The 57,671-nt window shown below is 59.5% G+C and carries 54 protein-coding genes and 1 pseudogene (1 of these 55 running past the window's edge); 12 read left to right on the top strand and 43 right to left on the bottom strand.

Going from position 1 to position 57,671, the window contains the following annotated elements:
* The 27 genes from ACW55A_RS26285 to ACW55A_RS26155 all read right to left on the bottom strand — a co-directional run.
* Positions 1-210, bottom strand: partial view of an O-succinylhomoserine sulfhydrylase gene (locus ACW55A_RS26285; RefSeq protein WP_003368440.1) — the start only. 1,002 nt of this gene lie to the left of the window's left edge; 210 of the gene's 1,212 nt are visible here — the first part of the coding sequence; its start codon is at positions 208-210; its stop codon lies off the left edge, out of view.
* Between the two features lie 20 nt (positions 211-230).
* Positions 231-1,739 (bottom strand): amidophosphoribosyltransferase, encoded by a 1,509-nt coding sequence (gene purF, locus ACW55A_RS26280; RefSeq protein WP_003347797.1) that lies wholly within the window; start codon positions 1,737-1,739, stop codon positions 231-233.
* A gap of 12 nt (positions 1,740-1,751) precedes the next feature.
* Entirely contained in the window at positions 1,752-2,339 is a 588-nt protein-coding gene (locus ACW55A_RS26275) for a CvpA family protein (RefSeq protein ID WP_003318487.1), read from the bottom strand.
* Between the two features lie 118 nt (positions 2,340-2,457).
* Positions 2,458-3,129, bottom strand: a complete 672-nt coding sequence (locus tag ACW55A_RS26270; protein ID WP_455809538.1) for an SPOR domain-containing protein — start codon at positions 3,127-3,129, stop codon at positions 2,458-2,460.
* The gene (folC, locus tag ACW55A_RS26265; protein WP_003431005.1) at positions 3,113-4,417 is read right to left on the bottom strand and encodes a bifunctional tetrahydrofolate synthase/dihydrofolate synthase; all 1,305 of its coding nucleotides are present in this window, start codon (positions 4,415-4,417) and stop codon (positions 3,113-3,115) included. The genes ACW55A_RS26270 and folC overlap by 17 nt, the downstream gene beginning before the upstream one ends.
* The gene (accD, locus tag ACW55A_RS26260; protein ID WP_003318491.1) at positions 4,414-5,334 is read right to left on the bottom strand and encodes an acetyl-CoA carboxylase, carboxyltransferase subunit beta; all 921 of its coding nucleotides are present in this window, start codon (positions 5,332-5,334) and stop codon (positions 4,414-4,416) included. Before accD ends, folC begins: the two co-directional genes overlap by 4 nt.
* Positions 5,335-5,586: 252 nt before the next feature.
* On the bottom strand, positions 5,587-6,207 hold the full coding sequence (locus tag ACW55A_RS26255) for a phosphoribosylanthranilate isomerase (RefSeq protein WP_498812013.1): 621 nt from the start codon (positions 6,205-6,207) through the stop codon (positions 5,587-5,589).
* A 61-nt stretch (positions 6,208-6,268) separates the two neighbouring features.
* A complete protein-coding gene (gene truA, locus ACW55A_RS26250) occupies positions 6,269-7,123 on the bottom strand; it encodes a tRNA pseudouridine(38-40) synthase TruA (protein WP_499140658.1) in 855 nt (284 codons plus the stop codon).
* A 129-nt stretch (positions 7,124-7,252) separates the two neighbouring features.
* Positions 7,253-10,099: a motility hub landmark protein FimV gene (locus ACW55A_RS26245; protein WP_498812011.1), complete on the bottom strand. Its 2,847-nt coding sequence runs from the start codon at positions 10,097-10,099 to the stop codon at positions 7,253-7,255.
* A gap of 109 nt (positions 10,100-10,208) precedes the next feature.
* Positions 10,209-11,222: an aspartate-semialdehyde dehydrogenase gene (locus ACW55A_RS26240; protein ID WP_003431002.1), complete on the bottom strand. Its 1,014-nt coding sequence runs from the start codon at positions 11,220-11,222 to the stop codon at positions 10,209-10,211.
* A gap of 85 nt (positions 11,223-11,307) precedes the next feature.
* Positions 11,308-11,868: a DUF1285 domain-containing protein gene (locus ACW55A_RS26235; protein ID WP_003431001.1), complete on the bottom strand. Its 561-nt coding sequence runs from the start codon at positions 11,866-11,868 to the stop codon at positions 11,308-11,310.
* Positions 11,869-11,896: 28 nt separating this feature from the next.
* The gene (locus ACW55A_RS26230; protein ID WP_003318496.1) at positions 11,897-12,499 is read right to left on the bottom strand and encodes a DUF4823 domain-containing protein; all 603 of its coding nucleotides are present in this window, start codon (positions 12,497-12,499) and stop codon (positions 11,897-11,899) included.
* Between the two features lie 123 nt (positions 12,500-12,622).
* On the bottom strand, positions 12,623-13,285 hold the full coding sequence (locus tag ACW55A_RS26225) for a TetR/AcrR family transcriptional regulator (protein WP_103735631.1): 663 nt from the start codon (positions 13,283-13,285) through the stop codon (positions 12,623-12,625).
* Between the two features lie 157 nt (positions 13,286-13,442).
* Positions 13,443-14,096, bottom strand: coding sequence for a LysE family translocator (locus ACW55A_RS26220; protein WP_044309967.1), 654 nt, complete (start codon positions 14,094-14,096; stop codon positions 13,443-13,445).
* 303 nt (positions 14,097-14,399) lie between these two features.
* Positions 14,400-15,185, bottom strand: coding sequence for a TatD family hydrolase (locus ACW55A_RS26215; protein WP_455809540.1), 786 nt, complete (start codon positions 15,183-15,185; stop codon positions 14,400-14,402).
* Between the two features lie 14 nt (positions 15,186-15,199).
* Positions 15,200-15,556, bottom strand: coding sequence for a PilZ domain-containing protein (locus ACW55A_RS26210; RefSeq protein WP_003368414.1), 357 nt, complete (start codon positions 15,554-15,556; stop codon positions 15,200-15,202).
* Between the two features lie 34 nt (positions 15,557-15,590).
* Entirely contained in the window at positions 15,591-16,577 is a 987-nt protein-coding gene (locus ACW55A_RS26205) for a DNA polymerase III subunit delta' (RefSeq protein ID WP_498812007.1), read from the bottom strand.
* Positions 16,570-17,202: a dTMP kinase gene (gene tmk / locus ACW55A_RS26200; RefSeq protein WP_003368410.1), complete on the bottom strand. Its 633-nt coding sequence runs from the start codon at positions 17,200-17,202 to the stop codon at positions 16,570-16,572. The genes ACW55A_RS26205 and tmk overlap by 8 nt, the downstream gene beginning before the upstream one ends.
* A gap of 19 nt (positions 17,203-17,221) precedes the next feature.
* Positions 17,222-18,355 (bottom strand): endolytic transglycosylase MltG, encoded by a 1,134-nt coding sequence (gene mltG / locus ACW55A_RS26195; protein WP_003430993.1) that lies wholly within the window; start codon positions 18,353-18,355, stop codon positions 17,222-17,224.
* 2 nt (positions 18,356-18,357) lie between these two features.
* Positions 18,358-19,173: an aminodeoxychorismate lyase gene (gene pabC, locus ACW55A_RS26190; RefSeq protein WP_065349325.1), complete on the bottom strand. Its 816-nt coding sequence runs from the start codon at positions 19,171-19,173 to the stop codon at positions 18,358-18,360.
* A complete protein-coding gene (gene fabF, locus ACW55A_RS26185; protein WP_004408311.1) occupies positions 19,173-20,417 on the bottom strand; it encodes a beta-ketoacyl-ACP synthase II in 1,245 nt (414 codons plus the stop codon). Before fabF ends, pabC begins: the two co-directional genes overlap by 1 nt.
* 114 nt (positions 20,418-20,531) lie before the next feature.
* Positions 20,532-20,768, bottom strand: a complete 237-nt coding sequence (gene acpP / locus ACW55A_RS26180; RefSeq protein ID WP_003368401.1) for an acyl carrier protein — start codon at positions 20,766-20,768, stop codon at positions 20,532-20,534.
* Positions 20,769-20,959: 191 nt separating this feature from the next.
* On the bottom strand, positions 20,960-21,703 hold the full coding sequence (gene fabG / locus ACW55A_RS26175) for a 3-oxoacyl-ACP reductase FabG (RefSeq protein WP_003318510.1): 744 nt from the start codon (positions 21,701-21,703) through the stop codon (positions 20,960-20,962).
* Between the two features lie 15 nt (positions 21,704-21,718).
* Entirely contained in the window at positions 21,719-22,657 is a 939-nt protein-coding gene (gene fabD / locus ACW55A_RS26170) for an ACP S-malonyltransferase (protein ID WP_455809541.1), read from the bottom strand.
* A 116-nt stretch (positions 22,658-22,773) separates the two neighbouring features.
* The gene (gene plsX, locus ACW55A_RS26165) at positions 22,774-23,796 is read right to left on the bottom strand and encodes a phosphate acyltransferase PlsX (RefSeq protein WP_498812004.1); all 1,023 of its coding nucleotides are present in this window, start codon (positions 23,794-23,796) and stop codon (positions 22,774-22,776) included.
* A gap of 4 nt (positions 23,797-23,800) precedes the next feature.
* Complete coding sequence (gene rpmF, locus ACW55A_RS26160) at positions 23,801-23,983, bottom strand: 50S ribosomal protein L32 (RefSeq protein WP_003179396.1); 183 nt, start codon at positions 23,981-23,983, stop codon at positions 23,801-23,803.
* 13 nt (positions 23,984-23,996) lie between these two features.
* Positions 23,997-24,524 carry a YceD family protein gene (locus ACW55A_RS26155; RefSeq protein ID WP_002552687.1) on the bottom strand — a complete coding sequence of 176 codons (528 nt, stop codon included), beginning with the start codon at positions 24,522-24,524 and terminating at the stop codon, positions 23,997-23,999.
* Between the two features lie 106 nt (positions 24,525-24,630).
* On the opposite strand from ACW55A_RS26155, the gene ACW55A_RS26150 reads away from it, so the two are divergent.
* The gene (locus ACW55A_RS26150; protein WP_003430981.1) at positions 24,631-25,209 is read left to right on the top strand and encodes a Maf family protein; all 579 of its coding nucleotides are present in this window, start codon (positions 24,631-24,633) and stop codon (positions 25,207-25,209) included.
* Positions 25,210-25,264: 55 nt separating this feature from the next.
* Here ACW55A_RS26150 and sppA read toward each other — a convergent pair whose 3' ends face one another.
* Genes sppA through rluC form a run of 3 tightly spaced genes read right to left on the bottom strand, consistent with a single transcriptional unit; the run spans position 25,265 to position 27,896 of the window.
* Positions 25,265-26,263: a signal peptide peptidase SppA gene (sppA, locus tag ACW55A_RS26145; protein ID WP_498811999.1), complete on the bottom strand. Its 999-nt coding sequence runs from the start codon at positions 26,261-26,263 to the stop codon at positions 25,265-25,267.
* A 24-nt stretch (positions 26,264-26,287) separates the two neighbouring features.
* A complete protein-coding gene (locus ACW55A_RS26140) occupies positions 26,288-26,950 on the bottom strand; it encodes an HAD-IA family hydrolase (RefSeq protein ID WP_065349321.1) in 663 nt (220 codons plus the stop codon).
* Positions 26,940-27,896, bottom strand: coding sequence for a 23S rRNA pseudouridine(955/2504/2580) synthase RluC (gene rluC, locus ACW55A_RS26135; RefSeq protein WP_003317474.1), 957 nt, complete (start codon positions 27,894-27,896; stop codon positions 26,940-26,942). The genes ACW55A_RS26140 and rluC overlap by 11 nt, the downstream gene beginning before the upstream one ends.
* Positions 27,897-28,622: 726 nt before the next feature.
* Here rluC and rne point away from each other — a divergent pair.
* Entirely contained in the window at positions 28,623-31,937 is a 3,315-nt protein-coding gene (gene rne / locus ACW55A_RS26130) for a ribonuclease E (protein WP_499140657.1), read from the top strand.
* Positions 31,938-32,091: 154 nt separating this feature from the next.
* On the opposite strand, the gene murB is transcribed toward rne, so the two are convergent.
* The 10 genes from murB to ACW55A_RS26080 form a co-directional block, all read right to left on the bottom strand.
* On the bottom strand, positions 32,092-33,111 hold the full coding sequence (gene murB, locus ACW55A_RS26125) for a UDP-N-acetylmuramate dehydrogenase (RefSeq protein WP_003430975.1): 1,020 nt from the start codon (positions 33,109-33,111) through the stop codon (positions 32,092-32,094).
* A 34-nt stretch (positions 33,112-33,145) separates the two neighbouring features.
* Positions 33,146-33,910 carry a 3-deoxy-manno-octulosonate cytidylyltransferase gene (gene kdsB, locus ACW55A_RS26120; RefSeq protein WP_455809545.1) on the bottom strand — a complete coding sequence of 255 codons (765 nt, stop codon included), beginning with the start codon at positions 33,908-33,910 and terminating at the stop codon, positions 33,146-33,148.
* Positions 33,907-34,092, bottom strand: a complete 186-nt coding sequence (locus ACW55A_RS26115) for a Trm112 family protein (RefSeq protein ID WP_002552679.1) — start codon at positions 34,090-34,092, stop codon at positions 33,907-33,909. Before ACW55A_RS26115 ends, kdsB begins: the two co-directional genes overlap by 4 nt.
* 17 nt (positions 34,093-34,109) lie before the next feature.
* Positions 34,110-35,105 carry a tetraacyldisaccharide 4'-kinase gene (gene lpxK, locus ACW55A_RS26110; RefSeq protein WP_455809546.1) on the bottom strand — a complete coding sequence of 332 codons (996 nt, stop codon included), beginning with the start codon at positions 35,103-35,105 and terminating at the stop codon, positions 34,110-34,112.
* Positions 35,105-35,536 carry a flagellar polar localization protein PocB gene (locus ACW55A_RS26105; RefSeq protein ID WP_003409582.1) on the bottom strand — a complete coding sequence of 144 codons (432 nt, stop codon included), beginning with the start codon at positions 35,534-35,536 and terminating at the stop codon, positions 35,105-35,107. The genes lpxK and ACW55A_RS26105 overlap by 1 nt, the downstream gene beginning before the upstream one ends.
* The gene (locus ACW55A_RS26100) at positions 35,533-36,210 is read right to left on the bottom strand and encodes a flagellar polar localization protein PocA (RefSeq protein ID WP_003430973.1); all 678 of its coding nucleotides are present in this window, start codon (positions 36,208-36,210) and stop codon (positions 35,533-35,535) included. Before ACW55A_RS26100 ends, ACW55A_RS26105 begins: the two co-directional genes overlap by 4 nt.
* An 81-nt stretch (positions 36,211-36,291) precedes the next feature.
* Entirely contained in the window at positions 36,292-38,508 is a 2,217-nt protein-coding gene (locus tag ACW55A_RS26095; RefSeq protein WP_498811994.1) for a DNA internalization-related competence protein ComEC/Rec2, read from the bottom strand.
* Between the two features lie 136 nt (positions 38,509-38,644).
* A complete protein-coding gene (locus ACW55A_RS26090) occupies positions 38,645-39,433 on the bottom strand; it encodes an ABC transporter permease (RefSeq protein ID WP_003368378.1) in 789 nt (262 codons plus the stop codon).
* On the bottom strand, positions 39,430-40,362 hold the full coding sequence (locus ACW55A_RS26085; RefSeq protein ID WP_003317464.1) for an ABC transporter ATP-binding protein: 933 nt from the start codon (positions 40,360-40,362) through the stop codon (positions 39,430-39,432). Before ACW55A_RS26085 ends, ACW55A_RS26090 begins: the two co-directional genes overlap by 4 nt.
* A 183-nt stretch (positions 40,363-40,545) precedes the next feature.
* Positions 40,546-41,169, bottom strand: a complete 624-nt coding sequence (locus tag ACW55A_RS26080; protein WP_003368376.1) for a glutathione S-transferase — start codon at positions 41,167-41,169, stop codon at positions 40,546-40,548.
* Positions 41,170-41,329: 160 nt separating this feature from the next.
* On the opposite strand from ACW55A_RS26080, the gene ACW55A_RS26075 reads away from it, so the two are divergent.
* The 5 genes from ACW55A_RS26075 (at position 41,330) to ACW55A_RS26055 (ending at position 47,792) form a co-directional block, all read left to right on the top strand.
* Positions 41,330-43,777 (top strand): acyl-CoA dehydrogenase, encoded by a 2,448-nt coding sequence (locus tag ACW55A_RS26075; RefSeq protein WP_455809548.1) that lies wholly within the window; start codon positions 41,330-41,332, stop codon positions 43,775-43,777.
* Between the two features lie 473 nt (positions 43,778-44,250).
* Positions 44,251-45,117, top strand: a complete 867-nt coding sequence (locus tag ACW55A_RS26070; RefSeq protein ID WP_498811990.1) for an AbiJ-NTD4 domain-containing protein — start codon at positions 44,251-44,253, stop codon at positions 45,115-45,117.
* Between the two features lie 279 nt (positions 45,118-45,396).
* Positions 45,397-46,089 (top strand): hypothetical protein, encoded by a 693-nt coding sequence (locus ACW55A_RS26065; protein WP_498811988.1) that lies wholly within the window; start codon positions 45,397-45,399, stop codon positions 46,087-46,089.
* Positions 46,090-46,336: 247 nt separating this feature from the next.
* Entirely contained in the window at positions 46,337-46,747 is a 411-nt protein-coding gene (locus ACW55A_RS26060; protein ID WP_003317460.1) for a PA2817 family protein, read from the top strand.
* 190 nt (positions 46,748-46,937) lie between these two features.
* Positions 46,938-47,792: a pirin family protein gene (locus ACW55A_RS26055; protein ID WP_003368372.1), complete on the top strand. Its 855-nt coding sequence runs from the start codon at positions 46,938-46,940 to the stop codon at positions 47,790-47,792.
* Positions 47,793-47,859: 67 nt separating this feature from the next.
* On the opposite strand, the gene ACW55A_RS26050 is transcribed toward ACW55A_RS26055, so the two are convergent.
* Positions 47,860-49,041, bottom strand: a complete 1,182-nt coding sequence (locus tag ACW55A_RS26050; RefSeq protein WP_498811985.1) for a patatin-like phospholipase family protein — start codon at positions 49,039-49,041, stop codon at positions 47,860-47,862.
* A gap of 32 nt (positions 49,042-49,073) precedes the next feature.
* Positions 49,074-50,006 carry a lipid A biosynthesis lauroyl acyltransferase gene (locus ACW55A_RS26045; RefSeq protein WP_003430968.1) on the bottom strand — a complete coding sequence of 311 codons (933 nt, stop codon included), beginning with the start codon at positions 50,004-50,006 and terminating at the stop codon, positions 49,074-49,076.
* 120 nt (positions 50,007-50,126) lie between these two features.
* Here ACW55A_RS26045 and minC point away from each other — a divergent pair, with 120 nt between their 5' ends.
* From minC to ACW55A_RS26020, 5 genes are all read left to right on the top strand, one after another.
* Positions 50,127-50,867 (top strand): septum site-determining protein MinC, encoded by a 741-nt coding sequence (gene minC / locus ACW55A_RS26040; RefSeq protein ID WP_003368369.1) that lies wholly within the window; start codon positions 50,127-50,129, stop codon positions 50,865-50,867.
* A 231-nt stretch (positions 50,868-51,098) separates the two neighbouring features.
* Positions 51,099-51,911 (top strand): septum site-determining protein MinD, encoded by an 813-nt coding sequence (gene minD / locus ACW55A_RS26035; RefSeq protein WP_003317454.1) that lies wholly within the window; start codon positions 51,099-51,101, stop codon positions 51,909-51,911.
* Positions 51,911-52,165, top strand: coding sequence for a cell division topological specificity factor MinE (gene minE / locus ACW55A_RS26030; protein ID WP_003317453.1), 255 nt, complete (start codon positions 51,911-51,913; stop codon positions 52,163-52,165). Before minD ends, minE begins: the two co-directional genes overlap by 1 nt.
* 90 nt (positions 52,166-52,255) lie before the next feature.
* On the top strand, positions 52,256-52,891 hold the full coding sequence (locus tag ACW55A_RS26025) for an RluA family pseudouridine synthase (RefSeq protein WP_003368367.1): 636 nt from the start codon (positions 52,256-52,258) through the stop codon (positions 52,889-52,891).
* A 323-nt stretch (positions 52,892-53,214) separates the two neighbouring features.
* On the top strand, positions 53,215-54,504 hold the full coding sequence (locus tag ACW55A_RS26020; RefSeq protein ID WP_054080799.1) for a M18 family aminopeptidase: 1,290 nt from the start codon (positions 53,215-53,217) through the stop codon (positions 54,502-54,504).
* Positions 54,505-54,758: 254 nt separating this feature from the next.
* Here the strand turns inward: ACW55A_RS26020 and ACW55A_RS26015 are convergent.
* Positions 54,759-57,671 (bottom strand): annotated as a pseudogene (locus tag ACW55A_RS26015) (hypothetical protein); the annotation flags it as partial.

Genomic DNA, 57,671 nt, shown 5'->3' with positions numbered 1-57,671 from the left:
GTAACGCGAGTAGACGTTGCCCGGTACCTCACCGGAGAAACGCGCAGCCGCATCGGCGGCCGTGCGAAATACGTAACTGGAGGTAAAGAACATGGGTTCGCCATGCTCTCCTTCCGGTGTACGGTGATGTCCGGCACGTACGGCTAGGGTATCGAAACCTACGCCTTCAAGGTCGCTGTCCAGCCGACCTGCATCCCATTCCTGAGTCATGCCGCCCACTCCTTGCCCAATTAGTTGTTGTACAGATCGATGATCGCGCTCACTGCCTGAGTCTTGATCTTGGAGGCGTCATTACGCGCGCTCTCGATCCGGTTCAAATAATGCTCGTCGATGTCGCCGGTCACGTACTTGCCGTCGAAAACCGAGCAATCGAAGTTGTCGATCTTGATTTTCTTGCTGCCGCTGACCGCTTCGATCAGGTCATTCAGATCCTGATAGACCAGCCAGTCGGCACCGATGAGGTCGGCCACGTCCTGAGTGGTGCGGTTGTGGGCAATCAGCTCGTGAGCACTCGGCATGTCGATGCCGTAGACGTTGGGGTAGCGCACAGCCGGGGCTGCAGAACAGAAGTAGACATTCTTGGCACCGGCTTCGCGGGCCATCTGGATGATCTGCTTGCAAGTGGTGCCACGTACGATGGAGTCATCCACCAGCATCACGTTCTTGCCACGGAACTCCAGCTCAATGGCGTTGAGCTTCTGGCGTACGGATTTCTTGCGCGCAGCCTGGCCCGGCATGATGAAGGTCCGGCCGATGTAACGGTTCTTGACGAAGCCTTCGCGGAACTTGACGCCCAGATGGTTGGCCAGCTCCAAAGCGGCGGTCCGGCTGGTGTCCGGAATCGGGATGACCACATCGATATCGTGATCCGGACGCTCGCGCAGGATCTTGTCGGCCAGCTTCTCGCCCATGCGCAGGCGCGCCTTGTAGACCGAGATGCCGTCGATGATCGAATCCGGGCGCGCCAGATAGACGTGCTCGAAGATGCACGGTGCGTACTTGGGGTTGGCCGCGCACTGACGGGTGTGCAACTTGCCGTCTTCGGTGATGTAGACCGCTTCGCCCGGCGCCAGGTCGCGAATCAGGGTAAAGCCCAGTACGTCCAGCGATACGCTTTCCGAGGCGATCATGTACTCGACGCCTTCGTCGGTATGACGCTGGCCGAACACGATAGGACGAATGGCGTCCGGGTCACGGAAGCCGACGATACCGTAGCCGGTGATCATGGCCACGACCGCGTAACCACCACGGCAGCGATTATGCACATCGGTCACTGCCGCGAAGATATCCTCTTCGGTCGGCTGCAACTTGCCACGCACGGCCAGCTCATGGGCGAATACGTTGAGCAGCACTTCCGAATCGGAATTGGTGTTCACATGGCGCAGGTCGGATTCGTAAATTTCCTTGGCCAACTGCTCGACGTTGGTGAGGTTGCCGTTATGCGCCAGCGTGATGCCGTAAGGCGAGTTGACGTAGAACGGCTGAGCCTCGGCCGACGTCGAGCTGCCCGCGGTGGGGTAACGCACGTGGCCGATGCCCATATGCCCGACCAGACGCTGCATATGACGTTGATGAAACACATCGCGCACCAATCCGTTGTCCTTGCGCAGGAATAACCGGCCATCATGGCTGGTTACGATACCGGCAGCGTCCTGGCCGCGGTGCTGGAGGACGGTAAGCGCGTCATACAGCGCCTGATTGACGTTCGACTTGCCGACGATACCGACGATGCCACACATGCGACACAACCCCTACTTAGTGGAACTGGATTTACCGAGCACATCCTGCGGCATTGTAGACGGCAGGATCTGTTCCTTGAACGGCATGTCAGCGGGTACGCTGATGCCGCTGGCGAGCCACTTGCTGGACATCCCGAGAATCAGGTTTTTCGACCAGTCAGCGACCATGAGAAATTGCGGCACCAGCCTCGACTGCTGCCACCATTGATCCTGTTGCACCGGCCCCAGGCTCAACAGCCCTACCGCCACAACGACAAGCAGGCCTCCGCGCGCTGCGCCGAAGACCATGCCGAGAAAACGATCGGTCCCGGAAAGCCCGGTGACGCGAATCAGCTCGCCTATCAGAAAATTGACCATGGCGCCTACCAGCAGGGTGGCGACAAAAAGAATGGTACAGCTCGCGATCACGCGGGCCGAAGGTGTTTCTATGTAATTGACCAGATACTGCGACAGCCCTGCGCCAAACATCCAGGCCACAACACCTGCAATGATCCACGTCGTCAACGACAGTGCTTCTTTTACGAAGCCGCGCTTCAGACTGATCAGGGCGGAGATGGCGACAATTCCGAGAATTGCCCAGTCAACCGGAGTAAATGGCACGTTGCAGCCTGCAGACGGATAAGGCGGCGCATTTTAGCAGAGCGTCCGCCTGCCGGTAAGCAGCGATTACCGGCGCGAGGCATTTTCCTTTGTGCCAGGGGCACCAGGTGCCGAACGGTCAGCCGCGCTCGGGCTGAAAGCGCACCACAATACCCTTGAGCTTTTGCTGTTTATCGAGCTGATCGCGCAGACGATCGGCCTCGGAGCGCTCGATGAGCGGGCCGACAAACACCCGGTTCACGCCATCAGCGGTGCGAATGTAGGCGTTGTAGCCCTGGGTACGCAGCGTCTTTTGCAGATTGTCGGCATTGGCCCGATTGGACATGCTTGCCAATTGCACCGACCAACTGATCGACAGACCATTGGCATCGACGCCAGCAGGTGCTGCAGGTTTGGCAGGAGCCGGTGTCGCTGCTGGTGCAGCAGCCGTCGCTGGCGCCGGAGCGGGTGCCGGTTTGGCAGCAGGTTTGGAGACCGGAGCAGCAGGCGCTGCAGGTGCAGCCTGAACAGTCGGCGCAGGCGCTATCGGCATGGCAGGCGGCTGGTTGCTGCTCATGTCATCGTCACCCGGCACAGGCTCCTGAGGCAGAACCTGAGGCTCCGGAACAGGCACCGGATCGACCCGCACCTGCGCAGCTGCGGGTGCCTGAGGCGCGGCTGGCGCCTCGACCTGCACCTGAGGTGTTTCATCTTCACGCGTGAAAAGCATGGGCAGGAAAATGACCGCCACGGCGATCAGCACCAGTGCTCCAACCATTCGCTGCTTGAATACGTTATCCAGCAAAGCCATTTGCAGCGTCCTCATCGGTGTACCGGGCCAACCATTCAAGGGCCTCGGCAACACAGTAAAATGAACCGAACAGCAGAATCTCGTCATCGGGCGTGGCATGCGCGCACTGAGCTTCCAGCGCCAACGCGATACTCTGATAGGACGTCACGCGGGCGCCAAGGTTCTGCAAGGCCGTCTGCAACTCTTCTGCTGGCCGACTGCGCGAGGTCGGAAGCGGCGCAACAGCCCACTCTTCAATGACCGGTGCCAGGTGCGCGACCACGCCGTCGAGATCCTTGTCGCTGAGCAGACCAAACACCGCTCGACGTTTGCCGCCAACTGGCTGCCGCGCGAGGCGTTGGCCCAGAAACCGCGCCGCGTGGGGGTTATGGCCTACATCCAGAAGCAGGTTGAGCGACTTGCCGTGCCACCTGACGACCCTGCGATCGAGACGACCGGCGAGCCGGGTCTCGGCAAGCACCTTGCCTGTCGCATCCGCTTGCAATGGATACCCCAGCAGGGCAAAGGCCTGAAGCGCCAGCGCGGCATTCTGCATGGGCAGATCGAGCAGCGGCAGACCGCGCAGCTCGATCTGCTCGCCCTGAGCGACACCGCGCCAGTCCCAGCTGTCTTCACCTATGGAAAGATCGAAATCCCGGCCACGCAGTAACAACGGACAGCCCAGCTCGCGGGCTTTGGCCAGCAACGGCTCGGGGGGCGCGGGGTCACCGCACAGCGCTGGGCAGCCGGCGCGAAAGATCCCGGCTTTCTCGAAAGCGACCGACTCACGGGTGTCGCCCAGATACTCGGCATGATCGACCCCGATACTGGTGACCAGCGCCAGATCAGCATCCACTAGATTGACCGCGTCCAGACGACCGCCCAGACCGACTTCCAGCACCACTGCATCGAGCCGGGCCTGCTCGAACAGCCAGAACGCCGCCAGCGTGCCCATTTCGAAATAAGTCAGGGTGACATCGCCGCGCGCCGCTTCGACCGCAGCGAAGGCGTCGCATAGTTCCAGATCGGTTGCCTCGGCGCCCTGCACTTTCACCCGCTCGTTATAGCGAATCAAATGCGGGGAGCTGTAGACACCAACCTTCAAGCCCTGAGCCTGCAACAAGGCAGCGACAAAGGCGCAGGTCGAGCCCTTGCCGTTGGTGCCCGTCACCGTGATCACCTGGCGCGCCGGGCGTGTAAGCCCCAATTGCAGCGCCACCTGTCGAGACCGGTCCAGGCCCATGTCGATGGCCGACGGATGCAGTTGCTCCAGATAGGCGAGCCAGTCGCTCAGGGACGTAGAGGTCATATCGTCGCGGGTGCCGGCGGGACGACGATTGGCTCGATGACGGGTGCGACAAAGCGAGGGGTCGGCAGATTCATCATCTGTGCCAGCAGGTTACCCAGGCGCGGACGAAGCTCACTGCGCGAGACGATCATGTCGATGGCCCCGTGATCCAGCAGGAATTCACTGCGCTGGAAGCCTTCAGGCAGCTTCTCGCGAACCGTTTGCTCGATGACCCGTGGACCGGCAAAACCGATCAGCGCCTTGGGCTCGGCGACGATGACGTCACCCAGCATGGCCAGGCTGGCGGAAACGCCACCGTAGACCGGGTCGGTCAGCACCGAGATGAACGGCAGCCCTTCTTCGCGAAGACGCGCCAGAACGGCCGAGGTCTTGGCCATCTGCATCAGCGAGATCAGCGCTTCCTGCATGCGCGCACCGCCGGAAGCGGCGAAGCAGACGAACGGGCAGCGATTTTCCAGCGCATAGTTGGCGGCACGTACGAAACGCTCGCCGACAATGGCACCCATCGAACCACCCATGAACGAGAATTCGAATGCCGAAGCCACCACCGGCATGCCCAGCAAGGTGCCGCTCATGGAAATCAGCGCGTCCTTTTCACCGGTCTGCTTCTGCGCAGCGGTCAGGCGATCCTTGTACTTCTTGCCGTCGCGGAATTTCAGACGGTCGACCGGCTCGAGATCGGCACCCAGCTCTTCGCGCCCTTCGACGTCCAGAAAAATGTTCAGACGTGCACGTGCGCCGATACGCATGTGGTGGTTGCACTTGGGGCAGACGTCCAGGGTCTTTTCCAGCTCAGGGCGATACAGCACCGCCTCACAGGACGGGCATTTGTGCCAGAGGCCTTCGGGAACCGAGCTCTTCTTGACCTCGGAACGCATGATCGATGGGATCAGTTTGTCTACCAACCAGTTGCTCATGCTTTATATCTCCAGTACCGGTGTGGCTCGAACGACTGACAAATCAAACGCCAGTCGCATGCCCTCGGATAAATTCGTATATGGACGACGATGAAAGGATAGCGATCGACTCATGGCCGGACCTGCGCGCCCCTCACCCCGATTTTTCACAACGACGGCGTTGCTCAGTGGCACCACCGCTTACTCGATTCGACCCGCGTGCCTCATGGCGGGAACAGGCTTATGGACGGCGGCCGATCAATAGCCGTCACATCAGGTGCCGTGCACCGCACCCATGAACGCCAGGATCTTCTCCCGATCCTTGATGCCCTTGCTCTTTTCAACGCCGCCGCTGACATCCACTGCATAGGGCCGGACTTGAGCGATGGCCTGCGCCACATTGGCGGACGTCAGCCCGCCCGCCAGGATGACCGGCTTGTCCAGGTCGTCCGGAATCAATGCCCAGTCGAAGGTTTCTCCGGTACCGCCGGGCACCCCTTCAACGTAGGTATCGAGTAGCACGCCGCGTGCATTGCGATAGGTCCGGCAGACCCCGGCAATGTCGTCACCGGCCTTGACCCGCAGCGCCTTGATGTACGGGCGATGATACCCATCGCACTCATCGGGTGTTTCATCGCCATGAAACTGCAGCATGTCCAGCGCGACGGCATCCAGCGTCTCGTTGAGCTCACAGCGACTGGCGTTGACGAACAGGCCAACGGTGGTGATGAACGGCGGCAACGCGGCAATGATGGCACGCGCCTGCAATACCGTCACCGCACGCGGGCTTTTCGGATAGAACACCAGACCGATCGCGTCGGCACCTGCCTCGGCGGCAGCCAGTGCATCCTCTATGCGGGTAATCCCGCAGATCTTGCTGCGAACGGCTGACATGTCGTGAGTAACCTCAAGCCTTTCGGAAAGTCCCGGATGTTAGCAAATGCTGCCGGGATCGTCAGCCGTCCAATTCCGCAAAGCCCGTAAGAAAATGAGGACCGATATAGCGCTCGGGCAACGGGAACTCATCACGGTACTCGACCCCGACCAGGTACAGCCCGTAAGGATGGGCCGTGACACCACCGGTACGCCGAATCCGGCTTTCCAGCACCTCCCGCGCCCACTCGACCGGACGCTCGCCGGTGCCGATGGTCATCAGCACTCCGGCGATATTGCGCACCATATGATGAAGAAAGGCATTGGCGCGCACATCGATCACGATCATCTTGCCGTGGCGGGTCACGCGCAGATGGTGCAACTGCTTGACCGGCGACTTGGCCTGACACTGACCGGCGCGAAAGGCACTGAAATCGTGAGTACCCACCAGGTATTCGGCAGCCTGCGCCATGCGCTCGACATCCAGCGGGCGGTGGTTCCAGGTAATTTCCTGATTCAGGTGCGCCGGGCGGATCTGATCGTTGTAGATCACATACCGATAACGCCGGGCGATGGCCTTGAAGCGCGCGTGAAAGGTGGCCGGCATGACTCTGGCCCAGGTGACGCTGACATCATGGGGCAGATTGATATTGGCGCCCATGACCCAGGCCTTCATGGTGCGCTCGGCCTGGGTGTCGAAGTGCACCACCTGACCACAGGCATGCACCCCCGCGTCCGTGCGACCGGCACACATCAGTGACACCGGTGACACGGCCACTTTTGACAAAGCGTCTTCAAGGGTTTCCTGCACGGTCAGCACGCCGGACGCCTGACGTTGCCAGCCGCAATAGCGCGAGCCCTTGTACTCGACGCCCAGCGCGATTCGGGAAAAGCCCTCGGCCGCCATCTCGGCGGCCGGGTTATCTATGTTCGCCAAAGTGGTACAGCCTGTCGGTTCGCGAAAAGTCGGCCATTATACGGCCGCAAAAAAAACACGCTACTCAAGCCGGACATCTGAAATGCAAACGGCCGCATAAGCGGCCGTGTGCAGGTTGCCGGGGTTGAATCAGGCCAGCCGCGAAAGCATCTCCCGCGCTTCGCTTTTCTGACCGTCATCGCCCTCGGTGACGACCTCATCAAGAATATCCCGAGCGCCGTCCGCATCGCCCATGTCGATGTAGGCACGCGCCAGATCAAGCTTGGTCGCCGCCTCGTCAGTACCAGCCATGAAGTCGAAGTCCGGCTCGTCATCCAGGGCTGCCGCATCCTCGGCGGTGAATCTTGGCTCATCGAGCGGCGGATGTTCGAGATTCTGCGAAAGACGCTCAAGCTCGGCGTTGACGTCGTCGATTTCAGTCGCGAATGCCTGGCTTGCCTGATCGGTTTCAATCTCGTCCGCCAGCGACAGGTCGAAATCCTCTGGAAGCTCGAGGTCATCAGTGACCGGTGGTGTAGGCGAGGTTTCACCCAAATCCAGCGGATCTTCGCCAAGGCCGAGCAGGAAATCATCTTCGCTCTTGAGGGCCGGGTCTTCCTCGGACAAGTCCAGATCGAAGTCGGCGAGGTCCTGCGGCGTTGCCGCTGCACGGGCCTCTTCCTGCTGCTGCATGACAGACTCGAAGCTCAGCTCTTCGTCATCCGCTACCGCCGAGACCTTGGGCTCGTCGAGCATCAGGTCATCGAGATCGTTAACGGTAGAGACTTCAGGCACAGACGGTTCTTCGAACTCGTCCAGGCTCAAGTCAAAATCGTTATCGAACGGGTCTGCCTCTTCGACAGGCTCTGCGGCCAGCGGAGCGGTGACTTCCGGCTCAGGCTCAGGCGTTGCAACAATTTCAGGCTCGGGCTCGGGCTCGGGCTCCTGCTCAGGCTCGGCCTCCTGCTCTGCCGAATCATCGGCCAGCAGCTCTTCAAGATATTTGGCATCGAGCTCTGCAACCAGTGCGGCCGTTGTAGCCGCCGCGGCGGCTGCAGCGACGGCAGGAGCAGCCGATGCAGTAGAGGTTTCAGAAGCCAGCGGCGCAGCAACAGGTGCCACCGGCTTCAGGGTCGAGTTAAGTTCTTCCCGCTGCTCGACCTCAGCTTCAAGCTTTCCCGCGGCCACCAGTTTACGTTCGTGGGCGGCATAGGCTTTGTTGTTACCCTGCTCGGCGTAGATTTCCATCAGTTTCAGACGGATATCGTCGCGCTTGGGGTCTTCGTTGACGGCTTCTTCCAGAAGCTCGATCGCCTGATTCATACGACCGTAAGCGATATGGATCTCGGCCTGAACCAGCGGATCGGCAGGACGTTCACGACCGGCAACGGCTGCTGCGGCGCCTCCCATGCGCACGTTGGGCGGCGGCACATCAAGCCCGTCGAAGCTGGCGGGGGGTGCATTCATGTCCATGTCCGAGACGAAATCCGACTCCTCGGCCAGCGCACGCGCCATGCGCTTGTGCTTCTCGGCTTCGGCCTTCGCCGCGCGACGACGCGCCAGGAACAACAACAGCAAGGCCAGAATCAGCAGTACCGCCCCACCGATCAGGCCAAGCAGTACAGGGTTGTTGATGATTTTCTGCAGCGCGTCCTGGTCTTCGTCTGCTGCAGCAACCGGCTCCACCGCCAGCGGCTGCTCTGGCGCCGGCGTCGCAACTTCGGCAGCACCGGCAGGCAATGCATCTTCAGGCGCAATCTCGCCAGCCGGTTTGACCGGAGCACCGTTGGCGTCGACCAGCGAGGCAGGCACTGCCGCGTTGGCCGGCGTTGCAGCGTCCGGGGTAGCGGCAGCTGGAGGCACGGCTGCGCCAGCGGCCTGCATCTTGGCCAACTGACCGTTTTTCAACTCGATCAGACGCTGCAGCTTGTCGAGCTGGCTTTGCAGGTCGTTCATGCGGCTTTTCAGCTCGGCATTATCACGACGTGTGGTATCCAGCGCTTCCTGAGCCACGGCCAGCTTGTTGCCCAGATCGCTGTCGCCCGCCGCACCTTTTGCCGCCGGCTTGCCGCTTGCCGAAACCAGACTGAGGTTATCGGAGGTATCGACTTTGGAAGGCGCCGCACCCGCGCGGTCACGACGGGTAGCATCGACCTGACGTGTACCGGCCGGCAGACGGCGACCTTCACGCCAGGCGCTGTATTGCCGGGAAACTTCTGCCACTGCCTGTGATTGCGGCAGCGCGGTGGTCTGCTGCGGCGTCGGAAGGCGCAGCACCTGCCCTTTCTTCAGGCGGTTGATGTTGCCACCAATGAACGCATCCGGATTCAACGCCTGAATCGCCAGCATGGTTTGCTGGACAGTCCCGCCATTGCGCACCTTCGCAGCAATTTCCCACAAGGTGTCGTTATTGGCGGTGACGTACTGCGACTGCTTGTCGGCGGCTGGCGCCGGCAACGTGGATGTGTTGGCTGCCGGTGCTGGCGCTTCGGCTGCCGGCGCTTCAGCCGACGGGGCTACCGTTGCCAGTTGCGCAGGCGCCGCGGGCGCTGCAGCGGGGGCCGGGGCTGCAGCCGCAGCGGCTGCCTCGGGAGAGAATTTCGGCGGATCGAGCAGAAGGCTGTACTCACGCAGCAACCGGCCATTGGGCCAGAGCACCTGAACCAGAAACTTCACATAAGGCTCGCGCACCGGCTTGCTGGAAGTAATGCGCAGAACACTTTTACCGTTGGCATTGATAACCGGGGTAAAGGTGAGATCGTTGAGAAATGCCTGACGGGTCACACCCGCCTGCGCGAAGTCTGCCGTGGTGGCCAGGCTGGGCACAACTTGCGTTGCGTTGAGCCCCTGAGCCTCGGTCAACTCGATTTCCGCTACCAATGGCTGATTCAGGGTCGACTTGACCGACAATTCCCCGAGCCCCAGCGCCTGCGCCATACCCGATGACAGCGCTGATGCCGCAGCGATTGCTAATACCAGTTTACGAACCTGAACCATAGCCCATCCCTTGTTTAAAGATTCCCCGAGATCCGGGGAGGTAGTCCTGCATTTGGGTGTAAGGCGTATCGCCGCTAAAACAATTATTCAAATTGTTGCCAAGTATCTTTTACACATAGTCTTTTATCAACAATTCGCCAACCTGCACAGCGTTGAGCGCAGCGCCTTTGCGCACATTATCCGAGGTCAGCCACAGATTGAGCTGCTCGGAATCGTCGGTCCCCGCCCTGACGCGTCCCACATAAACCACGTCCTGGCCCACCGCATCGCCCACCGGCGTAGGGTAATCCCCCGCATCGACCAGTTCGATTCCGTCTGCAGACTCGAGTGCAGCATTGACCGCCGCCACGTCGACCGCCCCGGCCGTGCGCAACGCTACCGTGAAGCTGTCACCAAAGAACACCGGTACCTGAATGCAGGTCGCAGACACTTTGAGCGATGGCAGCGCCAGCAGTTCGCGCAATTCTTCGACCAGACGCCTTTCCAGCGGCAGGTGCCCCGACGCATCTGGTGTCCCTACTTGCGCCAGCAGGTTGAACGCCATCTGACGATCAAAAAACCGCGCTTCCAGCGGGCGAACATTCAATAGCTCGGTGGTCTGACGTGCCAGCTCACTGACGCCTTCACGCCCCAGTGCCGATACCGCCAGACACGCCGTTACCGCCACCGACTGTATATCGATCAGGCCGAGCAACGGCGCCAGAGCCAGGGCAACCGCAGTGGCAGAAGCACTGGGACTGGCAACCAGACAAGGAGCGACGCCACGGTTGTGCAAAAGCGTAGCATTTATTTCCGGCACGACATTAGGTGCCTGGACTGCGGTAAATGCGCCCGACAGGTCGATGACCGTGCACCCCGCCGCTACCGCCTTTTCGGCGTGACTGCGACTGACCGCAGGTCCTGCAGCGAAAAACGCCATGCGCACCGTGCTGAAATCGAACTCGTCGACTTCACGTACGCGCACATTCTTGCCTCGAAACGGCACCGAGTGGCCTGCGGATTCGATGCTGGCCAGCAGGTACAGATTGCCGACCGGGAAATTGCGCTCCTCCAGAACCTGCACAACGGTTTCGCCGACAGTACCGGTTGCGCCGACTACGGCGATATCAAAGGACTGGCTCATGCAAAAACCTCAGGAAAATCAGGGAGCGGCACTTTAACCGCCGCATTGCCGACAGGCAATTCAAGCCGGCAATCAGGTGTGTATTTCAAGGCTCGAGCCCTATCGGGAAGAATACGCCATGGCTCCAGACGCCCAGCCAGCGCTGTTCATCTATATCGCGGGAAACGGCCAGCTCGACCAACTGATAGAAAACATTGCGGTGAATCAGCGCCTCCAGATTGCTCCGCACGTGAATGTAGGGCGCCGGTTCCTGGGTATCAGGGTCGGTTACAACGCGTAAAGGGTGTTCCGGTCCCGCCTCTGCCTGATCCTCTACATTGGTCAGAAAGCGCAACACCTGGCCCTCACCCTCCCCCAGCACCTCAAGGCTGACGGCGACAAAAGGCGCATCATCAACCGTGATGCCGACCTTCTCCACAGGAGTGATCAGGAAATAGTCGTCGCCGTCGCGGCGCATAATGGTCGAGAACAACCGGACCATCGGTTTGCGGCCAATCGGCGTACCCAGGTAATACCAGGTACCGTCGCGAGCGATACGCATGTCGATATCGCCGCAGAAATCCGGATTCCACAAATGAACAGGCGGCAACCCCTTGGTTTTGGGGATCTGTGCAAACAGATCACCCGCCTTGTTTGAATCGGTCACTCCACTCTCCTGATGCGAGCTTTAGGCTCTAGCGTTCGACACCCAATAAGGTACGAGCGTAGTCCTCAAGAGGCGGCCCCAGCAAATCCTCGGGGCTTTTGTCGTAAAGCGTCAGCAATCCGCCACGGCTGCGAATGCGTGCGCTGTCGATGAGGTAGCGGGTGCCGGTCTCGATCAGCATCAGCTGAATGACGCCGCTGTCGACGCCCAGACGATCCACCGCTTCCTGATCGGCCCATTGATCGCCATTGCCGATTCGGTCGTCAGCCTTGGCGAAACGCGCATAGAGCAAATAATGTGCGCCCGCAGCACGCGCCTCGACCATGGCTTCATCCAGCCCCAATGGGCCTCGGGCACGACGGACCATCGGGAAGTACTCGATAAAGCCCTTGAAGGCTTCTTCAGCCACCACGTTGGGGCGCGGATAGGCATTGCCTGGCGGCACGAAGGCGCCCTGAGCGATGTAAATGAACGAGTCAGGCTGCACGCGCCAGTTGGCAGTACGACGGGTTTCGCTATGGTCGAGCAGACCTGCGTCGCTGAATTGCTCGCGAACACCTTCGCCCATGTCACTGACTTTCATGCAGCCACTCAACGCCAGAAGCGCGAGCAGCATAACCAGGCTACGCATTATCCCCTCCCAAATACCGGTGACGGAAAACCGGCGAATGGTCATCGGATGCAGCTTCCGCGCCATATCTGGCACAGCCGCCATCAAAGCCTTGAAGCTGGCGCTCAAGACCGGGCTGGCGGGTTATTCGGCGGCGGGATCCGGCGTGGGCTCAGCGCTGATATCGCCGTCGCGCTTGCGCTTGTTGCCCATGCGTACGCCGATATCCATGAGGAAGTGGAAGAAGCCTTCCTGGTCTTCCAGCACGTTGCTCCAGAACGGCGAGTGATACAGCGCAACGGCGCCATGCACCAGCGCCCAGGCAGCACAGTAATGGTAGTAAGGCGGGACATCTTCGAGCTTGCCTTCACTGATGCGGCCTTTGATCAGCAGCGTCAGGTGTTCGAAGTTGGAAGCGCGGATCTTGTGCAGCTCTTCGACCAGCTCAGGCACCTGATTGCCTTTGACCACCTTCTCTTCCAGGCGGTCGAACAGGCGATAGCGCTGCGGGTCACGCATGCGGAATTCGAAGTAGGCGCGCGAGAGCGATTCCTTGTCCTTGTCGACATCGGCCGAATGCAGCAGCTCGTTCAGGTCCCGCTCGTAGTCGAGCATCAGGCGCAGGTAGATTTCCGCCTTGGACTTGAAGTGCTTGTAGATGGTGCCTTTGCCAATGCCGACGGCGTCCGCGATCATCTCGACAGTGACGCTGTCTTCGCCTTGCTCGAGAAACAGCTTTAGCGCGGTGTCGAGAATTTCCTGCTCACGGCGGCGAAATTCACGGACCTTACGAGGTTCTTTCTGCATAGAGAGGTCTGTCAGGATCGAAATCGAAGCGGGGTATTATGCCCAATCGGCGCTAAATTGCACGGTTCATCCATACTTGTCGACCTGCATGAACGATTCGCACGGGAAATCCGCACCGGTCATCGCGCGCCCGCTAGCATTCCGCTGCGCTGGAAATCTAGTGCGCTGGCAACGCGGGGGCAGCGACGACAAATTCCAGATAACCCGTAATCACCACATACAACGTGAAGTAGGCAAAGATCAGCGCCGAGGCTATGTATGACCAGCGCAACATTCGCTCGCCCATGAAACGCCCTCCCTGGTGAGCCAGCGCACACAGCGAGATCGACCAGACCACGCCTGCGGCGACGAACCCGGCGAGAAAGGTCGAAGCGCTGGCAAGATCAGAGCCTTGCCGGGCAATCAGCGCTCCGCCGACTGCGGCAAACCAGAGGATGGCGCTGGGAGAGGACATCGCCAGAAAGATCCCGCGCAGGAACAGCGCCAGGCTGGATTTTTCCGATGCAACGTCCTGGCTGCCGAGACCGGTGCTGACGGCGGTGGCACTCATGACCATCCTGAAGCAGAACCAGGCCAGCACCGCAGTGCCGCCAATCCAGAGCACGTAGCGCACGGCTTCATATTGCAGCAGCACGGCCATGCCGAGCATGGCCAGGATTGCGTAGGCCAGATCCCCAACGCAGGTTCCCAGGCCTAGCCACAGGCCTCTGGAAAAACCGCGCTGCATGGACAGCGTAATCATGGCGATGTTTGCCAGACCGATGTCCAGGCACAAGGAAAGACTCAGCAGAAAACCATTGGAAAACTCCACCCCACCACTCCATTACTGCGACACCTTGGTATTTCGCCCGATGAGAGTGTTCATCGAGCACTCAAGGATCGCTTTAGTATTCCAAAACTGTTTAAAAAACGACCAAAAGACACTGGACGCTACGCCGTCCTGAACAATACTTAAGCTGCTGACGCGTTATCATTCCCCAAATGACTCGGCAGTAGAGGTGCCAAAGGAAGAGCGCGCCTTTGTTTTACTCCTAATGGTCTTAACCCGGCTTCACCCCCCAGAATCCGGGTTTTTTTTGCCTGCGATTTGCCTGCCCGTCGACGTCCGTATCCGTCAGCGCTGAACGTGCGCCAGCGGAAACAGGCGAGCGAAATTGGCTGTGGTCTGCTCGGCAAAGCGCTCATAGGACTCGCCTCGCAGCATGGCCAGAAACTCGGCAACCTCACGTACGTACTGGGGCAGATTCGGCTTGCCCCGGTACGGGATCGGTGCGAGGTACGGGGAGTCGGTCTCGACCAGCAAACGATCGGCGGGCACCTGCCTGGCAACGTCGCGCAGGGCATCGGCATTGCGAAACGTCACGATACCGGACAGCGAAATGTAGTAACCCAGGTCCAGCGCGGCCTTGGCCATCTCCCAGTCTTCGGTGAAACAGTGCAGGACACCGGCGTGGGGCAAGGCGGCTTCGCGCAACAGGCCGAGGGTATCGGCGCGTGCGCCCCGAGTGTGGATGACCACTGGTTTTTCAGTGATTCTGGCTGCCTCGAGATGAACCCGGAAAGACGCCTGTTGCAGCTCGGCCGCTTCAGGTTCGTAGTGATAGTCCAGACCGGTCTCGCCAATCGCTACCACCCGCGGGTGATCCAGTTCCTTGAGCAACCAGTCCAGGGGCGGCATTTCGCCGGGCTTCACGTCCAGCGGATGAATGCCCACCGAGCAATCGACATCCGCGTAGCGTTCGGCGAGTGCCTTGACCGCACTCGCATTGTCGGCGCTGACACCGATGCAGAGAAAATGCCCGACCCCTCTGCCACGGGCGGCATCGAGGGCTGCATCCAGAGAGCCTGCGTGCTGGGCAAGGTCAAGGCGATCGAGGTGACAATGGGAATCTACAAGCATGGATTAAAACACAACTACATCGTATGGGTTGGACGATCGGACTTGAGAGCGCCGACCAGGTAAGTTTCGATCAGATTGCGGGCGGTGTTGTCGCCGTCATTGAACTGCACGCCCACGCCAGCGGTGCGATTGCCCTGGGCGCCTTTTGGCGTGATCCAGGCAACACGGCCGGCTACCGGAACCTTTTCCGGTTCGTCCATCAGATTGAGCAGCATGAACACTTCATCGCCCAGCTTGTAGCTTTTGCTGGTCGGAATGAACAGCCCGCCGTTTCTGATGAACGGCATGTACGCAGCGTAGAGAACGGATTTGTCCTTGATGGTCAGGGACAGAATGCCATTACGTGGACCTGTGCTCGGCGGCAAACTCATGACAACACCTCAACGGTTCCGGATAACGCAGAGTCTACGCCTGTCCCGGCAGGCCTGCCCACTGCACCAACAACGCTTCAAGCAGCAAGACCCTATTGAGGTTGGCCTTGGACATGACTTTCTGACGCTGCGCCAGAATCCAGTCCTGAATATCCAGCACTTTGGCGCGAGAAGACTTCTGCGCCAGGTACTGAATCACCTTGCGCATGTCACCCAGGCCAAGGCCTTCCTCGTCCTGCGTCATCTGATAGCGCAGGATCAGATGCGACCAGTCACAGAACCAGTCGAACAACAGTAACAGCGGAATATCCTTCCAGCCCTCGGCCAGCTGGGTAGCCGACTGTTGTTGCTTGAGCAGCTTCTTGACGCCGTCGACCACCAGCGCGCGCTGTTCGCGAACGCCCTGCGTATGCAGCGCCACCACAGCCAGCGGCGACCCGGCGGCCAGCGTCAGCAACTCGAAGCGCTCGTCCTGGGTGCAATCGGGCAAGGCCCCGCTCAGCCAGTCGAGGCTCATCTGCTCGCCAGGCAATGGGCAGGCCTGCTGCACGCAGCGGCTCTTCACCGTTGGCAGCAAACGACTCGGTTGATGGCTGACCAGCAACAGAACGGTATTGCCTGACGGCTCTTCCAGACTTTTCAGCAAGGCATTGGCGGCGTTGGTATTCATCGCTTCCACCGGCTCGACGAGCACCACCTTGCGCCCGCCCATCTGGGCGGTCTGCACCACGAAACTGACCAGATCACGCACCTGATCGACCTTGATCGGTTTGTCCGCCTCTTCCGGTTCAAGCACGTAATTGTCAGGATGGCTGCCAGCCGCCAGCAGCAAGCAGGACTTGCAGTGCCCGCAGGCATCGAGCCCTTCGGGCGTCTTGCACAACAGGCTGGCCATCAGCCGTTCAGCCAGGGCGCGCTTGCCGATACCCGCCGGCCCGTGCAGCAGATAGGCGTGAGCATGCTGGGCGCGACCGGCCATCTGCTGCCAGAGCGAAGCCTGCCAGGGGTAGGCTTCAGCCACGTTGCAGCTCCAGCAACTGAGGCAGCAAGGTGTCGAGGGACGCTTGGACATCCGCCAGGGTCTGTGCGGCGTCTACCAGGCGATAGCGCGCAGGCTCAGCCTTGGCGCGCTCCAGATAGGTGCTGCGCACGGCGTCGAAGAATGCCCGGCCTTCCTGCTCGAACCGATCCAGCCGACCGCGTGCAGCGGCACGTGAAAGGCCGATCTCCACGGGCAGGTCGAACACCAGCGTCAGGTCAGGTCGCAGGTCGCCTTGAACGAATTGCTCCAGCGCTGCAATACGCTCATGGGACAGGCCGCGGCCGCCGCCCTGATAGGCGTAGGTCGCATCGGTAAACCGATCACAGAGCACCACCTCGCCACGCGCCAGCGCAGGACGAATGACTTCGGCCAAATGCTGTGCACGCGCGGCAAACACCAGCAGCAGTTCGGTGTCGGCGCTCATGGCCTCGTCGCTGGGCGCCAGCAACAGCTCGCGAATACGCTCGGCCAGCGGAGTGCCGCCCGGTTCGCGGGTCAGCAGTACCTGAATACCCTGCGCACGCAATTGCGCCGCCAGGTAGTCGCGGTTGGTGCTTTTGCCTGCACCTTCCGGGCCTTCAAGAGTGATAAACAAGCCAGTCACAGGTCATCCTTAATCGTCATCATTGCGCACTCGGCTCGGACTGCGGCGCATCCGGAGCATCCGCAGGCACGGTTTCCGAAGAGGGCGAGTCAGTTGCCGGTGCCGGTGTGGCCGGTGCTGCAGGTGCCGGGCTGGAGCGATAATCCGCGCGGCGCTTGAGCTGATAGTCACGCACGGCCGCATTATGGGCATCCAGGTCGTCCGAGAACACATGGCTGCCGTCACCCTTGGCCACGAAATACAGGCTGCTGCCGTCCACCGGATTGAGCGCAGCGTGAATCGCTTCGCGCCCCACCAGCGAAATGGGCGTCGGCGGCAGGCCGGCGATCATGTAGGTGTTGTAGGGTGTTGCTTCCTTGAGGTTGGCGCGGGTCAGTTTGCCGTTGTAGCGCTCGCCCATGCCGTAGATAACGGTCGGGTCGGTCTGCAACTGCATGCCCAGCTTCAGGCGACGCACGAACACACCGGCTATCTGGCCGCGCTCCTGAGGTACGCCGGTCTCCTTCTCGACCAGCGACGCCATGATCAGCGCCTGGTAAGGGTTTGAATAGGGAGCCTCTGACGACCGCGCATTCCATTCCTCGTCGAGTACTTCTTCCAGGCGGCTATAAGCCTGCTTGAGCAATTCGGCATCGGTCATGCCGCGCACGTAGCGGTAGGTGTCGGGAAAGAAGCGGCCTTCTGGAAACACATCGGGATGGCCGATTTTCGCCATCAGCTCGCTGTCGGACAGACCTGCCAGCGTTTGATCGAGCTTGGCCTGCTTGGCCAGCGCAGCACGCACCTGGCGGAAATTCCAGCCTTCGACCAGCGTCAGGCTGTATTGCACGACCTCCTTGCGCTTCCAGACGTCGAACAGGCCCTTGACGTTCATGCCCGGCACCATGCGGTATTCACCGCTGTGCAGCGCCTGTCCGGACAGGTTGAAACGCCAGTAGAGACGCAGCCAGAAAGCGTCCTTGATCACGCCATCGGCCTGCAATCGATTGAGTACGCCGGTCGGCGTTGAACCAGCAGGAACGTCCAGCAGTTGTTCCTGAGCCACCTCAAGTGGCTGGTTCAGAGCCTGATACTGCTGCCAGAACGCAAAGCCGAGCAGCAAACCTGCCAGGACAACCGCTGTTTCCAGCAACACCAATATTTTTCGGATCAAAATCAGATATCCAGAAGGGTGCGGGCAATACCTTGCAGTTTACGGGTGAGCGGCCCGACCGGCCAGTTCAACGCTGCAAAGCTGCAAACCGGCCAGAGGCCGTACACGCTATTGCATAGAAACACTTCGTCCGCCGATTCAAGGTCAGACATGTGCAGGTCACGAATATCGACAGCCAGCCCCAGCTTTGGTGCCTGATCCAGCAACTCGGCACGCATCACACCGGCGACCCCGCAGCGGCTGAGATCGGCAGTCAGCAGACGCCCCTGACTGACCAGAAACAGGTTGCTGTAGACACCCTCTATCAGTCGCCCGGACGTGTCACGCATCAAGCCCTCGGCGTGCTCGCTGTCACTCCACTCGGAGCGAGCCAGTACCTGCTCCAGACGATTGAGGTGCTTGAGTCCAGCCAGAAGCGGCTGTTCCGCCAGACGCGTCTGGCAGGCAAACAGGCGCACGCCCTGCTCGGCATGCACACCCGGATAGGCTGGCGCAGGGCCGCCCTGCAGGATTCGACGCGATTGGGCATTGGGGGCTGGAGCGTAACCGCGCTGGCTGTCGCCGCGGGTAAGGATCAGCTTCATGACCCCATCGCCAAGCTCTGCAGCGAAGCGGGTCATTTCTGCACGGATAAGCGCATGATCGGTTGCGATCGACAAGCGCGCGCATCCGTTTTCGAGACGCTGCAGATGGCGCTCCAGGAGCAATGGCTGCCCGGCCTTGACGACGATGGTTTCAAACAGTCCATCGCCGTAGGCCAGCCCCCGGTCCTTGAGGGACAAGGCGTCTGCGGGGCAGCCATCGACCCAGGCGGGCATTACTCGGCGAACCGACGGAATACCAGCGAGCCGTTGGTGCCACCGAAGCCGAAGGAGTTCGACAGAACGACGTCGATCGGCATGCGGCGCGCTTCGTGGGGCACGAAGTCCAGATCGCAGCCTTCGCTTGGCTCATCCAGGTTGATGGTCGGCGGAGCCACCTGATCAACCATTGCCAACACACTGAAGATCGCTTCGACAGCACCGGCGGCGCCCAGCAGGTGGCCGGTCATCGACTTGGTCGAACTGACTGCCAGCTTGTAGGCGTGATCACCGAATACCGATTTGATCGCAGAAGCTTCGGCCAGATCGCCTGCAGGCGTCGACGTACCGTGTGCGTTGATGTACTGCACCTGATCGGGATTGACCCTGGCATCACGCAACGCATTGACGATGCAGCGCGCAGCACCGGCACCGTCATCAGGTGGCGAGGTCATGTGATAGGCGTCACCGCTCATGCCGAACCCGACCAGCTCTGCATAGATGGTCGCGCCACGCGCCTTGGCGTGCTCAAGCTCTTCGAGCACCATGGCACCGGCACCATCTGACAGGACGAAGCCATCTCGGCCTTTGTCCCAGGGACGACTGGCGCGGGTGGGGTCGTCGTTGCGGGTCGACAGCGCACGCGCTGCACCGAAGCCGCCCAGACCGAGGCCGCAGGCGGCCATTTCGGCGCCGCCAGCGATCATCACGTCCGCTTCGTCATAGGCGATGTTGCGCGCGGCCATGCCGATGCAGTGGGTTGCAGTGGTGCAAGCCGTCGCGATGGAGTAATTGGGTCCCTGTGCGCCCAGATGGATCGACAGGAAACCGGAAATCATGTTGATGATCGAGCCAGGAACGAAGAACGGTGAAATCCTTCCTGGACCCTGCTCGTGCAGCAGACGACTGCTGTTTTCGATATTGGTCAGACCACCGATGCCCGAACCCATGGCAACGCCGATGCGCTCACGGTTTGCATCAGTGACTTCAAGGCCGGCATTACGCACTGCCTGGAAGCTGGCCGCGAGGCCATACTGAATAAAGAGATCGAGGCGGCGCGCTTCTTTGGGCGCGAGGTATTCTTCGACGTTGAAACCCTTGACCGAGCCGCCGAAGCGGGTGGTGAAGGCTGACAAGTCCGTGTGCTCGATAAGGCCAATGCCACTGCGGCCCGCCAGAATGCCTTGCCAACTGCTGGGCACGTCATTGCCCAGTGGCGAAAGCATGCCCATCCCGGTGACCACGACGCGTCTACGCGACACAGGACTCTCCTTCTCTCTTGTTTACGGAACAATCACAGCGTTTTTTAAAGAAAAAACCGCACGCCGATTAAAGCAGTGCGGTTTTCCCGTGACAGCAGTCAGCGACTACAAATCTTAAGCCTGATGGTTAGTGACGTAGTCGATTGCTGCTTGAACGGTAGTGATCTTTTCCGCTTCTTCGTCCGGGATTTCGGTCTCGAATTCCTCTTCCAGAGCCATTACCAGCTCGACGGTGTCCAGGGAGTCAGCGCCCAGGTCCTCAACGAAAGAAGCAGTGTTGACAACCTCTTCTGGTTTGACGCCAAGTTGCTCTGCAACGATTTTCTTGACGCGCTCTTCGATGGTGCTCATACCTAGTTTTAACTCCTAGTGGAAATGTTCAGGCATCTGGCCAGTGGGTAAGTGTATAGAAGAGGTTTTGCGAATTTCAAGCTTAACGCTCTCCCCTTATGCCCAACCGTACCTTCGCCCATTCATAGATTGCAGCTTTATAACGGATTTTAGACAGCTCGTATGACATTTTTTTGAAACAGGTCGTCACATTAGCTCATGTACATGCCGCCGTTAACAGGGATTGTGGCCCCGGTAACGTAGCCTGCGCCTTCGGACGCAAGAAAAGCGACTACGTGCGCAATCTCTTCGGCTTGCCCCAAACGGCCCAGGGGTATCTGGGTAATCAGTGACTCACGCTGAGCCTCAGGCAGCTCACGCGTCATGTCGGTGTCGATGAAACCCGGTGCCACCGAATTCACGGTGACCGCCCGCGAGCCCACTTCACGGGCCAGAGCCCTGCTGAAGCCTTCCAGACCGGCCTTCGCGGAAGCATAGTTTACTTGACCGGCGTTGCCCATGGCACCCACAACCGAACCAATGCTGATAATACGTCCCCAACGCGCCTTGGTCATGCCACGCAAAACGCCCTTGGAAAGACGGAAAAGGCTGTTCAGATTGGTGTTGACGACGTCATACCATTCGTCATCTTTCATGCGCATCATCAGGTTATCACGGGTGATACCGGCATTATTGACCAGAATCAACGGTGCGCCAACGCGCTCCTGAATGGTGGACAGGACCGAATTCACAGACTCGGCATCACAGACATCCAGCATCAGGCCAAAGCCTTCGATGCCGTTTTCCTTGAACGTCGCACTGATGCGCTCGGCGCCGGACTCTGACGTCGCGGTGCCCACGACAACAGCACCGTTGCGTCCCAATTCCAGAGCAATGGCTTGACCAATGCCGCGACTTGCACCGGTTACCAGTGCCACTTTACCTTGAAGGCTCATGCAGGCTTCTCCTAATCAGGCCAGTGCCGCGCGCGCGGCGGCAAAGGCGTCCGGGGTATCAAGGTTGTAGGTAATCACGCCGTCGGCGCAACGCTTGTTCAGACCGGCCAGCACTTTGCCCGGACCGCACTCCACAAGCTGGGTCGCACCGCGACTCGCCAGACATTGAATGGATTCGACCCAGCGTACCGGCTTGTACAACTGCTCCAGCAAATCACGCTTGAGCGTCGCCAGATCACTGACAGCACTGGCACTGACGTTTTGTACCAGCGCGATTTCCGGTGCCTGCCATTCGATGGCCTCAACGGCCTCGGCGAAACGTTCGGCAGCCGGGCGCATCAGTCCGCAGTGCGATGGCACGCTGACCGGCAACGGCAAGGCGCGCTTGGCACCACGGGCCTTGCACAGCTCCATGGCACGCTTGACGGCCTCGGCGGAACCGGCAATCACCACCTGACCCGGCGAGTTGAAATTCACGGCACTGACGACTTCGCCCTGCGCCGCTTCGGCGCAGGCTGCGATAACGTCGGCATCATCCAGACCCAGAATGGCGGCCATGCCGCCCTGACCCGCTGGCACCGCTTCCTGCATCAACTGGCCGCGACGCTCGACAAGCTTCACGGCGTCGGCCAGGCTCAGGCTTTGCGCGGCCACCAGTGCGCTGTATTCACCCAGGCTGTGACCGGCGACGAACGCAGGAACCGCACCGCCCTCGGCCAGCCACACATGCCACAAGGCAACGGAAGCGGTGAGAATGGCCGGCTGGGTCTTGTCGGTCTGATTGAGCAGCTCGGCAGGACCGTTCTGAGTCAATGCCCACAGGTCGTAGCCGAGGGCTTCGGAAGCCTGCTCGAAAGTGTCGAGGATCAGCGGATGCTGCGCGCCTTGCTCGGCGAGCATACCGAGCGATTGCGATCCTTGACCCGGAAAGACGAATGCGAGGGATGCAGACATTTGACAAGCCTCTGAATTATTGTCGCCAAAATGGGCGTCCGGAAAGGCCGAACGCGGGAATTCTAATTTACATGACTGATCGGTTGGATGACTGACCAGTCTGATGCGTCACATTTTCAGGTTCGGCCGTCCTGAAACACCGCTTCAAGCCGCCCCTTCAAACGCTCTGGCAGGTTTTCACGGGACTCGACGACCGCTCGCTGAATCGCACTCTGAAAACCTGAAACACTCGCAGAACCGTGGCTTTTCACCACGACCCCCTGCAACCCGAGCAGGCTCGCACCATTATGACGGGCGGGTGCCAGATCGGTCTGCAAGCGCTTCAGCAAGGGCAACGCCAGCGCGCCGACTGCCCTGCTGAGCAGATTACGCTGTAACAGCGCCTCGATTCTGGCTGCAATCATGGTCGCCAGCCCCTCACTCGACTTGAGCAATACGTTGCCGACGAAACCATCACACACCACCACGTCAGCCTCCCCCCTGTACAACCCGTCGCCTTCTACATAACCAATGTAGTTAAGCCCCGACGCAGACTGCAAAAGACCGGCAGCACGTTTGACCTGCTGATTGCCCTTGATGTCTTCAGTGCCCACGTTGAGCAAGGCCACTCTGGGCGTTGCGACACCGAGGATCTCGGCAAGCACCGAACCCATCACTGCAAACTGATAGAGCGCCTCGGCACTGCAATCGACGTTCGCCCCCAAGTCCAGCAGTTGGCAATGACCCGAGCAAGTGGGAATGGCTGCGATCATTGCCGGGCGGTCGATCCCTGGCAAGGTCTTGAGCACGAACCGGGAAAGCGCCATCAGCGCACCGGTATTGCCGGCACTGACACAGGCCTGGGCCTGACCGCTGGCCACCAGCTCGAGAGCAACGCGCATGGAGGAGTCAGGTTTGCCACGCAACGCCTGAGACGGACGCTCGTCCATCGCAATCGTTTCACTGGCATGAATGACACGCAGGCGCGAACGGTCCACGGCTTCATGAGCAGAGACGAGTTCTTCAATAAGGGGAGCTTGGCCGACAAGGGCCAGGTGAAGCGAGGGAGTAGCTGTCAGGCACGCGAGGCTTGCCTGAACAATGTTGCGGGGACCGAAGTCCCCGCCCATTGCGTCGATCGCGATGATCGGAGCGGACAAGAAATTACTCGTCAGCGCCCTTGTCGATCACTTTACGACCACGGTATACGCCTTCTGGCGATACGTGGTGACGCAGGTGAACTTCACCAGTGGTCTTTTCTACCGACAGAGTGCTTGCCTCAAGAGCGTCGTGCGAACGACGCATGTCACGGGCAGAGCGGGATTTTTTGTTCTGCTGAACAGCCATAATTGATTAACTCCTAAACGTTTGGGTCACGCTTTAACTGCGCCAATACACTGAACGGGTTGGACCGCGTTACCTCGTCCACGCTCGGTTCGGGCTCATCGAGACCCGCCGGTTGCTGGCATTCTTCAGGATGATGAGCAGGCACAATGGGCAAGGCGAGCAATAGCTCCTCCTCGATCAATGCCAGCAGATCCAAAGGATCTTCGCCCAGTTCCAGCACGTCATAACCTTTCGGTAACGACTGGGTATTCGCACCCTCCTTCACCACGGCGTAACTGCATTCGCTGTGGATCGGCAGGGTCACCAGCTCAAGACAACGCTGGCAAACCATCTTGACCGGGACGTCTATCGAACTGTGGATAACCACAGAACGGCGTTCGTCACGCTCAAAAACGAATTTCGCCTGCACCGTACCGACAGTGTCGGCCAGCGGGTCGCAGAGTCTCTTCAGATCGCCCAGCAGCACTTCACCCTGAAGGGTAGTGCCGCGATCGGACAATTTGCGCGGGTCAACGTGAGATGGAATCGGGTCATTCAACATAGGCGCAGCATTCTAGGGATGCCCCCCGGGCATGTCAAAGGAAATTCAGGCCTGTTCGTCACTCCGGCCACTCTTTAGAATCAACGCTCAGCCTACGGAGAACCGCATGCCATCCCTGCTCCTCGCTTCCAGCTCCTCATACCGCCGCGAACTGCTCGCCCGCCTGCGCCTGCCATTCACCTGCAGGTCTCCGGATATCGATGAAAGCCGGCGACCGAACGAGGCCGCATTCGACCTCGTACAACGCCTTGCCCGGGAGAAGGCCCAGGCGCTGGCCGCGGAACATCCACACCACCTGATCATCGGCTCCGACCAGGTCGCCGTTCTTGACGAACAGGTCCTGGGCAAACCGCACAGCTTCGAACGCGCACTGGAACAGCTGACGGCAGCGAGCGGCAAAAGCGTGACCTTCCTGACCGGTCTGGCCCTGCTCAACAGCTCGACCGGCGAGTGCCAGGTCGACTGCGTGCCTTTTACAGTACACATGCGCGAACTCGACCGGGCCAGCATCGAACGCTACCTGCATGCTGAACAGCCCTATGACTGCGCAGGCAGCTTCAAGGCAGAAGGCCTTGGCGTCAGCCTGTTTCGCAGCACCGAAGGCAGCGATGCGACCAGCCTGATCGGCCTGCCGCTGATACGCCTGGTGGACATGCTAATAAAGGAAGGCCTCAGCGTACCCTGAGACTCAGACAAAGAACCCGGCCATTGGCCGGGTTCTTTATTTCTGCATCAAGCCATCAACGCAGGCTTGGGCCGTTGAAACCGACCAGCATGGCAATTCGCTCGGCGATACTGGTGCCGAGTTTTTTCGAAAAGCGATCAAAAAGCGACTCTTCGACGGCGTACTCGACGATGTCCTTTTCCTTGATTACGTCACGCGCAACATAACTTGCACTGCCCAGACCATCCACCAGACCCAGCGCAACAGCCTGCTCGCCGGTCCAGATCAGCCCGGAGAACAGCTCCGGGTGATCCTTGTCCTTCAGCCGGTCGCCACGACCCTGTTTGACACTGGCGATGAACTGGCGATGAGTCGTGTCCAGCACACCCTGCCAGAACTGCGTTTCATCAGCCTTCTGCGGCTGGAACGGATCAAGGAATGCCTTGTGCTCGCCGGAAGTATAGGTACGGCGGTCAACGCCGAGCTTATCCATGGCACCGACAAAGCCGAAACCTGCTGCCGTCACACCGATCGACCCCACCAGACTGGCCTTGTCGGCGTAAATCTGGTCAGCGGCACTGGCGATGTAATAAGCCCCCGAAGCACCGAGATCGGTAATGACCGCATACACCTTGATGTCCGGCTTCGCCGCGCGCAGACGACGGATTTCGTCGTAGACATAGCCCGACTGCACAGGACTGCCACCCGGGCTGTTGATTCGCAGAATCACACCCTTGGTCTTTTCATCCTCGAAGGCTTTCTGCAGCGCAGTGACAATGTTCTCGGCACTGGCCGCTTCCTTGTCGGCAATCACGCCCTGCACATCGATCAGCGCAGTGTGGCTGGAACGACGAGAAGTGCCGCCCTCGAAATCCAGCATCGGGACGATCACTGCAACAAACAGGAACGCGAACGTCAGCAGCTTGAAAAAGATCCCCCAGCGACGCGCGCGGCGCTGCTCCTGAACACTGGCCAGCAGCGTCTTTTCAAGAAGCTTCCAGCTCTTCGCCTCTTCCCTGCCATTGATGCCCTCGTCCGCGCCTTGCGAAACGGGTGCCTTCCATTCGTCAGACATGTTCCAATCACTCCAACCCGAAAACTAGACGCTGCGCCCGTTCAACCAGGTGCGCAGCTCGGAAAAATGCTCGATAGCCAGCCGCGGCTCGAACTGACGCAGCGACTCCAGCGGCTGAGCGCCATAGCCCACCGCAACCGAATCCATACCGGCGTTGCGAGCCATCAGCAGATCGAACGAAGCATCGCCGATCATCAGCGAACGCTGCGGCGTAACCTCACAGTGCGCCATGATCTCGTTCAACATCAGCGGATCAGGCTTGCTGGCGGTCTCGTCGGCTGCCCGGGTGACATCGAAGTAATCCTGCCAGCCATTGGCCTTCAGCACACGATCAAGCCCACGACGCGCCTTGCCGGTAGCGACCGCCAGACGATAGCCGTCCTCGCGAAACGCCTGCATCGACTCCACCACACCGTCGAACAGCGGCGACGGCACGTTATCCATCGCCATGTAACTGTCCGCGTAGCGCTGCCGAAAATCGATCAGCTGGTTGCCGCTGATCTGCGGATACAGGGTTCGAATCGCCTCGGGCAGCCCCAGGCCAATAATCCCCTTGATCGCCGTATCGTCGCGAACTTCAAGGTCGGTCTCGATGGCCGCCGTGCGCATGGACAGAACGATGCGCCCGACCGAGTCGGCCAGTGTGCCGTCCCAGTCGAAAATCAACAGATCGTAATCACGGCGCACTCAAACGCTCCACTGTTTTGGCCCACATGTCATCGACAGGCGCCTGCACATTAAGCTTGCTGCCATCGGGCATCGGCACCGTCAGCATGTAGGCGTGCAGAAACAGACGCTTGCCGCCCAGATCGCGAATTTCGCGACTGAAATTCTCGTCACCGTACTTGGTGTCACCTGCAATCGCATGACCCGCGTGCAAGGTGTGCACGCGGATCTGGTGGGTACGTCCGGTGACCGGCTTGGCTTCGACCATGGTGGCAAAGTCGCCAAAACGACGCAGCACCTTGAAAATCGTCAGAGCCTCCTTGCCCTCTTCATTCACTTCGACCATGCGCTCGCCGGAGCGCAGGTTGCTTTTCATCAGCGGCGCACGCACCTGCTTCAGGGCCGTTGCCCAGTTACCGCGGACCAGCGCCATGTAGCGCTTGTCGACGCCGTCGCCGCGCAGGGCTTCGTGCAGATGACGCAGCATGCTGCGTTTCTTGGCAATCATCAGCAGACCGGACGTGTCGCGATCGAGACGGTGCACCAGTTCGAGCTCTTTGGCATCCGGGCGCAACTGGCGAAACGCTTCGATCACACCAAAACTCAGGCCGCTGCCGCCATGCACGGCGATACCTGCGGGCTTGTTGAGCACGATAAGCGCCTTGTCTTCGTAAACGATCGCAGCTTCGAGACGCTGCAACAGTGCCTGCGCGACCGGCACAGGCTCGTCGCGCTCAGGCACGCGCACAGGAGGAATGCGCACGATATCGCCTGCCTGCAACTTGTACTCCGGCTTGATCCGCCCCTTGTTCACACGCACTTCGCCTTTGCGCAAAATGCGGTAAATCAAGGTTTTGGGTACACCCTTGAGATAAGTGATCAGAAAATTATCGATGCGTTGACCGGCAAGTTCCGGGGCAACCTCAACCAGCTGGACACCGGGGGTTGGGGGGGCAATATTCGTCATGCCGCAAATGATAACAATTTTTTATGGATTTGAAGCACTTAATGATTGCTGCTATAGTCGCGAACGCCGCCAAAAGCGGCCGGACAGCGGACCAACGGTTGACAACCGGCCCTGACCAACGCAATTCACAAGGACGGGAGGCCGTCCTACGCAGTGTTCGGTGACAACGGAGCACGCTGAAAACGTAACGAGCGCAGGTGACATGAGGCCGGAAACACGCCTGACCGCAGAGCAGACAGCTCGCGGCCAGTGCGGACAGTTCATGGCCAGTTCACAAAGTGCAGTCGCTTTCAGACGCTACGAGCGAATGCTTCGGGAACAACGCCTCAAGCCATGATGCGCGACCTTCCCTATCGAAGGTCGCGGTAAATGCCAACCCGCTGCGGATTCTGCGCGCGGCAGCACCCGAATTATCAGGGATACGTGTAGGGTGGAGACGCACAACCATCGGACTGTGTAGCACAAGGCTTGTTCTAGACGCTTCATCTCGTCCGCTACCGATGGTCGATTCCTCCTCCTGACAAAGCTTTTGCTGAAAGGGGTGTCTTATGCCACCACAGCAAGCAGGAAACGTCGTCGCGACCCTCCGCCCCCTCTGGGCGAGGACCTCGCTAGACACTGGAGTGTCCAACCACTCCTGACGTGCCCTGACACCGACCGTGAGAAGTCGTGTGTGCCGAACGCCGTTTCCGGCAGCCCGGAAACCGACGGTACTACATGAAAAGAATGCTGATTAACGCAACTCAACCCGAAGAGTTGCGTGTTGCACTGGTAGACGGCCAGCGCCTCTACGACCTGGACATCGAGTCAGGTGCACGCGAGCAGAAGAAGGCCAACATCTATAAAGGCCGAATCACTCGCATCGAACCCAGCCTCGAGGCTGCCTTTGTCGATTTCGGCTCTGAGCGCCACGGCTTCCTGCCCCTCAAGGAAATCTCCCGCGAGTACTTCAAGAAAGCCCCTGAAGGCCGCGTCAACATCAAGGACGTCCTGAGCGAAGGCCAGGAAGTCATCGTTCAGGTCGAGAAAGAAGAGCGTGGCAACAAGGGCGCAGCCCTGACCACCTTCATCAGCCTCGCAGGCCGCTATCTGGTTCTGATGCCGAACAACCCTCGTGCCGGCGGTATCTCGCGCCGTATCGAAGGCGAAGAGCGCAACGAACTGCGTGAAGCCCTCAACGGCCTGATCGCGCCAGCCGACATGGGCCTGATCGTTCGTACTGCCGGCCTGGGCCGCAGCAGCGAAGAAATGCAGTGGGACCTCGATTACCTGCTGCAACTGTGGACCGCCATCAAGGAAGCGTCCCTCGATCGCTCCGCCCCTTTCCTGATTTACCAGGAAAGCAACGTCATCATCCGCGCCATCCGTGACTACCTGCGTCAGGATATCGGTGAAGTCCTGATCGACAGCATCGAAGCCCAGGAAGAAGCGCTGACGTTCATCCGTCAGGTGATGCCGCAGTACGCCAGCAAGATCAAGCTGTATGAAGACAGCGTTCCGCTGTTCAACCGCTTCCAGATCGAAAGCCAGATCGAAACCGCCTTCCAGCGCGTAGTCGAACTGCCTTCCGGTGGCTCCATCGTCATCGATCCGACCGAAGCCCTGGTGTCTATCGACATCAACTCGGCGCGCGCCACCAAAGGCAGCGACATCGAAGAAACCGCCCTGCAGACCAACCTTGAAGCGGCTGAGGAAATCGCCCGTCAACTGCGTCTGCGTGACATCGGCGGCCTGATCGTCATCGACTTCATCGACATGACGCCGGCCAAGAACCAGCGCGCCGTGGAAGAGAAAGTCCGCGAAAGCCTGGAAGCCGACCGTGCCCGCGTGCAGATCGGTCGCATTTCGCGTTTCGGTCTGCTGGAAATGTCCCGTCAGCGCCTGCGTCCATCGCTGGGCGAAAGCAGCGGCATCGTCTGCCCTCGCTGCAACGGCACCGGCATCATCCGTGATGTTGAATCGCTGTCGCTGGCTATCCTGCGCCTGATCGAAGAAGAAGCCCTGAAAGACCGCACTGCCGAAGTGCGCGCCCAGGTGCCGATTCCGGTCGCGGCTTTCCTGCTCAACGAAAAACGCAACTCGATCACCAAGATCGAACTGCGCACCCGTGCGCGCATCATCATTCTGCCGAACGATCAGCTGGAAACGCCGCACTTCGAAGTTCAGCGTCTGCGTGATGACAGCCCTGAAGCGCACAGCAGCCAGACCAGCTATGAAATCGCTGCTGCCGCTGCCGAAGTGGAAGAAATTGCACCACTGGCCGCCGCAACCCGCACCCTGGTTCGTCAGGAAGCGGCCGTCAAGACTGCTCCGGCTCGCGCCAATGCGCCGGTCCCGGTAGAAGCCGCTGCCCCTGCGGCAACGCCTGCACCGGCACCTGCCGCTCACGAGCCAAGCCTGTTCAAGGGTCTGGTGAAATCCCTGGTCAGCCTGTTCGCGACCAAGGAAGAGCCTGTCGCTCCGATTGTGGTTGAGAAGCCTGTTGCAGAACAGCGTCCAGCCCGCAACGAGGAACGCCGCAACGGCCGCCAGCAGAGCCGTGGCCGCAACAATCGCCGCGACGAAGAGCGCAAGCCTCGTGAAGAACGCGCCCCCCGCGAAGAGCGTGCAGAGCGCGCACCTCGTGAAGAGCGTGCTCCGCGTGAAGAACGTGCACCTCGTGAAGAGCGCACCGTTCGCGAACCGCGTGAAGCCCGCGAGGAGTCGGCACCGCGCGAAGAGCGTCCAGCCCGTACCACCCGCGAGCGCAAGCCGCGTGAAGCGCGCGAAGATCGCCCGGTTCGCGAACTGCGCGAGCCTCTGGATGCAGCCCCTGCGGTGAACCTCGCTCGCGAGGAGCGTCCTGAACGCGCACCACGCGAAGAGCGCCAGCCGCGCGCCCCTCGTGAAGAACGTCAACCACGCGCCGAACAGGCCGCGGCTGCCGTGAGCGAAGAGGAAGTGCTGCTCAACGAAGAGCAGATCAATGACGAGAACCAGGAAGGCAACGACGGTAGCGAAGGCGACCGCCCTCGCCGCCGCTCGCGTGGCCAGCGTCGTCGCAGCAATCGTCGTGAGCGTCAGCGCGATGCCAATGGCAACGTGATCGAAGGCTCCGAAGAGAACGGCAACGAAGAAGAAGGCAGCGCCACCGACCTGTCGGCGGGTCTGGGCTTCACCGCCGCAGCTTCCGCTGCCAGCAGCGTGATCAGCGCGCCTGCCGAAGCCGACGCGCATCAGCAGGCCGAACGTGCCAACAGCAACGCCGCCGCTGCAGACGCCGAGCCAGCGCATCAGGCAGCTGCTGCCAAAGCATCTGCGACCGAAGCGCCTGTGACTGAAACGCCAGTAGCTGAAACGCCAGCCGCCGAAGCACCGGCTGCCGAAAAAGCACCGACCGTTGCCGAACCGACTGTCGAGGCACCTGCCGTTGAAGCCCCTGTAGCGGACGATGCTCCTGTAGCACAGCCTGCTCCAGAGGTTGAAGTTCAGCCGGCAGCGGTCGAAGCCCCGGCCATTGCTGCGCAGTCCGAACTGTTCGAAGCACCTCACGCAGAACGCGTAGTGCCGTTCAAGCCGACGCCAGAGCCAGCACCACAGGCGCCGGTCGAAGCGGCGGCTCATGAGGAAGTGCCAGCCACCGAATCATCCGAACTGCCAACGCCTGCACCTGCTGCCGTCGAGCCGGTAGCCGTGAAAGAAGAGCCTGCTCCTTACGTCGCGCCTCAGCCGGTCGTTGAAGAACAGGCACCTGCCCCACTAGAGCAGGCACCTGCGGCTGAAGAAGCAGCGCCTGCACCAGTGGTCAGCAGCACGGGCCGCGCACCGAACGATCCTCGTGAAGTTCGTCGCCGCAAGCGTGAAGAAGAAGCACGTCGTCAACAGGAAGCCGCTGCTGCCAGCGCTCCAGTCGTCGAGGCAGCGCCTGCTGCCGCTGAAGCAGAATCGGCCCAGCCTTCACCGGCAGCCGGGGAAAAGACCGAAGAAGCGGCCACTGAGCAACCAGCAGTCAAACCGCAACATGAAGCCGAGAAAGAAAACGAGCCTAAACCCCTCGCCTAATCCCGGCCCATGAAAAAGCCCCGCCTGTGCAAACAGGCGGGGCTTTTTCATGCCCGTTGATTGAGGGCTGCACTGCGTTCATCTTCAATACACAGCGCTTGAGCTGATCCCTTCGCGAGCAGGCTCGCTCCCACAAGAGACCATCTTCAGGCTATCAGTAGAGGTTCGGCTCCATCTCCAGCTCGACACCGAAACGTTCGGCAATGTCGGTCTGGATACGGCGCGCCAGACTCAGCAGCTGCAAGCCACTGGCCTGCCCATAGTTGACCAGCACCAGCGACTGAAGCTTGTGCACGCCAGCATCACCATCGCGATAACCCTTCCATCCCGCCTGCTCGATCAGCCATCCGGCCGCCAGTTTCACCCGGCCATCGTCCAGCGGGTAGCCGACGACACCTGGGTGCTGCTGTTTGATCGTTGCGTACAGTTCGGCAGGGATAATCGGGTTTTTGAAGAAACTGCCGGCATTGCCCAGCACCGCGGGGTCAGGCAGCTTTTCACTGCGAATGGCGCAGATCGCACGGCTGACATCGAACGGCGTCGGCCGATCAATACCCAGCTCGTCGAGACGCTGACGAACCGGGCCATATTCGAGGTGCAGGCGAGCTACGCGACTGAGCTTGAAACGCACACGCAGGATCAACCAGCGCGCGACCTGATGCTTGAACACGCTGTCGCGGTAGCCGAACGCACAGTCCTGCAGAGAAAACTCGCGCAATTCGCCGGTTTCACGATCCAGCGCAGTCAGGCTATGGAAGACATCCTTGATCTCGACGCCATAGGCACCGATGTTCTGCATGGGTGCCGCACCAACGGTGCCTGGAATCAGACTGAGGTTTTCCAGCCCCGCCAGCCCCAGCTCCAGACAGGACTGCACGAACGGATGCCAGGGCTCGCCGGCCTCTGCCTCGACAATCGACTCGAGACAGTCCTCATGCACGATGCGAATGCCGCGGCTGACCATGCGTACGACCAGTGACTGCACGTCAGCGCTGAGCAGCAGGTTGCTGCCACCGCCAATCACCAGCAGTGGCACATCGTGCTCGGCCGAATAGGCCAGCGCCTGGCGAACATCGTCATCGCTGTGCGCTTCGGCAAATAGCCGGGCTTGAACATCCACACCGAACGTATTGAACGGTTTGAGGGAAATCGCGGATTGCACCTGCAAGGTCATACCCTCGCCTTCCCGAACCACTGGAAGCAGCGCATCAACCCTCCAGCAAGCGCCTTACGCGCTCCAGGTCTTCAGGCGTATCGACGCCACCGGGTGGCGCTTCAAGCGCGTCGGCAACGTGAATCCGCACGCCATTCCACAGCGCACGCAATTGTTCCAGGCTTTCAGTGCTTTCCAGCCAGCACGGCCCCCAATTGACGAAGTCATGCAGGAAGCCCGCACGGTAGGCATAGATACCGATATGCCGACGATAAGGCACACCGGCAGGCAATTGGTCACGATTTGCTGCGAGCGCATCGCGCGCCCATGGCAAGGGAGCCCGGCTGAACGTCAGCGCCAGGCCGTTGATGTCCGTAGCCACCTTGACGATGTTGGGGTTGAACAACGCGGCCACGTCGTCGATAGGCTCGGCCAGTGTAGACATGCCGGCTTCGGGATGAGCGGCCAGATTGGACGCCACCTGATCGATCACCGCAGGCGGGATCATCGGCTCGTCGCCCTGCACATTGACGACAATCGCGTCAACCGCCAGGCCCAATTGCGCGGCCACCTCAGCCAGACGATCGGTGCCGGAGTTGTGATCGTCGCGCGTCAGCAGCACTTCGGCACCAAAAGCCTGACAGGCTTCGACAATGCGCGCATCGTCGGTGGCAATCACCACACGTTCGGCGCTGCTCTTGCACGCCTGCTCCCAGACCAGCTGAACCATGGGTTTGCCGGCAATGGTTTTCAGCGGCTTGCCCGGAAAGCGACTGGAGCCGTAGCGCGCCGGAATGACAACGGTAAACGCTGCGGTCATTTTTCCAGCCGCTCGTCGGTGCTCAGGGTACGAGCTTCGCTTTCGAGCATCACCGGGATGCCGTCGCGCACCGGATAGGCAAGACCTGCGCCCTTGCTGATCAGCTCGGTCTTGTCGGCGCTGAGCTTCAATGGTCCCTTGCAGACAGGGCAAGCGAGGATATCGAGTAGTTTGGTGTCCATAGGAGATCCTGAAGCAATCATGGAGAAAGACGTAGCAGTTGCTGGTCGAACCAACCGACAAAGGCATCGGAAGGTAGTGCATCCACTGCCAGATACCACCAGTCATCAGCGGAAAAGGCACGGCATTTCACCGCATCCTTCTCGGTCATGACCAAGGGCAACGCAGGTGCAAATGTCAGCGCCTCGGCGCTGTAGACAGCATGGTCGGCGAACGCGTGAGTCACCGGTTGCCAGTGTAATCCTTCGAGGGTATTGAAGAAACGTTGGGGATTGCCGATTCCGGCGACCGCATGCAGCGCCTGACCGGCCGGGAAATAATCCACCGGCTGACGTTCGCCACTGCGCAGATTGATCAGTGCCGAAGGCTTGAGCCTGAAGGCGTAGCCGTCGTTCCTGTCAGCCGTCGCGCCGTTATAAAGCAAGGCGTCGACACTGCTCAGCCGCTCCACCGGTTCGCGCAACGGCCCGGCAGGCAGACAACGGCGATTGCCCAGACCACGGGCGGCATCGATCAGCACCAGTTCCAGGTCGCGGGCCAGTCGGTAATGCTGCAAGCCGTCGTCGGAAAGAATCACATCCAGTGGTTCGGCAGCGAGCAAGGCCTGTACGGCACGACTGCGATCCGGATCGATCATCAGTGGCACGCCGCAGCGCTGAACGATGAGCAAGGGCTCGTCCCCTGCCTCGCTGGCACTTTGTTCAGGCAGGACGCGCCACGGCAGGCTTGGCGGCGTGGCGCCGTAACCGCGGCTGACCACACCGACACGCAAGCCGCGACGGCGGCAGTGCTCGATCATCCAGAGAATCAACGGCGTCTTGCCAGTGCCACCGACGGTGATATTACCCACCACGATAACCGGCACCGGCGCGCGATAGATATCCCCCTCGCCCGCCACAAACCGCGCCCGCTTGCGTTCTACGACACGCCGGTAGAGGCATTCGAGCGGGCGCAACAGCGCCAGCGCAGGGTGGCCCTTGTACCAGGCGTCGAGCAAACGGTCAGTGAATGCCATCAGTTAGCCGGTGTGGCCTCGACAGTGGTCATGCGCAAGTGACTGAAGCCCAGCTTGCCCGCCGCATCCATGGCCGTGATGACCGACTGGTGCGGGGTCTTGCCATCGGCACTGATCGACAGCGGCAGACTGGTATCGCCCGCCGATTCGCGCTGCAGCGCCTCGATCAGCGTTGCCAGGTCGTTTTTCGGCAACAACTGATTGTTCAGCGAGAAAATCCCGTCGGCGTTGATGGCGATGTCCAGCTGTTTGGCGCTGGCGTCCACGTCCGGCGTTCCGGTAACGGCCTGTGGCAGATCCACCCGCAACTGGGTTTCGCGAGTGAAGGTGGTCGTCACAATGAAGAACAGCAGCAGGATGAACACCACATCAATCAGAGAGACCAGATTGATGTCGATGTTTTCCCGGGGTCTGCGACGGCGAAATTTCACTTCTTCTTGCCCCCGCCCGCTCTGGCCAGCGACTTGAGGTCGATCTTGGCGTCGATCAGATCGACATCGCGGTCGCCCTGCACCACTTCAACCAGACGAATGGCCTGTTGCTCCATGCCGACCACCAGCTCATCGACGCGGCTCTGCAGAAAGCGATGAAAGAAGATCGCCGGGATCGCGACAATAAGACCCGACGCCGTACAGATCAGCGCCTTGGAAATACCACCTGCCAGCACGCCGGCGTTGGCGGTGGCCCCGGAGCTGTTGAACGAGCCGAAGATATCGATCATGCCCAGCACGGTGCCCAGCAAACCAAGCAGCGGCGCCATGGCAGCGATCGAGCCCAGTGCGCTGAGGTAGCGCTCCAGCTCATGAATGACCCGCGCAGCGGCTTCTTCGATGCATTCCTTCATGATCTCGCGACCATGCCTGGAATTGGCCAGACCTGCGGCCAGGATTTCACCCAGCGGCGAGTCCGCGCGCAGCTGCTTGAGCTTTTCGCTGTCCAGCTTCTTTTCCTGAATCCACTGCCAGACCTGCCCGAGCAGGTGCGGTGGCGTGATACGGCTGGCACGCAACGTCCACAGGCGCTCGATGATGATGCCGGCGGCGGCGATGGAGCTCAGAATAATCGGCAGCATCATCCAGCCGCCAGATTTGACCAGTTCCCACACAGTGATCACTCCCTCGAAAAATTGGCGCCACTCTACCATAGGGTCGCCAAGTGCCGAACGCCGAGATCGATATCCATTCACTCAATCACGCCAGAAGCGCCGTTGCGCGCGCTCGGCCTGTGGCGTTCCGAACGTCCCCAGTTGCAGGCGGACCGCGCCCAGCTCGGCACTGTCGTAACTGGCGATGCCCAGGCCTCGATAGCGCGCCATGACCAACGGATGCGGGTGACCGAACGCGTTGTTGCGACCACGGGAAATCAGCACGCCTACCGGTGCCACGGCGCGCAGAAACGCTTTGGACGACGAGGTTCGGCTGCCGTGATGTGGCGACTGCAACCAGTGAGCACGAAGGTCGAACCCGCTGTCGATTGCCGCGCGCTCGGCCTTCACATCGATATCGCCGGCCAGCAGCAGACGCTCGCCCCCGGCGTCGACGCTGAGGATGCAGGAGGCTGGATTGCCATTAGGCCCCTGCTCCCAGCGCCACGTGGAAAACACCACGCCATCCCACTCCCAGCGTGCACCGCTCTCGCACAATCGGGCATCGAGTTGCGACGCGAGTCTGGCCAGCTCGCCACCCAGCACCCGGCTCACCGGAAAGGCCTGATGAACCGCCGCCGCACCTCCGGCATGGTCGGCGTCGGAATGGCTGATCAACATCAGGTCGAGATGGCGGACACCTGCCTTGCGCATGGCGGGCACGACCACGCGCTGACCGATATCGAACTCACCGAAACGTGGACCTGCGTCATACAGGAGTGTGTGGTTGCGGGTGCGCAGGAGAATCGCCAGGCCCTGCCCCACATCCAGTTGCAACACGTCTACCTGGCCTTCAGGCACTGATTCGAGTGGCGGAAAAACGCACAGCAACAGCAACGGCCAGCCCAGCGGCCGCACGGGTATGCCCTTGGGCAGCAACAAGAGCAAGGCCCCGAGCAGGCTCAACCACCATGCCCAGATTGGCACCGCACTGGGTAACCAGGCCGGCAATGCGGCAGCCACCGCGTCGAGGAACACGAACAGCCACTGCAGCGCCCCGCCCGCCAGCCACAGCAGACCTTCCCCGACCACAGGGACCGGCAGCAACAGCGTTCCGAGCAATGCCGGAGGCAGGACGATCACGCTGACCCAAGGGACGGCAAGCAAGTTGGCAAACGGCCCACTGAGGCTGATCGGCAGGTTCAGCGCCAGCAGGATCGGCAACAAGCCAACGGCGATCAGCCATTGCGCCCGTGTCCAGCTTTGCCACCAGCGCCAGGCGCCGAGACGTCCGCTGAAAATCAGGATCAGAATGCCGACCGCTGCGAAGGACAGCCAGAAACCCGGCTGCAGCGTCACCAGCGGCTCGAAGATCAGCACCGTGTTGAAGGACAGCAACAAGGGCCAGACCACGCCCAGATGGCGAAAACGCAAGCGCCACAGCAGCACCATCGCGACCATCACACAGGCGCGCCGGACCGGCACCTCGAAACCGGCCAGCAGTCCGTAGCCCAGTGCAGCGCTGAACGCCAGTGCACACGCCCACGGCAGCCAGGGCAAAAAGCGCGGCCACAGCCCCCAGCGCGCCAGGCCTGCGACCAAGGCGTAAATCACCCCGGCCAGCAACCCGATGTGCTGACCGGAAATGACCAGCAGATGCACAGTGCCGGTATCCTGCAACACCTGCCAGTCGGTGCTCGATAGCCCTGAGCCATCGCCCAGCACCAGCGCTGCCAGACCACCCTCCCGGCCCTGCGCATCGACCGCCAGCAGGCGCTGACGAATGGCATCGCGCCAGGCGGCACGCGCGGGTGCCAATAGCTGACCATCCACTACCGTGCCGGTCGCACCGATGCGCTGCGCCAGCAGCCAGGCTTCATAGTCGAAAGCATCCGGACTGACCAGCCCGGCCGGTCGCTTGAGTTTGACCGCCATACGCCAGCGCTCGCCGCTGCTCACCGGCTGGCCGCCGTACCAGGCCACCCTGATTCGCGCGGGAAGCCTGGCACGTCGTGACGTGGCACCGTCCAGCTCGAAACGCACCACACCTTCGGCGACACTCGGTAAACCGACCACCTTGCCCTGCACCCACAGCGTCTGACCATCGAGACGCGGCGCCAACCGGTCACTCAACGCCCACTGCGCCGACACGCAGGCCCAAGTGAAACCGAGCAGGAACAACGCCAGTGGATAGGTACGGAACGGCAGCAGCATCAACGCCAGTATCGGCATCAACAGCAATAGCCAGGTCGGCGGCAACGCCGGTAGAAAACGCAGGGCAAGCAGCCCGAGCGCGAGCGCGATCATCCCTGTGCGCATGACGGTTCCTTGCAGCGGAAAGCCTAAAGGATCAGCGCACCGGGGAAATGTCGGAAGAGGTGGTGTGTTGCAGAATCTGAACGGCCGCTCCCGGCCAGCGCTCGACCCGCCAGTCTGGCGGGTCGAAGCCAATGTGTTACTGACGCATACCGCGACCGCTCACCAGCAACCTGGCGCAGCCGATATACAGCACGAAGGTCGCCACGATCATGAACGCCAGAGCGATGCTGATCTTGATGTCGGAGACGCCCAGAATGCCGTAGCGGAAGGCATTGACCATGTGCAGGACCGGGTTGGCCAGCGACACGGTCTGCCAGAACGGCGGTAACAGGTTGATCGAGTAGAACACGCCACCCAGATAGGTCAGCGGGGTCAGGACGAAGGTCGGAATGATCGAGATGTCATCGAAGTTGCGTGCAAACACTGCGTTGATGAAGCCCAGCAGCGAGAAAATCGTCGCGGTCAACACCACCACCAGAATGGTCACGCCCAAGTGGTGCACTTGCAGGTCGGTGAAAAACATCGACAGCATGGTGACGATGAAACCGACCATCAGACCACGCAACACACCGCCCAGGGTGTAACCGACCAGAATGGTGTGCGGCGAGACCGGCGAGACCATCAGTTCTTCGATGGAGTGCTGAAACTTGGCACCGAAGAAGCTCGAGACCACGTTGCCGTAGGAGTTGGTGATCACCGACATCATGATCAGCCCCGGCACGATGTACTGCATGTAGGTAAAGCCGCCCATGTCGCCGATCTGGCGACCGATGAGGTTACCGAAGATGACGAAGTACAGAACCATGGTGATGGCTGGCGGCAGCAGGGTCTGCGGCCAGATCCGCATGAAGCGGTGCACTTCACGGTAGACGATGGTTTTCAGGGCAATCAGGTTGGGGCGCAACTCGCCGTTGGCTACGGTCATACCGCCACCTTCGCGAGGTTTTTTTCCACCAGGGACACAAACAACTCCTCAAGGCGATTGGATTTATTACGCAGGCTCAGGACTTCGATGTTCTGAAAGGCCAACTGGCTGAACAGCGCAGTGATGCCGACGTTCTTGTCGACCTGCACTTCCAGGGTGTGGCTGTCGAGCAGGCGACAAGGGAAACCGGGCAGTTGTGGCGCGGTCTGCCAGGAGGCCTTGAGATCGAGCACGAACGTCTCGACGGTCAACGTGCTGAGCAGCTGCTTCATGCCGGTGTTCTGCACGATCACCCCGTGGTCGATGATGCCGATGTTGCGGCACAGCTGTTCAGCCTCTTCCAGGTAGTGCGTGGTGAGGATGATGGTGATGCCTTTGCTGTTCAGCTCGGTCAGAAAGGTCCACATCGAACGGCGCAACTCGATGTCCACGCCTGCAGTGGGTTCGTCGAGGATCAGCAGGCGCGGCTCGTGAATCAGCGCGCGGGCGATCATCAGACGCCGCTTCATGCCGCCGGACAGCGAACGTGAAGGCACATCGCGCTTTTCCCAAAGCCCCAGCTGCGTCAGGTACTGCTCGGCGCGCTCTTTGGCGATTTTCGCCGGGATGCCGTAGTAGCCCGCCTGAGTGACGACGATGTCCAGGGTCTTCTCGAACTGGTTGAAGTTGAACTCCTGCGGCACGACACCGATGCAACGCTTGAGCGCAGCGGGCTCGCGATCCAGGTCGTGGCCAAAGATATTCACCGTACCGCTGGTCTTGTTGACCAGCGTCGAGATGATGCCGATGGTGGTGGATTTGCCAGCGCCGTTGGGGCCCAGCAAGGCGAAGAAATCACCTTCGGCGACGTCCAGATCGATGCCATTCAAGGCCTGGAAACCGTTGCCGTAGGTTTTGGTTAGCTGCCGAATGGACAGAGCGGAAGACATATCGGGAAAGGTACTCATCAGAAAAAGGAATTGAAGATGACTGTCACCAGCCGCCTGCCGTGACGACCCAGCCGCGCAATGGTGCTTGGCTGCGCCGTTCAAGTACAGACACATCTGTTAATAGTAAATATCGAGCGCCGGACATGCGCCCGATCAGCCCTATCACCTGTTCACATCACATGCTCAGGTCAAAGGGGTCATGACCGCCTTGCGATAAGCCGGGCGAGTCTTGAGACGCTCATACCAGGCTTGGAGGTGAGGCAGCGGCGGACGTTCAATCGGCATTTCAAACCAGCCGTAGGCGAAGCATCCCAAGGGAATATCACCCATGCCGAACGCATCGCCAGACAGATAGGGCTGTCGCGACAGCGCCTCGTCGGCAACCAGCAGCAGGCTGTGCAGCGTCTTGATGCCTTGCTCGATGGCCGGCCAGTCCTGTTTATCGGCGGGCGTGCGTATTACACCCCAGAACACCGGGCTGAACGGCGCGGCAATGGTCGAGGTGGTCCAGTCCATCCACTTGTCTGCGTTGGCACGGGCCTGCAGATCTGCGGGGTATAAATCAGAATCGGGGGCATGGCGGGCGGCCAGATAGCGCACGATGGCGTTGGACTCCCACATCACGAAGTCGCCGTCTTCGATCATCGGAATCCGGCCGTTGGGGTTTTTCGCGCGATAGGCCGCTTCGTTGACCAGGCCGAATGCACCACCGGCGTCCTGCGTCTCGTAGGGTACGCCCACTTCCTCGGCAATCCAGAGTGCCTTGCGCACATTGCTGGAATTCTTCCGTCCCCAGATCTTGAGCATTGCGTTCCCCTCGCAGTCGCTGATAAATAAAGGCTCACAGTCTACCCCGAAGCGGCGGCAACTTCCTCGTCAACCAGGGGTCACTATCGATGTCGCCTCACCACTGCCCGGCGACCAGTTTGATCCCCGCCACAGTGGCGGTCATCACGGAGGAATACTTATGCTGTTGTTGTGGATTGTTGTGCTGGTCGTCGGCATTGCCTGGCTGGCTCATCGGCGAACCGCCCCGCTCCCGGCGCTTGGCGTGGTAGCTGTCTACCTGCTGGCCATGGGCATTTTCAGTCACGCGCCAGGATGGCTGCTGACGGTGTTCTGGTTGCTCTGGCTGGCAGTGTTCATACCGGTAATGCTGCCCGATCTTCGCCGCAAGCATTTCACTGCGCCGATGTTCAGCTGGTTTCAAAAAGTCCTGCCGCCGATGTCGCAAACCGAGCGTGATGCGATCGATGCCGGCACGGTCTGGTGGGATGGCGAGCTGTTCAGCGGGCGCCCGGACTGGGACAAGCTGCTGGCCTACCCGAAAGTCCAACTGACCGAAGAGGAACAGGCCTTTATCGACGGGCCGACCGAAGAACTCTGCGCGATGGTCAGCGACTGGGAAATCGGCCAGGCCATGGACCTGCCGCCTGAAGCCTGGGCGCACATGAAAGCGCACGGCTTTTTCGCGCTGATCATTCCCAAGGAATTCGGTGGCAAGGGCTTCTCCGCCTACGCCCACTCCCAGGTAGCCATGAAGCTGGCCACCCGCAGCGGCGACCTGGCGTCCACGGTGATGGTGCCCAACTCTCTCGGCCCGGCCGAATTGCTGCTGCATTACGGCACCGACGAGCAACGCAATCATTACCTGCCACGTCTGGCACGCGGTGAAGACATCCCCTGCTTCGCGCTGACCGGTCCGCTGGCCGGTTCCGATGCAGGCGCGATGACCGATACCGGGATCATCTGCAAGGGTCAGTGGCAGGGCGAAGAAGTCATCGGTCTGCGCCTGACCTGGGAAAAACGCTACATCACCCTCGGCCCGGTCGCCACCCTGCTGGGTCTGGCCTTCAAGGCCCACGACCCTGAGCACCTGCTCGGCGAAAAAGAAGATCTGGGCATCAGCCTGGCGCTGATTCCGACCGACACGCCCGGCGTGGAAATCGGCCGCCGTCACCTGCCATTGGGCGCAGCGTTCATGAACGGCCCCAACTCGGGCAAGGACGTGTTCATCCCGCTGAGCTACCTGATCGGTGGTCAGCCGATGCTGGGCAAAGGCTGGATGATGCTGATGAACTGCCTGTCGGTGGGTCGTTCGATCTCGCTGCCGGCAGTCGGCACCGGCGCAGCCAAGTACACCAGCCTGGTCACTGGCCAGTACGCGAAGGTGCGTGAGCAATTCAACGTGCCTATCTCGGCGTTCGAAGGCATCCAGGAAGCGCTGGCGCGTATCGGTGGCAATGCCTGGCTGATGGACAGCGCGCGCATGCTGACCGCCAATGCGGTCGACCTGGGCGAGAAGCCTTCGGTGCTCTCTGCAATCCTCAAGTATCACCTGACCGAGCGCGGTCGCGAGTGTATCGGTCACGCCATGGACGTGCATGGCGGCAAGGGCATCATCATGGGCCCGAACAACTATCTGGGTCGCAACTGGCAAGGTGCGCCGATATTCATCACGGTCGAGGGCGCCAACATCCTCTCGCGCAACCTGATGATTTTCGGCCAGGGCGCGATTCGCTGCCATCCCTTCGTGCTCAAGGAAATGGCCCTCGCCGGGCGCGAAGACAAGCAGCAGGCGCTGATCGAGTTTGACAGCCTGCTGCTCAAACACATCGGTTTTGCGGTGAGCAATGCCGCCAGCACCTTCATCCTCAACCTGGGCTTCGGTCATTTCGAAAGAGCGCCGGGTAACGGCTTGAGCCAGGGCTATTTCCGCGCGCTCAACCGTCAGGCAGCAGCGTTCGCGATGCTCGCCGACTTGAGCATGATGCTGCTGGGTGGCGAATTGAAACGCCGCGAACGCCTTTCGGCCCGCCTGGGTGACGTGCTCAGCCATATGTACCTGGCCTCGGCAGCGCTCAAGCGTTATCACGACCTCGGTTCGCCGGACCATATGAGCCCGTTGTTCCGCTGGGCCATGGAAGAAAGCCTGGGGCATTCGGAACGTGCGATGGACGAGATCCTCAGCAACTTCCCCAACCGCATACTGGGTGGGGTGCTGCGTGCCGTAGTGTTCCCGTTCGGTCGCCGGCACAAGGGGCCATCGGACAAGATTGATGCGGAAGTTGCCCAGGTGCTGGGCCGCGCCAAGGGCGATCCGACGCTGGAAGAGTTGCTGGCAGGCTGCTATCGCCCGCAATCGGCAGACGATCCGGTCGGCGCGCTGCAACAAGCCATCGACCTGCTCAGCGCTGCGTATCCGCTGCACAAGAAGCTGCAAGTGGCAATCAAGAGTGGTCAGGTCAAGCCGGACGCTGGCGAGCCTGTCATCGACGCCGCGCTGCGCATCGGTGTGTTGCAGGCCGACGAAGCGCAAACCCTGCGTACCGCCGAGGCAGCCCGCCGCAAGGTGATTGATGTGGATGATTTCGACAAGGAAGAACTGACCCTGGCAGCCGGCAAGATTCGCTGATAGTCAGGTCGCACCACACAGCAGGCGCGTAGAGCTTTATACTCTCGCGCCTTCTTAATTTCTCTTTATTTTTAATAAACTATGCAATGGCAAAATCGTTAGCACGTATTTTAAACGTAAAAAACCATCTCTTCCCGGGCACTTGCTTATCTGAATCAGTGGTTATGCGGCCTACACGTAATATGAGCGTTTAGCGCCAGCAGCTTTCACTTGCTGCATTTATTTTTCAGTGAACTGTTTGGATATTCTGATATGGGCAGTAACGGAGGTGCGGGAAACGACCTCTCGGACACTGACAAGCCTGATCCTCACCGCGTTACCGCTTTGTAGATGCTGCGCACCCGCTACGCCTTACCCTTTTCCTGATTATGACTCAGCGAGACTTTCCGTTTATCGGGATTTTATTGAGGGTTTTCTACACACATATCTTGTACACTGAAACCACTCACGACGGCCGTCCCAAGGATGTTCAAATGTCTGAAAGCGAAAACTCCAAGCTTAGTTTCTCTCAACGCATGGGATTAGCACCTGCTGCGAAGGCTACGCAGATAGAAAGCATTGATAACGATTTAAAGAACTCACTTTGGAACGTACTTACAGATCACTACTGGTCTGAATACGATCACCCGATTAGACAGTATCTAGGGCTAGTCGAAGGTTCAAACATGGAAAATCTCACAAATGCGATTTATAGAGATTTCCACAAGATCCTTATAGATGCAAAGCCACAGTATTGGGTCGATCTAATAACAGCTATAAAGACCCACTATTTCAGTATGTCATGGCATAGAACCTACAGCTTCATCGAATTTATAGTGGGACAAAATTGGAGAGACGGAGGTGACTCTGCTGCTGAAAACTTCAACACAGTACTCGAACGAGAAAACTCAGCTTATCGTTTTGTGAATCGCAAACTGATGAACATTACGTCTAAAGATGAGGTTAAGGAGATTGAATCAGCGATTGAAAGCTCTCAACCGTATGCAGGGGTAAAAGAGCACTTGCAAACATCCCTTGGCTTTATGACGAACAGAGAAAACCCTGACTATCGTAACTCAATCAAGGAAAGCATCAGCGCTGTAGAGTCACTTTCTCGACATTTAACAGGGGATGCATCGGCAACCTTGGGGCAAGCAATAAAAGTTCTCGAGCGGAAGCATGGTCTACACCAAAGTCTTAAAGCCGCATTTTCCGCACTATACGGCTATACGAACGATGCAGATGGAATTAGACACTCTCTGATGGATGATGAAAAAACCCTAACACAAGCAGATGCTCGTTTTATGTTAATCTCTTGTTCAGCCTTTGTAAATTATGCCATATCGACCATGCACATTTAACACAGGCATACCAAGATTGGAGAATATTACACAACTGAATCCAGGCTTCGCTAATCCCAGCTTGATAATTATGTATTACACCTTGTAATAGCTTGCCACGGACACTCAAACACAGCTTACGCGATGGCTCGCACTGACTGCTCCGAGAAAACAATCACAATTGAAAGCTGACCATTGTTTTTAGCCATAACAACCTAAAGTCAATGTAAATACCTACTATTAAGTCAGAGACTTTTTCAACCTAACCAAAACCGATACAAAAAATATTAAGAGGCAAAAATGAAAACAGGCAGATTAATATGGACAGGATTCCTATCATCTACTCTAGCAGTAGCGATATGGAGTACTAGCCTGAACGCTGATGGCTTTTTCAAAGTTTCCAACTTACATGATTTTTTCGACATCATCGGATCTATCGCAACTGTCTTCGCGGTAATGCTCGCGATAAATGGTCTAAATCATTGGAAAACGCAAGTGGGGGCGACCTCGGACCATGAGTTGGCCCGAAGAATGATTGTTGCACTCCTGAGATATCGAAATGAGCTACTAGACTTGTGGCAAACTGCAGAGGTTGCTTCGGGTCAAAATGAAGCTAGGCACTGGATCAAAGGCGAGGACGACTACTCAAAACTTATCTATGATCATGCAGTCACCAGATCTAAAAATGCGAAAGCAGAACTTGAGGCTATTTCTCTTGAGGCTAAAGCAATTTGGGGAGGCATTTTTGAAACCGGACTAACCGAAGCATTTAAATTTGACAACATTTGCGCGAACACCATTAGTAACTACACTTACCTTTGCAAGTTACAAATAAGCGAAGCCGAATTAAAAGAAACCTCAAAACTCTCAGTAAAAAGCTGGAACGACTTCAACCACAGAGAGTCATTATCTATCGAGACAGTTGAAGAAAAAATAGACTTACTCCTGCTGCCAGTAAAGATTGAGATCGAGAAAAAATTGTTAAGGGCTTGAAGCATACTCATAAGAGAAGCTTCTAAAGCATTATATTAAAGCATCTCGTGACTCAAAATAATAGAGGATCGCACATGGTATGCCCGCCCTGGAACTGTATATTTTATCCTCATTTTTTAGCTAACCAGCTGATCCAGCTTTACCTAATTAGAGTCAGAAACCCAGCAAATACTGTGCTTTTTGGGTGTCATCTGTATATCTAGAGCTTTATACTCTCGCGCCTGTTTTTGCATTTGAGGATTACCCAATGGCCGACGCCACTCTCGATCACCAACTTGGCCTGCTGGCACACCTGCGCAGCATTCTGGTCGCGCTGGGCGAGGCCGAGCAGGTTCCGGAAGAAAGCCACGCGCTGTTCATGGAGCGTTTCGACGAACTGGTCGAGCTGTTGCCGCAGGACCCCATCGAAAGCCAGTACCTGGGTCAGGACATCCTCTGCCAGGTCATCCAGCGCTACCCGCAAATCGCGCATCTGGTACCGCGCGACCTGCTGTGGTTCTTCGCCGGTGACTGCCTGCACTTCATGCCGGATGATGAAATCGAGCTGTATCAGGCGCTGGAAGAACGCCGCTACGAAGCGGAGCAGAACGAGGAACCGTTCGACTGGAATCAGGAGAAACAGCTGCTGAGCATGTCGACACAGGGCAGCAAGCACTGAGCATCCTCTGGCTTCAAGCCTGCCCCGGAGATCATTCCGGGCAGGCTGCCTGTCACTCCGCGCCACTGCGTCATGCAGCGCAACCTATCGACTAATACGATCATTCTGTCCCGGCATTCGAATAAATTTATCGAATGGACAGGCATACCATGACACTTCGTATCACCTGATAAGGAGTGCTCTGTCTCCCATGACTCAATTTCGTAAAGTCCTGTCCATTCAAGCGGGTCAACCAGCGTCCGATGGCGCGGGCGTCAAGCTGACGCGCGTCTTCGGCGGACGTGGCGTGGAGCAGTTCGATCCGTTTCTGATGCTGGACGAGTTCGGGTCAGACAAGCCGGATGACTACATCGCCGGTTTTCCACCTCACCCGCACCGTGGCTTCGAAACGGTGACCTACATGCTTGAAGGCCGTATGCGTCATGAAGACCATATGGGCAATGTCGGCCTTCTGCAGAGCGGCGGTGTGCAGTGGATGACGGCGGCACGCGGGATCATTCACAGCGAAATGCCTGAACAGGAAGAAGGCACCATGCGCGGCTTTCAGCTCTGGCTGAACCTGCCGGGCAAGAACAAGCTGAGCGATGCCAGCTACCAGGACATCCAGCCGGAAAACGTTCCGAGTGTCACCACCCAGGCCGGTGTACAAGTGGTGGTATTGGCCGGGCATTTCGACGATGGCCAGGTTCGCCAGGCCGGGGCAGTACAGCGTCCGGACACCGAGCCGTTGTACTTTGACTTTGATATGCCTGCCGGCAGCCGTATCAGCCCGCACGTACCCGAAGGGCACCTTGTGCTGCTGTACGTCTATGAAGGCAGTGTCGAGCTGGAAGGCAGCACCCAGCCGATCGGTAAACGCCAAATGGCACGCCTGTCCGACATCGGTGAGGTGCAGATCAGCAGCGCCGCTGGTGCGCGGCTGTTGCTGATTGCAGGCAAGCCCCTGCGTGAACCGATCGTGCAGTACGGCCCCTTTGTGATGAACACCAAGGAAGAGATCGAGCAGGCGATTCGTGACTTCCGGGAAGATCGTCTGACGGCGTGACGACTTCGCTCACTGAGCCCTGCGCACGCTGATCGAGAGACAGAGGCCCCGCCTCTGTCTCGCCGAGTTATTCCAGACGCAGAAAGCGCCTCAGTTCGGCACCCTGAGCAATCGCATCGTGACGCCCCAGTTCGATCAATTCGCTGCAATAACCTGACTCGAACAGCAGATAGCTCAGCACACTGGCGCCGCTGCTCTTGGTCGCACCCGGCCCGCGCAGGAACGTGCGCAGTGCGGGGGGCAATTCGCGGCGGTGGCGGGCCGCAATCTCATCCAGCGGACGGCTCGGCGAAATCACCAGCACTTCCACCGGCTCCATGCCCGGCTGCCTGACCTGATCCTCGGGCAGCAATGCACTGGCGGTGTTCAAGCGTTCGAGCAGCTCGATATCGCTTTCCAGGTTGTCGATGAACGTGCTGTTGAGCATGTGGCCGCTGATCTGCGCCAGGCTTGGCTGAGCGCCGCGTGGCGCGCGGGGTGCCGGTCTTTCGGCTTTAAGGGCGCGCGGGTTGCCGCTCACGCCGACCACCAGAACACGATTGGCGCCCAGGTGCAGCGCCGGGCTGATCGGTGCCGACTGACGCACGGCCCCGTCGCCAAAGTATTCCTCGTCGAGCATCACGGGGGCGAACAGCAAGGGAATGGCTGAACTGGCGAGCAAGTGATCCACGGTCAATTGCGTCGGACGGCCGATACGGCGATGGCGCAGCCAGGGTTCGATCGTACCGCGGCCCTGATAAAACGTGACCGCCTGACCCGATTCGTAACCGAAGGCAGTCACCGCCACTGCACGCAAATGATGAGCGTCGATGGCGGCTTCGATTCCGGACAGGTCCAGCCGCTCATTGAGCAGATCACGCAGGGGCGAACTGTTGAGCAAGGCAACCGGGATGTTTCGTCCAAACCCCAGCAGACTGCGACCGAAAAAACGGCTGGCCTGATGAATCACTCCGGACCAGTCGCTGCGCAGCACCTGATGGCTGCGAAATGACTGCCAGAATTCGGTCAATTGATGGATGGCAATCCGAAAATGCAGCGCGCCACTGGCCAGCTTGACGGCATTGATCGCGCCAGCCGACGTACCGACGATGACCGGAAAGGGATTGGGCGAACCGGGCGGCAGCAGGTCGGCAATGCCTGCCAATACGCCGACCTGATAGGCCGCACGCGCCCCGCCACCCGATAAAATCAGCCCGGTTACAGGCTCGACACCACTTACTGCACTGCTCGTTACTGCGCGATCCTGCATCTACGACTGACCTCGGTGATCAACGACGCTTTTTATCTATGCTTCTCATATAGCTTCTGTTCACCGGCTGGTCGACTTTTAAAGCGTCGATGGGCCCAAAGATATTGTTCCGGGCATTCAGTGACGGCTTTTTCCACCCATTGATTGATGCGCAGGCAATCGGCTTCGTCGCTCTCACCCGGAAAGTTGTCCAGCGGCGGATGAATCACCAGCCGGTAACCGCTACCGTCTGCCAGACGCCGCTGAGTGAAGGGCACAACCTGCGCACGGCCCAGGCGGGCGAATTTGCTGGTGGCGGTCACGGTCGCGGCCTGGATGCCGAACAGCGGCACAAAAATGCTCTGTTTGGCGCCATAGTCCTGATCCGGCGCGTACCAGATCGCCCGACCGGCGCGCAGCAACTTGAGCATGCCGCGCACGTCATCGCGCTCGACAGCCAGTGAATCAAGGTTATGGCGCTCGCGTCCGCGACGCTGGACGAAGTCGAACAACGGGCTCTTGTGTTCGCGATACATGCCGTCAATGGTGTGCTGCTGGCCCAGCAGTGCCGCGCCGATTTCCAGCGTGGTGAAATGCAGCGCCATCAGAATCACGCCCTCGCCTTTTTCCTGGGCACTCTGCAAATGCTCGAGCCCTTCGACGTGGGCAAGCCTGGCCAGACGTTTTTTCGACCACCACCAGCTCATGGCCATCTCGAAGAAGGCAATCCCGGTGGAGGCGAAGTTTTCCTTGAGCAGACGCTTGCGCTCGGCCGCGGACAAATGTGGGAAGCACAGCTCCAGATTGCGTGACGCGATTTTTTTTCGATCAGTGGCCACACGGTACATGATGGCGCCCAGTGCCCGACCTATGACCAGCAGAACGCGAAATGGCAATTGAACAATCAGCCACAAGAGCCCCAGCCCCAGCCATAGCGGCCAGAAACGGGGGTGAAGGAAACTGGCTTTAAGACGCGGGCGATCCATTTGGGCTTCCGTCAGAACAAAGGCCGCGCATTCTACAACGGTTCTGGCCGCTTGCGGCTCGCGGGCGTTCTCGCTATAAGTCTCGGCACTTTTAGCGACAAGCTGTTGTGTATATCAACCATGAGCCAGATTGAATCGCAAAACCCGGAACCTGTATTTCAGCTCAAGGGCAGCATGCTCGCCATCACCGTGATGGAGCTGGCCCGAACCAACCTTGAAGCGCTCGACAGGCAGTTGGCGGCCAAGGTGGCACAAGCCCCCAACTTCTTCAGCAATACGCCGCTGATCCTGGCTCTGGACAAACTCGCACCGAACGAAGGCCCGGTGGATCTACCGGGTCTGGTGCGTATCTGTCGCCAGCATGGCCTGCGCACCCTGGCGATCCGCGCCAACCGCATCGAAGACATTGCCGCAGCGATTGCCGTCGACCTCCCGGTGCTGCCGCCGTCCGGCGCACGTGAGCGCGTGATCGACCCGGTCGAGGCCGAAGCACCGAAAAAAATCCCGGAAAAACCGCCAGAGCCACTGATCAAGCCGACCCGCGTGATAACCGCTCCGGTACGCGGCGGTCAGCAGATCTACGCTCAGGGCGGCGACCTGGTGGTAGTCGCGCCGGTCAGTCCCGGTGCGGAACTTCTCGCCGATGGAAACATCCATGTCTACGGCCCGATGCGTGGCAGGGCACTGGCGGGAATAAAGGGCGATACCAAGGCACGGATCTTCTGTCAGCAGTTGAGTGCCGAGCTGATTTCGATTGCCGGGCAATACAAGGTGTCCGAGGACTTGCGCAGGGACCCGTTATGGGGCTCGCCGGTCCAGATCAGCTTGTCAGGTGATGTGTTGAACATCATTCGTCTTTAACGGATACTGCCGCAATTTTCAAAGCATCTCTGATTCGTCGCGAAATTGTCGTGAAGGCGGCAGGAAGTTCTGAAAAGCACTGCTTTTCAGCGGGTATATGAGTCGAAAGTAATAGCTTAGTGCTAGCTTTCCGGAATCAGACCCCAGGATTTCCAGAATGCTTCGGCGGGCGCGGCGCCAGGAGATGCCTTTCAGGGACTCAATGTCCTTTTCCTCTAGGGGTGATACACCTTGGCCAAGATTCTCGTTGTTACATCCGGCAAGGGTGGTGTGGGCAAGACCACCACCAGCGCCGCCATCGGTACCGGTCTCGCACTGCGCGGCCACAAGACAGTCATCGTCGACTTCGACGTCGGCCTGCGTAACCTCGACCTGATCATGGGTTGCGAACGTCGTGTCGTGTATGACTTCGTCAACGTGGTCAATGGCGAAGCCAACCTGCAACAGGCGCTGATCAAGGACAAGAAGATCGAAGGCCTGTTCGTGCTGGCCGCCAGCCAGACCCGTGACAAGGAAGCACTGACCAAGGAGGGCGTTGAAAAAGTCCTCATGGAGCTGAAGGAATCCTTCGAATACATCGTCTGCGATTCGCCGGCCGGTATCGAAACCGGTGCTCACCTGGCCATGTACTTCGCCGACGAAGCCATCGTCGTGACCAACCCTGAAGTCTCGTCGGTACGTGACTCCGACCGCATGCTGGGCCTGCTGGCCAGCAAATCGCGTCGCGCCGAACGTGGCGAAGACCCGATCAAGGAACACTTGCTGCTGACCCGCTACAACCCTGAGCGCGTCAGCAAGGGCGAAATGCTCGGCGTGGAAGACGTCAAGGAAATCCTTGCCGTTACCCTGCTCGGCGTGATCCCCGAATCCCAGGCTGTACTGAAAGCCTCCAACCAGGGCGTGCCGGTCATTCTCGATGACCAGAGCGATGCGGGTCAGGCCTACAGCGATGCGGTTGACCGCCTGCTGGGCAAAACACTTGAGCACCGGTTTCTGGATGTGCATAAGAAAGGATTCTTTGAACGCCTGTTCGGGGGTAATTAATGAATATTTTTGACTTCTTTCGTGACCGCAAAAAAGGAAGCACGGCCTCGGTCGCGAAAGAGCGTCTACAGATCATCGTTGCTCACGAACGCGGCCAACGCAGTACCCCGGACTACCTTCCTGCGCTGCAGAAAGAGCTGGTGGAAGTGATCCGTAAATACGTCAATATCGAGTCTGACCAGGTACAGGTCGCTCTGGAAAGCCAGGGCAGCTGTTCGATTCTGGAACTCAATATCACCCTGCCCGATCGCTGATCAGGCAGTCGCTCGCGGCGGTATCGGCGCACTTCTGCGGAAGCTGCGCCCTTGCCGCCGTTGGCGTTTATAGCGTTTCGAGGCCGTTGCATGCCGTTGTCGAACATCCGCATCATTCATCAGGACGCCGCCGTTCTGGTGATCGATAAGCCTACCCTGCTGCTTTCCGTTCCCGGCCGTGCCGACGATAACAAGGATTGCCTGATTACCCGCCTGCAGGAAAACGGTTACCCCGAAGCGCGTATCGTCCATCGCCTGGACTGGGAAACCTCGGGCATCATTCTGCTGGCCCGTGATGCCGATACGCATCGAGAGCTGTCGCGTCAGTTTCATGACCGCGAAACCGAGAAAGCCTACACCGCACTGTGTTGGGGCCAACCGTCCCTGGACAGCGGCAGTATCGATCTGCCATTGCGCTATGACCCGCCCACCAAGCCCCGGCATGTGGTGGACCACGAGGGTGGCAAACACGCGCTGACGTTCTGGAAGGTTGTCGAGCGGCATGACACTTACTGTCGCGTCGAGCTCACGCCGATCACTGGCCGCTCGCATCAGTTGCGTGTGCACATGCTGTCGATCGGGCATCCGTTATTGGGTGATGGTCTGTACGCGCATCCGGAAGCGCTGGCGGCGTATCCGCGTCTGTGTCTGCATGCCAGCATGCTGAGCTTTACCCATCCGGGGACCGGCGAGCGATTGACCTTCGAGTGCACCGCGCCGTTCTGATCTGAATGACACGCTGAATATCGTGCAGATGCTCCGCGTCATACAGCTGCTCTGACTATCGTTCCCACGCTCCGCGTGGTAATGCCGTTCGTGACGCTCCGCATCACACAGCGGTTCTGCGACTTCAGGTGGATTTAGGGTCGACTCAGGTCACCTTTTCGCCCCTCGGCGACTCACTTTGAGGGACCAAAGCGAGTAAGGCCCTTGGCTCCGTTTTCCGGCTCAACTTCGTCAGGCCCTTCGCGGTCGAAAAGCGTTTCTGTGGCAGCGGCAACGACTGAGCCAATGCGGTAAACTCGCGCCATTGCTGTCTGGAGCTATTTATGCGCGCAGAGTTGAACAAAGGCCTCATCGATTTTCTGAAGGCTTCTCCCACCCCGTTCCACGCCACCGCCACCCTCGTGCAACACTTCGAAGCCGCAGGCTTTCAGCGGCTGGACGAACGTGACACGTGGGCAGTAGAAACCGGGGGCCGTTATTTCGTCACCCGTAATGACTCTTCCATCGTCGCTTTCCGGATGGGTCGTCAGTCGCCACTCACGGGCGGCATTCGCATGGTTGGCGCACACACGGACAGCCCGTGCCTGCGGGTCAAGCCGCAACCGGAACTGCAACGTCAGGGTTTTTGGCAGCTGGGCGTCGAAGTCTACGGCGGCGCCTTGCTGGCCCCCTGGTTTGACCGTGATCTGTCGCTGGCCGGCCGTGTCACTTTCCGCCGCGACGGCAGGGTTGAAAGTCAGTTGATCGACTTCAAACTGCCGATCGCCGTGATCCCCAATCTGGCGATTCACCTGAACCGCACTGCCAACGAAGGCTGGGCAATCAATGCGCAAAACGAACTGCCTCCCATCCTGGCGCAGGTCGCCGGTGACGAGCGCGCCGACTTCCGGGCATTACTGACCGACCAACTGGCCCGCGAGCACGGCCTCAATGCCGATGTGGTGCTCGATTACGAGCTGAGTTTCTACGACACCCAGGGCGCCGCTGTGGTCGGCCTCAATGGGGACTTCCTGGCAGGCGCACGCCTGGACAACCTGTTGTCGTGTTTCGCCGGGATGCAGGCACTGCTCAACACCGAGAGCGACGAAACCGCCCTGCTGGTGTGCACCGATCACGAAGAAGTCGGCTCGTCTTCCGCTTGTGGCGCAGACGGTGCGATGCTCGAGCAGATCGTCCAGCGTCTGTTGCCAAGCAGCGAAGACTACGTGCGCACGATTCAGAAGTCGCTGCTGATATCAGCCGACAACGCCCACGGCATTCATCCCAACTACGCTGACAAGCACGACGCCAATCATGGTCCCAAGCTCAACGCAGGGCCGGTGATCAAGGTCAACAGCAACCAGCGTTACGCCACCAACAGCGAAACCGCCGGTTTCTTCCGCCATCTGTGCATGGCCGAAGAGGTCCCGGTACAGAGCTTTGTGGTACGCAGCGACATGGGTTGCGGCTCGACCATCGGACCGATCACTGCCAGCCATCTGGGTATTCGCACGGTAGACATCGGCTTGCCGACGTTCGCCATGCACTCGATTCGCGAACTGGCCGGTAGCCATGACCTGGCGCATCTGGTCAAGGTATTGAGCGCGTTCTATGCAAGCCACGAGCTGCCATAACGGCTGAGGCGATAATCGATAACGCGGGGGTGACCTGTTGCTCCCGCGTTTCGGTGTTGACGCTCGCTAGAGTGCCCATTGAAAGAAATAAAATGTCTCTCATCATAACGATAAAAAAGATACTTTTGCCTGCGCCATTTTGAACCACCTCGTACCGGACAACAGGTCATTTGTTTATAAAGGGACTTCATGTCCCGAATTCCATCGACGCGCCCTGTCGATGATTCAGTCGTGGAGTGCTTGAATAACGCGGGCTACTTTACCTCTATCCAGTCATCGTCCTCGTCGGGTTTATCGACAATATCGTCATCTTCGTTCACGTAATACGGTATGTCGGCCTCAACACCGTTCTCACCCGTTCTGGCGACCAGTTGCCTGTACCTCTTCCCGTCCCAGAGCCTGAAAATAAGTGTGGAGTCTTCTCCAGCCGAGAGCGTCGAGCCTTCACTGCCAATAAGTTTGCTACGAGCGCCTGCCGTCAAGACACTGTTCTTACCAGCGGTCAATCTGCTTTGGTCACCCGCCATCAGAGTGCAGTCATGCCCGCCGGTCAGTTTGCTTCTATCGCCGGCAGTCAGATAACTGTTATTACCGGCCAGCAGTTTGCTGCGGTCACCCGCGGTCTGATTACTGTCTGCACCGGCAATCAACCGGCTGCGATCACCCGCCAGTTGTACACTGCCCGCACCGGCAATCAGCGTGCTGCGAAAACCTGCTGTCTGCGAGCTGCCCTTGCCGGCGATCAGCATGCTTTTATTTCCGGCGACCTGAATGCTTTCATGGCCTGCAATCAACGAGCTGCCGTAACTTGCAATCTGGTTACTGCCATAACCCGCAGTCAACGTGCTGCGAATGCCCGATGTAAGACTACTGCCATAACCGGCGATCAAAACGCTGCGAAGTCCGGCGATCAGCGTACTGCCATAGCCTGCCGTCAGAAAACTTCTGATTCCGCTGGTCAGGGAGCTGCCATAACCGGCTATCAATGAACTGTCCTGCCCGGCCGTTGCAGTGCTGCCGTAGCCCGCAGTGAGTGAGCTTCCATACTCTGCGGTCTGAGTACTGCCGTAACCGGCCGTGAGGGTACTTTTATAGCCGGCTGTCTGCGTACTGCCATAACCGGCGATCAGCGAGCTGGCAAAGCCTGCTGTGGAGGTACTTCCGTACCCGGTGGTGAGCGAGCTGTTTTCCTGTGCGGTTTGCGTGCTGCCGTAACCGGCGGTCAACGTGCTCTCATAACCCGCAGTCTGCGTGCTGCCATAACCCGCAATCAGCGAGCTCGCATAGCCGGCGGTGGAGGTACTTCCATAACCTGTCACCAGATCACTGCGCTCCTGCGCGGTTTGCGTACTACCGTAACCGGCGGTCAACGTGCTCTCGTAGCCTGCCGTTTGCGTACTGCCGTAACCCGCGATGAGCGAGCTGGAATAGCCCGCAGTAGAGGTACTTCCGTAACCCGTGGTGAGCGAGCTGTTTTCCTGAGCGGTTTGCGTACTGCCGTAACCGGCGGTCAACGTGCTTTCGTAGCCTGCCGTCTGCGTGCTGCCATAGCCGGCGATCAAGGAACTGGAATAGCCCGCAGTCGACGTGCTTCCGTAGCCTGCGACCAGGTCGCTGCGCTCCTGTGCCGTCTGGGTACTGCCGTAACCGGCGGTCAGTATGCTTTTGAAGCCCGCCGTCTGAGTGCTTCCATAGCCAGCGATCAGCGAACTGTTTGACCCTGCCGTTGAAGTGCTGCCATAGCCTGTGACAAGGTCGCTGTGTTCTCTGGCGGTCTGGGTACTGCCATAACCGGCGGTCAGCATGCTTCTGTAACTCGCGGTCTGGGTGCTGCCATAACCTGCGATCAGCGAACTGCCCGAGCCTGCGGTTCCCGTACTGCCATAGCCCGCAATCAGGTCGCTACCGTCCCTGGCCGTCTGAGTACTGCCATAACCGGCGGTCAGGATACTTTTGTGGCCCGCTGTCTGTGTACTTCCATAACCCGCAATGATGAAACTCTCGTGACCTGCGGTACCTGTACTTCCGTAACCGGTGGTGAGGTTACTGGCAGCCCCGGCCGTTTGCGTACTGCCATAGCCTGATGTGAGTACGCTGCCCTGCTGTGCGGTCTGGGTACTGCCATAACCTGCCGTGAGCGAGCTTTCACTGCCCGAGGTTTGCGTGCTGCCGTAACCGGCGATCAGCGAGCTGTCAGCGCCAGCTGTTCCGGTACTGCCATATCCGGCCGTCAGGGTGCTGCCTTCACGGGCAGTCTGGGTACTGCCATAGCCTGCGGTGAGCGAACTTTCGCTGCCTGACGTCTGTGTGCTGCCATATCCGGCGATCAACGAACTGTCGGCACCTGCCGTGCCAGTACTGCCGTAGCCCGCCGTCAGGTTGCTGCCTTCCTGAGCCGTTTGCGTGCTGCCGTAACCCGCTGTCAGCGCACTGTCACTTCCCGAGGTCTGCGTGCTGCCGTATCCCGCGATCAACGAACTGTCGGCACCTGCTGTACCCGTGCTGCCGTAGCCCGCCGTCAGGTTGCTGCCTTCCTGGGCCGTCTGCGTACTGCCGTAACCCGCTGTCAGCGCACTGTCACTGCCGGAGGTTTGCGTGCTGCCGTAACCGGCGATCAGCGAGCTGTCGGAACCTGCTGTGCCGGTGCTGCCATACCCAGCAGTGAGATTGCTGCCTTCCTGGGCCGTTTGCGTGCTGCCATAGCCTGCGGTCAGGGCGCTGTCACTTCCCGAGGTCTGCGTGCTGCCGTATCCCGCGATCAGAGAGCTGTCGACCCCTGCTGTACCCGTGCTGCCGTACCCCGCCGTCAGATTGCTGCCCTCCTGGGCCGTCTGCGTACTGCCGTAGCCCGCGGTCAGCGAACTGTCGCCTCCCGAGGTTTGTGTACTGCCATAACCGGCGATCAACGAGCTGTCCGAGCCTGCCGTGCCGGTGCTGCCGTAACCTGCGGTGAGATTGCTGCCTTCCTGAGCCGTTTGCGTGCTGCCGTAACCCGCTGTGAGCGAGCTGTCTTCTCCGGAAGTCTGGGTACTGCCGTAGCCGGCGATCAGCGAGCTGTCCGAACCTGCCGTGCCGGTGCTGCCATACCCAGCGGTGAGATTGCTGCCTTCCTGAGCCGTTTGCGTGCTGCCGTAACCCGCTGTGAGCGAGCTGTCTTCTCCGGAAGT

This window comes from Plantibacter cousiniae (nom. nud.) (genome assembly GCF_977070315.1).
The sequence above is the reverse complement of the archived record's forward strand: the minus strand, read 5'-3'. Positions and strand labels throughout refer to the sequence as shown.

Bases quoted from the DNA above. Each gene is read 5' to 3' on its own strand.
- ACW55A_RS26050 (WP_498811985.1), bottom strand. From the start codon at position 49,041: ATGCAGGATCGCGCAGTAACGAGCAGTGCAGTAAGTGGTGTCGAGCCT.
- ACW55A_RS26045 (WP_003430968.1), bottom strand. From the start codon at position 50,006: ATGGATCGCCCGCGTCTTAAAGCCAGTTTCCTTCACCCCCGTTTCTGG.
- ACW55A_RS26075 (WP_455809548.1), top strand. From the start codon at position 41,330: ATGCTGTTGTTGTGGATTGTTGTGCTGGTCGTCGGCATTGCCTGGCTG.
- ACW55A_RS26230 (WP_003318496.1), bottom strand. From the start codon at position 12,499: ATGCGTAGCCTGGTTATGCTGCTCGCGCTTCTGGCGTTGAGTGGCTGC.
- pabC (WP_065349325.1), bottom strand. From the start codon at position 19,173: ATGCCCGCCTGGGTCGATGGCTGCCCCGCAGACGCCTTGTCCCTCAAG.
- purF (WP_003347797.1), bottom strand. From the start codon at position 1,739: ATGTGTGGCATCGTCGGTATCGTCGGCAAGTCGAACGTCAATCAGGCG.
- minC (WP_003368369.1), top strand. From the start codon at position 50,127: ATGAGCCAGATTGAATCGCAAAACCCGGAACCTGTATTTCAGCTCAAG.
- acpP (WP_003368401.1), bottom strand. From the start codon at position 20,768: ATGAGCACCATCGAAGAGCGCGTCAAGAAAATCGTTGCAGAGCAACTT.
- accD (WP_003318491.1), bottom strand. From the start codon at position 5,334: ATGAGCAACTGGTTGGTAGACAAACTGATCCCATCGATCATGCGTTCC.
- ACW55A_RS26210 (WP_003368414.1), bottom strand. From the start codon at position 15,556: ATGAGTTTGCCGCCGAGCACAGGTCCACGTAATGGCATTCTGTCCCTG.
- ACW55A_RS26095 (WP_498811994.1), bottom strand. From the start codon at position 38,508: ATGCGCACAGGGATGATCGCGCTCGCGCTCGGGCTGCTTGCCCTGCGT.
- kdsB (WP_455809545.1), bottom strand. From the start codon at position 33,910: ATGACCGCAGCGTTTACCGTTGTCATTCCGGCGCGCTACGGCTCCAGT.
- ACW55A_RS26080 (WP_003368376.1), bottom strand. From the start codon at position 41,169: ATGCTCAAGATCTGGGGACGGAAGAATTCCAGCAATGTGCGCAAGGCA.
- ACW55A_RS26240 (WP_003431002.1), bottom strand. From the start codon at position 11,222: ATGAGCCAGTCCTTTGATATCGCCGTAGTCGGCGCAACCGGTACTGTC.
- ACW55A_RS26150 (WP_003430981.1), top strand. From the start codon at position 24,631: ATGCCATCCCTGCTCCTCGCTTCCAGCTCCTCATACCGCCGCGAACTG.
- ACW55A_RS26090 (WP_003368378.1), bottom strand. From the start codon at position 39,433: ATGACCGTAGCCAACGGCGAGTTGCGCCCCAACCTGATTGCCCTGAAA.
- lpxK (WP_455809546.1), bottom strand. From the start codon at position 35,105: ATGGCATTCACTGACCGTTTGCTCGACGCCTGGTACAAGGGCCACCCT.
- rluC (WP_003317474.1), bottom strand. From the start codon at position 27,896: ATGACGAATATTGCCCCCCCAACCCCCGGTGTCCAGCTGGTTGAGGTT.
- ACW55A_RS26060 (WP_003317460.1), top strand. From the start codon at position 46,337: ATGGCCGACGCCACTCTCGATCACCAACTTGGCCTGCTGGCACACCTG.
- rpmF (WP_003179396.1), bottom strand. From the start codon at position 23,983: ATGGCTGTTCAGCAGAACAAAAAATCCCGCTCTGCCCGTGACATGCGT.
- ACW55A_RS26085 (WP_003317464.1), bottom strand. From the start codon at position 40,362: ATGTCTTCCGCTCTGTCCATTCGGCAGCTAACCAAAACCTACGGCAAC.
- ACW55A_RS26025 (WP_003368367.1), top strand. From the start codon at position 52,256: ATGCCGTTGTCGAACATCCGCATCATTCATCAGGACGCCGCCGTTCTG.
- ACW55A_RS26245 (WP_498812011.1), bottom strand. From the start codon at position 10,099: ATGGTTCAGGTTCGTAAACTGGTATTAGCAATCGCTGCGGCATCAGCG.
- ACW55A_RS26225 (WP_103735631.1), bottom strand. From the start codon at position 13,285: ATGCAGAAAGAACCTCGTAAGGTCCGTGAATTTCGCCGCCGTGAGCAG.
- ACW55A_RS26055 (WP_003368372.1), top strand. From the start codon at position 46,938: ATGACTCAATTTCGTAAAGTCCTGTCCATTCAAGCGGGTCAACCAGCG.
- ACW55A_RS26255 (WP_498812013.1), bottom strand. From the start codon at position 6,207: ATGTCAGCCGTTCGCAGCAAGATCTGCGGGATTACCCGCATAGAGGAT.
- ACW55A_RS26065 (WP_498811988.1), top strand. From the start codon at position 45,397: ATGAAAACAGGCAGATTAATATGGACAGGATTCCTATCATCTACTCTA.
- murB (WP_003430975.1), bottom strand. From the start codon at position 33,111: ATGACCTTGCAGGTGCAATCCGCGATTTCCCTCAAACCGTTCAATACG.
- sppA (WP_498811999.1), bottom strand. From the start codon at position 26,263: ATGTCTGACGAATGGAAGGCACCCGTTTCGCAAGGCGCGGACGAGGGC.
- ACW55A_RS26115 (WP_002552679.1), bottom strand. From the start codon at position 34,092: ATGGACACCAAACTACTCGATATCCTCGCTTGCCCTGTCTGCAAGGGA.
- ACW55A_RS26070 (WP_498811990.1), top strand. From the start codon at position 44,251: ATGTCTGAAAGCGAAAACTCCAAGCTTAGTTTCTCTCAACGCATGGGA.
- folC (WP_003431005.1), bottom strand. From the start codon at position 4,417: ATGACCTCTACGTCCCTGAGCGACTGGCTCGCCTATCTGGAGCAACTG.
- fabD (WP_455809541.1), bottom strand. From the start codon at position 22,657: ATGTCTGCATCCCTCGCATTCGTCTTTCCGGGTCAAGGATCGCAATCG.
- ACW55A_RS26020 (WP_054080799.1), top strand. From the start codon at position 53,215: ATGCGCGCAGAGTTGAACAAAGGCCTCATCGATTTTCTGAAGGCTTCT.
- minE (WP_003317453.1), top strand. From the start codon at position 51,911: ATGAATATTTTTGACTTCTTTCGTGACCGCAAAAAAGGAAGCACGGCC.
- rne (WP_499140657.1), top strand. From the start codon at position 28,623: ATGCTGATTAACGCAACTCAACCCGAAGAGTTGCGTGTTGCACTGGTA.
- ACW55A_RS26155 (WP_002552687.1), bottom strand. From the start codon at position 24,524: ATGTTGAATGACCCGATTCCATCTCACGTTGACCCGCGCAAATTGTCC.
- fabG (WP_003318510.1), bottom strand. From the start codon at position 21,703: ATGAGCCTTCAAGGTAAAGTGGCACTGGTAACCGGTGCAAGTCGCGGC.
- ACW55A_RS26270 (WP_455809538.1), bottom strand. From the start codon at position 3,129: ATGGCTTTGCTGGATAACGTATTCAAGCAGCGAATGGTTGGAGCACTG.
- ACW55A_RS26215 (WP_455809540.1), bottom strand. From the start codon at position 15,185: ATGCTTGTAGATTCCCATTGTCACCTCGATCGCCTTGACCTTGCCCAG.